The 57,671-nt window shown below is 50.9% G+C and carries 51 protein-coding genes (2 of these 51 running past the window's edge); 14 read left to right on the top strand and 37 right to left on the bottom strand.

Annotated elements, in window-relative coordinates:
* The 15 genes from AC50X8_RS09310 to AC50X8_RS09380 form a co-directional block, all read right to left on the bottom strand.
* Positions 1 to 1,423 carry the 5' portion of an O-antigen polymerase gene (locus AC50X8_RS09310; protein ID WP_056041299.1) on the bottom strand. Its footprint begins 71 nt before the window's first position, so the window shows 1,423 of its 1,494 coding nt (coding positions 1-1,423); the start codon lies at positions 1,421 to 1,423; the stop codon falls past the left edge of the window.
* A gap of 95 nt (positions 1,424 to 1,518) precedes the next feature.
* Positions 1,519 to 2,982, bottom strand: coding sequence for an oligosaccharide flippase family protein (locus tag AC50X8_RS09315; protein WP_494863129.1), 1,464 nt, complete (start codon positions 2,980 to 2,982; stop codon positions 1,519 to 1,521).
* A 4-nt stretch (positions 2,983 to 2,986) separates the two neighbouring features.
* The gene (locus AC50X8_RS09320) at positions 2,987 to 4,225 is read right to left on the bottom strand and encodes a hypothetical protein (RefSeq protein WP_494863130.1); all 1,239 of its coding nucleotides are present in this window, start codon (positions 4,223 to 4,225) and stop codon (positions 2,987 to 2,989) included.
* 68 nt (positions 4,226 to 4,293) lie between these two features.
* Positions 4,294 to 5,301 carry a GDP-mannose 4,6-dehydratase gene (gmd, locus tag AC50X8_RS09325; RefSeq protein WP_430161666.1) on the bottom strand — a complete coding sequence of 336 codons (1,008 nt, stop codon included), beginning with the start codon at positions 5,299 to 5,301 and terminating at the stop codon, positions 4,294 to 4,296.
* 214 nt (positions 5,302 to 5,515) lie between these two features.
* Complete coding sequence (locus AC50X8_RS09330; RefSeq protein WP_099519102.1) at positions 5,516 to 6,454, bottom strand: GDP-L-fucose synthase family protein; 939 nt, start codon at positions 6,452 to 6,454, stop codon at positions 5,516 to 5,518.
* Between the two features lie 298 nt (positions 6,455 to 6,752).
* Positions 6,753 to 7,442, bottom strand: a complete 690-nt coding sequence (locus AC50X8_RS09335) for a sugar transferase (RefSeq protein WP_099519101.1) — start codon at positions 7,440 to 7,442, stop codon at positions 6,753 to 6,755.
* A gap of 167 nt (positions 7,443 to 7,609) precedes the next feature.
* Entirely contained in the window at positions 7,610 to 8,497 is an 888-nt protein-coding gene (gene galU, locus AC50X8_RS09340; protein ID WP_056041290.1) for a UTP--glucose-1-phosphate uridylyltransferase GalU, read from the bottom strand.
* Between the two features lie 281 nt (positions 8,498 to 8,778).
* Positions 8,779 to 9,471, bottom strand: a complete 693-nt coding sequence (locus tag AC50X8_RS09345) for a CpsD/CapB family tyrosine-protein kinase (RefSeq protein WP_056041288.1) — start codon at positions 9,469 to 9,471, stop codon at positions 8,779 to 8,781.
* Positions 9,452 to 10,204: a YveK family protein gene (locus AC50X8_RS09350; protein ID WP_494879453.1), complete on the bottom strand. Its 753-nt coding sequence runs from the start codon at positions 10,202 to 10,204 to the stop codon at positions 9,452 to 9,454. Before AC50X8_RS09350 ends, AC50X8_RS09345 begins: the two co-directional genes overlap by 20 nt.
* A 727-nt stretch (positions 10,205 to 10,931) precedes the next feature.
* A complete protein-coding gene (locus tag AC50X8_RS09355) occupies positions 10,932 to 12,128 on the bottom strand; it encodes a GNAT family N-acetyltransferase (protein ID WP_494879455.1) in 1,197 nt (398 codons plus the stop codon).
* Positions 12,129 to 12,360: 232 nt separating this feature from the next.
* A complete protein-coding gene (gene ndk, locus AC50X8_RS09360) occupies positions 12,361 to 12,762 on the bottom strand; it encodes a nucleoside-diphosphate kinase (protein ID WP_056041281.1) in 402 nt (133 codons plus the stop codon).
* Positions 12,763 to 12,832: 70 nt separating this feature from the next.
* Positions 12,833 to 13,432 carry a suppressor of fused domain protein gene (locus AC50X8_RS09365; protein WP_155973482.1) on the bottom strand — a complete coding sequence of 200 codons (600 nt, stop codon included), beginning with the start codon at positions 13,430 to 13,432 and terminating at the stop codon, positions 12,833 to 12,835.
* 9 nt (positions 13,433 to 13,441) lie between these two features.
* Positions 13,442 to 14,404: a class II fructose-bisphosphatase gene (gene glpX / locus AC50X8_RS09370; RefSeq protein WP_494863518.1), complete on the bottom strand. Its 963-nt coding sequence runs from the start codon at positions 14,402 to 14,404 to the stop codon at positions 13,442 to 13,444.
* Positions 14,405 to 14,502: 98 nt separating this feature from the next.
* Positions 14,503 to 15,303 (bottom strand): pyruvate, water dikinase regulatory protein, encoded by an 801-nt coding sequence (locus AC50X8_RS09375; protein WP_056041279.1) that lies wholly within the window; start codon positions 15,301 to 15,303, stop codon positions 14,503 to 14,505.
* Positions 15,300 to 15,989, bottom strand: coding sequence for a helix-turn-helix transcriptional regulator (locus AC50X8_RS09380; RefSeq protein ID WP_056041278.1), 690 nt, complete (start codon positions 15,987 to 15,989; stop codon positions 15,300 to 15,302). The genes AC50X8_RS09375 and AC50X8_RS09380 overlap by 4 nt, the downstream gene beginning before the upstream one ends.
* Before the next feature lie 302 nt (positions 15,990 to 16,291).
* Between AC50X8_RS09380 and AC50X8_RS09385 the strand changes: the two genes are divergently transcribed.
* Genes AC50X8_RS09385 through AC50X8_RS09395 form a run of 3 tightly spaced genes read left to right on the top strand, consistent with a single transcriptional unit; the run spans position 16,292 to position 18,890 of the window.
* The gene (locus AC50X8_RS09385; protein WP_494879457.1) at positions 16,292 to 17,359 is read left to right on the top strand and encodes an ABC transporter substrate-binding protein; all 1,068 of its coding nucleotides are present in this window, start codon (positions 16,292 to 16,294) and stop codon (positions 17,357 to 17,359) included.
* The gene (locus tag AC50X8_RS09390; protein WP_494879458.1) at positions 17,334 to 18,092 is read left to right on the top strand and encodes an ABC transporter permease; all 759 of its coding nucleotides are present in this window, start codon (positions 17,334 to 17,336) and stop codon (positions 18,090 to 18,092) included. The genes AC50X8_RS09385 and AC50X8_RS09390 overlap by 26 nt, the downstream gene beginning before the upstream one ends.
* A 24-nt stretch (positions 18,093 to 18,116) precedes the next feature.
* On the top strand, positions 18,117 to 18,890 hold the full coding sequence (locus AC50X8_RS09395; RefSeq protein WP_494879460.1) for an ABC transporter ATP-binding protein: 774 nt from the start codon (positions 18,117 to 18,119) through the stop codon (positions 18,888 to 18,890).
* A gap of 90 nt (positions 18,891 to 18,980) precedes the next feature.
* On the opposite strand, the gene AC50X8_RS09400 is transcribed toward AC50X8_RS09395, so the two are convergent.
* Positions 18,981 to 20,765, bottom strand: coding sequence for a M3 family oligoendopeptidase (locus tag AC50X8_RS09400; protein ID WP_494879462.1), 1,785 nt, complete (start codon positions 20,763 to 20,765; stop codon positions 18,981 to 18,983).
* A gap of 341 nt (positions 20,766 to 21,106) precedes the next feature.
* Here AC50X8_RS09400 and AC50X8_RS09405 point away from each other — a divergent pair, with 341 nt between their 5' ends.
* Complete coding sequence (locus AC50X8_RS09405; RefSeq protein ID WP_494879464.1) at positions 21,107 to 21,307, top strand: YycC family protein; 201 nt, start codon at positions 21,107 to 21,109, stop codon at positions 21,305 to 21,307.
* On the top strand, positions 21,304 to 21,546 hold the full coding sequence (locus AC50X8_RS09410; RefSeq protein ID WP_099519088.1) for a hypothetical protein: 243 nt from the start codon (positions 21,304 to 21,306) through the stop codon (positions 21,544 to 21,546). Before AC50X8_RS09405 ends, AC50X8_RS09410 begins: the two co-directional genes overlap by 4 nt.
* Positions 21,547 to 21,733: 187 nt before the next feature.
* Here AC50X8_RS09410 and AC50X8_RS09415 read toward each other — a convergent pair whose 3' ends face one another.
* The 3 genes from AC50X8_RS09415 to AC50X8_RS09425 form a co-directional block, all read right to left on the bottom strand.
* A complete protein-coding gene (locus tag AC50X8_RS09415; RefSeq protein ID WP_056041266.1) occupies positions 21,734 to 22,441 on the bottom strand; it encodes a DUF2225 domain-containing protein in 708 nt (235 codons plus the stop codon).
* A 14-nt stretch (positions 22,442 to 22,455) separates the two neighbouring features.
* Positions 22,456 to 22,836 carry a globin domain-containing protein gene (locus AC50X8_RS09420; protein WP_172455524.1) on the bottom strand — a complete coding sequence of 127 codons (381 nt, stop codon included), beginning with the start codon at positions 22,834 to 22,836 and terminating at the stop codon, positions 22,456 to 22,458.
* Positions 22,837 to 23,041: 205 nt separating this feature from the next.
* On the bottom strand, positions 23,042 to 23,929 hold the full coding sequence (locus AC50X8_RS09425) for a LysR family transcriptional regulator (protein WP_056041264.1): 888 nt from the start codon (positions 23,927 to 23,929) through the stop codon (positions 23,042 to 23,044).
* Positions 23,930 to 24,048: 119 nt separating this feature from the next.
* Between AC50X8_RS09425 and AC50X8_RS09430 the strand changes: the two genes are divergently transcribed.
* Complete coding sequence (locus AC50X8_RS09430) at positions 24,049 to 25,434, top strand: MFS transporter (protein ID WP_056041262.1); 1,386 nt, start codon at positions 24,049 to 24,051, stop codon at positions 25,432 to 25,434.
* A gap of 112 nt (positions 25,435 to 25,546) precedes the next feature.
* Here AC50X8_RS09430 and AC50X8_RS09435 read toward each other — a convergent pair whose 3' ends face one another.
* The 4 genes from AC50X8_RS09435 to AC50X8_RS09450 all read right to left on the bottom strand — a co-directional run bounded on the left by AC50X8_RS09435 (position 25,547) and on the right by AC50X8_RS09450 (position 31,567).
* The gene (locus AC50X8_RS09435) at positions 25,547 to 27,061 is read right to left on the bottom strand and encodes a DUF3502 domain-containing protein (protein WP_056041260.1); all 1,515 of its coding nucleotides are present in this window, start codon (positions 27,059 to 27,061) and stop codon (positions 25,547 to 25,549) included.
* Between the two features lie 115 nt (positions 27,062 to 27,176).
* Positions 27,177 to 28,061, bottom strand: a complete 885-nt coding sequence (locus AC50X8_RS09440) for a carbohydrate ABC transporter permease (RefSeq protein WP_056041258.1) — start codon at positions 28,059 to 28,061, stop codon at positions 27,177 to 27,179.
* Positions 28,062 to 28,073: 12 nt separating this feature from the next.
* Complete coding sequence (locus AC50X8_RS09445; RefSeq protein WP_056041257.1) at positions 28,074 to 29,030, bottom strand: ABC transporter permease; 957 nt, start codon at positions 29,028 to 29,030, stop codon at positions 28,074 to 28,076.
* A 275-nt stretch (positions 29,031 to 29,305) separates the two neighbouring features.
* Complete coding sequence (locus AC50X8_RS09450) at positions 29,306 to 31,567, bottom strand: helix-turn-helix domain-containing protein (RefSeq protein ID WP_494879467.1); 2,262 nt, start codon at positions 31,565 to 31,567, stop codon at positions 29,306 to 29,308.
* 198 nt (positions 31,568 to 31,765) lie between these two features.
* Here AC50X8_RS09450 and AC50X8_RS09455 point away from each other — a divergent pair, with 198 nt between their 5' ends.
* The gene (locus tag AC50X8_RS09455) at positions 31,766 to 33,334 is read left to right on the top strand and encodes a glycoside hydrolase family 43 protein (protein WP_494879468.1); all 1,569 of its coding nucleotides are present in this window, start codon (positions 31,766 to 31,768) and stop codon (positions 33,332 to 33,334) included.
* Positions 33,335 to 33,350: 16 nt separating this feature from the next.
* Entirely contained in the window at positions 33,351 to 34,772 is a 1,422-nt protein-coding gene (locus AC50X8_RS09460; protein ID WP_494879470.1) for a glycoside hydrolase family 28 protein, read from the top strand.
* A gap of 51 nt (positions 34,773 to 34,823) precedes the next feature.
* Here the strand turns inward: AC50X8_RS09460 and AC50X8_RS09465 are convergent, their stop codons facing one another.
* Positions 34,824 to 35,705 (bottom strand): helix-turn-helix transcriptional regulator, encoded by an 882-nt coding sequence (locus AC50X8_RS09465; RefSeq protein ID WP_494879471.1) that lies wholly within the window; start codon positions 35,703 to 35,705, stop codon positions 34,824 to 34,826.
* 85 nt (positions 35,706 to 35,790) lie between these two features.
* Between AC50X8_RS09465 and AC50X8_RS09470 the strand changes: the two genes are divergently transcribed.
* The 5 genes from AC50X8_RS09470 to AC50X8_RS09490 all read left to right on the top strand — a co-directional run bounded on the left by AC50X8_RS09470 (position 35,791) and on the right by AC50X8_RS09490 (position 41,501).
* Positions 35,791 to 36,681, top strand: a complete 891-nt coding sequence (locus AC50X8_RS09470; protein ID WP_494879473.1) for a pectinesterase family protein — start codon at positions 35,791 to 35,793, stop codon at positions 36,679 to 36,681.
* Positions 36,682 to 36,714: 33 nt separating this feature from the next.
* The gene (locus AC50X8_RS09475; RefSeq protein WP_494879474.1) at positions 36,715 to 37,821 is read left to right on the top strand and encodes a dienelactone hydrolase family protein; all 1,107 of its coding nucleotides are present in this window, start codon (positions 36,715 to 36,717) and stop codon (positions 37,819 to 37,821) included.
* On the top strand, positions 37,778 to 38,902 hold the full coding sequence (locus tag AC50X8_RS09480) for a glycoside hydrolase family 88/105 protein (RefSeq protein ID WP_494879476.1): 1,125 nt from the start codon (positions 37,778 to 37,780) through the stop codon (positions 38,900 to 38,902). The genes AC50X8_RS09475 and AC50X8_RS09480 overlap by 44 nt, the downstream gene beginning before the upstream one ends.
* 488 nt (positions 38,903 to 39,390) lie before the next feature.
* Positions 39,391 to 40,596, top strand: coding sequence for a nucleoside recognition domain-containing protein (locus AC50X8_RS09485; protein WP_494879477.1), 1,206 nt, complete (start codon positions 39,391 to 39,393; stop codon positions 40,594 to 40,596).
* A 107-nt stretch (positions 40,597 to 40,703) separates the two neighbouring features.
* On the top strand, positions 40,704 to 41,501 hold the full coding sequence (locus AC50X8_RS09490) for an NAD kinase (protein ID WP_056041239.1): 798 nt from the start codon (positions 40,704 to 40,706) through the stop codon (positions 41,499 to 41,501).
* A 67-nt stretch (positions 41,502 to 41,568) separates the two neighbouring features.
* Here the strand turns inward: AC50X8_RS09490 and AC50X8_RS09495 are convergent, their stop codons facing one another.
* The 10 genes from AC50X8_RS09495 to AC50X8_RS09540 form a co-directional block, all read right to left on the bottom strand.
* Positions 41,569 to 41,958, bottom strand: a complete 390-nt coding sequence (locus AC50X8_RS09495) for a helix-turn-helix domain-containing protein (RefSeq protein WP_056041237.1) — start codon at positions 41,956 to 41,958, stop codon at positions 41,569 to 41,571.
* 27 nt (positions 41,959 to 41,985) lie between these two features.
* Positions 41,986 to 43,272, bottom strand: a complete 1,287-nt coding sequence (locus AC50X8_RS09500) for an LLM class flavin-dependent oxidoreductase (protein ID WP_494879697.1) — start codon at positions 43,270 to 43,272, stop codon at positions 41,986 to 41,988.
* Between the two features lie 15 nt (positions 43,273 to 43,287).
* Entirely contained in the window at positions 43,288 to 44,457 is a 1,170-nt protein-coding gene (locus AC50X8_RS09505) for an LLM class flavin-dependent oxidoreductase (RefSeq protein ID WP_494879479.1), read from the bottom strand.
* Positions 44,454 to 45,797, bottom strand: coding sequence for an LLM class flavin-dependent oxidoreductase (locus tag AC50X8_RS09510; RefSeq protein WP_494879480.1), 1,344 nt, complete (start codon positions 45,795 to 45,797; stop codon positions 44,454 to 44,456). The genes AC50X8_RS09505 and AC50X8_RS09510 overlap by 4 nt, the downstream gene beginning before the upstream one ends.
* Positions 45,798 to 45,840: 43 nt before the next feature.
* Positions 45,841 to 47,196: an LLM class flavin-dependent oxidoreductase gene (locus AC50X8_RS09515; RefSeq protein ID WP_056041233.1), complete on the bottom strand. Its 1,356-nt coding sequence runs from the start codon at positions 47,194 to 47,196 to the stop codon at positions 45,841 to 45,843.
* Between the two features lie 26 nt (positions 47,197 to 47,222).
* Positions 47,223 to 48,575, bottom strand: coding sequence for an LLM class flavin-dependent oxidoreductase (locus AC50X8_RS09520; RefSeq protein WP_056041232.1), 1,353 nt, complete (start codon positions 48,573 to 48,575; stop codon positions 47,223 to 47,225).
* Between the two features lie 228 nt (positions 48,576 to 48,803).
* Positions 48,804 to 49,385 carry a nitroreductase family protein gene (locus AC50X8_RS09525; protein WP_056041230.1) on the bottom strand — a complete coding sequence of 194 codons (582 nt, stop codon included), beginning with the start codon at positions 49,383 to 49,385 and terminating at the stop codon, positions 48,804 to 48,806.
* Between the two features lie 24 nt (positions 49,386 to 49,409).
* Positions 49,410 to 50,420: a FecCD family ABC transporter permease gene (locus AC50X8_RS09530; RefSeq protein WP_056041229.1), complete on the bottom strand. Its 1,011-nt coding sequence runs from the start codon at positions 50,418 to 50,420 to the stop codon at positions 49,410 to 49,412.
* Positions 50,420 to 51,406, bottom strand: a complete 987-nt coding sequence (locus tag AC50X8_RS09535) for a FecCD family ABC transporter permease (protein WP_056041227.1) — start codon at positions 51,404 to 51,406, stop codon at positions 50,420 to 50,422. Before AC50X8_RS09535 ends, AC50X8_RS09530 begins: the two co-directional genes overlap by 1 nt.
* A 104-nt stretch (positions 51,407 to 51,510) precedes the next feature.
* The gene (locus AC50X8_RS09540; protein WP_494879481.1) at positions 51,511 to 52,539 is read right to left on the bottom strand and encodes an ABC transporter substrate-binding protein; all 1,029 of its coding nucleotides are present in this window, start codon (positions 52,537 to 52,539) and stop codon (positions 51,511 to 51,513) included.
* A 261-nt stretch (positions 52,540 to 52,800) separates the two neighbouring features.
* Between AC50X8_RS09540 and AC50X8_RS09545 the strand changes: the two genes are divergently transcribed.
* Positions 52,801 to 54,393 carry a helix-turn-helix domain-containing protein gene (locus AC50X8_RS09545; RefSeq protein WP_494879483.1) on the top strand — a complete coding sequence of 531 codons (1,593 nt, stop codon included), beginning with the start codon at positions 52,801 to 52,803 and terminating at the stop codon, positions 54,391 to 54,393.
* A 67-nt stretch (positions 54,394 to 54,460) separates the two neighbouring features.
* On the opposite strand, the gene AC50X8_RS09550 is transcribed toward AC50X8_RS09545, so the two are convergent.
* The 3 genes in view from AC50X8_RS09550 to AC50X8_RS09560 are tightly spaced (at most 19 nt apart) and all read right to left on the bottom strand, a layout consistent with a single transcriptional unit that may run on beyond the window.
* Positions 54,461 to 55,804 (bottom strand): MFS transporter, encoded by a 1,344-nt coding sequence (locus tag AC50X8_RS09550; protein ID WP_063892663.1) that lies wholly within the window; start codon positions 55,802 to 55,804, stop codon positions 54,461 to 54,463.
* Positions 55,801 to 57,135 carry an LLM class flavin-dependent oxidoreductase gene (locus tag AC50X8_RS09555; RefSeq protein WP_494879485.1) on the bottom strand — a complete coding sequence of 445 codons (1,335 nt, stop codon included), beginning with the start codon at positions 57,133 to 57,135 and terminating at the stop codon, positions 55,801 to 55,803. Before AC50X8_RS09555 ends, AC50X8_RS09550 begins: the two co-directional genes overlap by 4 nt.
* Before the next feature lie 19 nt (positions 57,136 to 57,154).
* On the bottom strand, positions 57,155 to 57,671 hold the 3' end of the coding sequence (locus AC50X8_RS09560; RefSeq protein WP_494879487.1) for an IucA/IucC family protein. Its footprint extends 2,636 nt past the window's final position; the window shows 517 of its 3,153 coding nt (coding positions 2,637-3,153); its start codon lies beyond the right edge, outside the window; the stop codon is at positions 57,155 to 57,157.

Genomic DNA, 57,671 nt, shown 5'->3' on the forward strand with positions numbered 1-57,671 from the left:
ATCCGATTAAAACAAAGAAAAGATATGCCGTTAAATAGGAGGTTCCGCTCATCAGCTCTCCTCTTAGCAAAAAAATTTGAAACGGAGCATAATAAGGCACACATAATCTCGCCACTGAAATTTCATTCGTTGTTACCGCTCGTTCATAGGCCTTCTGTGCCTTCTGAGTAAAATATCCATACAATATAAACAGAAGCACAACTCCAGGCAAACCAAAGTCAATGTAAAACTCTGCCCATAGCGGACATGATAAATTAGTAAAATCGTATCCGAGGGCATCCGCTACTGTCGTTCCTGAGCCAAAAGGTTTATTTGCCCAAATAAATCTTGGAACCCAGAAAAGAAAAGCAACTAATAACTGTTCCCCATTCGTATGACCAAACAGATCAACATATTTAACTGTGTTTAGCGTCATTTGAAAGGCATCATAATCTCCATCTGTCGCCATATTACTTTGGGCAGTAAGACTTTGGACAATTTTCGTCGTATCTGTTGTATGCCTAAACATATCTGATTTAGGAAATACAAATAGCAATAAACATAAAAGCATAATGACCCATTTATAAAATGATCGCTTCCCCCATGGCAATAGTAAAAAGCATAGGGTTAATATCATCGAGCCTATCCAGTATCTAGCTCCCGAAATAGGATTATTGATCATAAAATTAACGATACCAATAAAGAAGATCCATAGCTGTGTTCCTAAGGAAAGCTTTATTTTTGAATGCTTATAATATATAACGCCAAGTACAAGACATACGAATATGGATACCTTTAAAAAACTGGATAACAAAAGAAACTCAATTTTCCCGCCAAACTGAGCATTAAAGATTTGTCTATTGAGAAATAATGCACTAACGCCTCCAATTTTCAAAATAATAATTGCACATATAAACAGCGCAATCAGCGTAAAAATAATAAACTTTTTCTCGTTTACTTGTATTTTGTCGATTTTAAACAAATTTAAATTCGATCGATCATCATAATCGGCTTTTCTCTCCCGTCTCTTGTTCAAGCTATTATGGAGAAAACCACCAAGGTCGAAGGAAAGAATGCCCGCTATAACAACAAACAGCGCAAAGCGAATATCATCACTGGAGTAAGTTCCCGACAAAGGAAAACTCTCCGTAAGGACTTGTTGGAAAGGAACATAACCCATCCAAATGTATACAAAAATCCAGAAAAACAGTTCAATTAATCTTCTTGTATCGCCCATCATAAGTAAAGAAAGCCGTCCCATTGCATAAAACATAATAAACCAGCTCAAGCCCAGGTTAAGATAATTAAATGACGTATCTAGCAATACCGTTTTATAAAGCTCCAGTAAAGGAATTAGAATAGCTGTGTAGCAAAAGATAATGAAATAAAACCCTACCATATAATCAATTGAATTGTTTTTATGCAAAGCTAATTTAGGTTCCATAAGCACGTTCCTTTTGCGCAATTAAATTTTTACAGGTACGCTTATTTCATCAATCGCCTGCACTTTTTTAAAATATAGGAAAGTATATGAATTTTTCATACTTTCTCTCTATTTCCCGGACTGAAACGCGCCGCGCCGTCAAAAGACGGCGACAGCCGTTTCACCTTGACTTTTAGCTTCGCTACTAACCTGTATGCAAATATTAGATATAAGATTGTTGATATAATAAAGGTCAGTTGATTTCCAGCTGTAATTGAAATAATAAACATAATAATGACAAATAAGAGGTTAGCAAAAACCCCTCTTAAATAAACGAGCTCACCCCATAGATTCATTCTTTTAAAACAGGAAATAAACAATAAAACCGTGGTGGTGGCTGCTCCTATAATACTGGCGTAAATCAGTCCATAAACTTGATAATAGAAAACGCCAGCTATAGCTAATGGCACATAAATACCCAACTGAATATAAGATGTAATGGTTACTACCCGTGGCTTACCTATGGCACGCAATGCAACAACAAAAACATTCATAATACCAGCAATACTTGCGTTAAGCAGCATTAGACCGAGCAACGGACTTAACTCAATCCACTCATTACCCAATAATAAAACAATAATTGTTTCTGCGTTGAATAACACATAACCTGAAGTAACAATTGAAAACGAGAAGATAATAAACAGCATTTGTATAAACTGCACCTTCAGCTGGCTGTGATCCTCCCGATTAAGCTTGGAAAGCACCGGGAAAAAATATTGCCCGAGCGCATAAGACGCATCGCTGATGCTCATTTGGCTGAGCTTCTGCGACGTCTGATATAGTCCGAGCATCGTCGTTCCCAGAAAGCGGGAGGCAATGACCTTATCCAATTGATAAAGCACAAGTGTCGAAATGCTGTTCGCCCAAATCCATTTGCCGTATTTGCGAATATCGGCGATGCTGCCCATATCGCGGCTCAGCTTCGGCTTATCCTTGAACCAGACGAAGGAAGCCGTGCAGCGGAACAACTGGGCGATAAGCTGGCCGGCAATGACGCCAATTGGCGAATTCAGCACAACGACGAGCATGACGGATAAGCTTAAATCGAGCATAATCGTAATCAGCTGCAAAATGCCCGTTGAGCGAAAATCCTTATGGCGCATTCGCTCATACCATTTAATGCTGACCGCATTGGTTGCGAGAGGAACGCCCGCTGCCAGCAGCAGCAAGGACGTCGCCCGGCCCTCGCCGAACAGCTGCGCAATATAAGGCGCGGTTATGAGCAGTACGAGGCTGATGCCTACGCCTCTCGCCAGCATCATCGTCCAAAGCGCATTTTTCTGCTGATGGTTCAAGTCTTCTTTCCTCTGAATGATCCCTTCCATGACGCCAAGCTGCGTGAGCAGCTCAATAATCGAAAGGCTCACGAGCGCAATGCTGACCAAACCCATCTCAGCCGGACCGAGCATGCGGGCGATAATGAGGAACTTGACGCCCGTCAGCACCTTCGTCACAAACTGCTGGATAATGACCCAGAACGGATGGTCCTTCGCTTGCAAGATTTGCTTTATTTTGCCCATAAGCCTACCCATTCCTACTCATCATAATGTCTTCCTTCATTTGATCGTGATAATGTGTGAAGCCGGAAATTTGGCTGGAAATGATTTTGCCCAGCACCTTAATTTTCGTCTCCAAGGGCAGAAAACGGTACATATACGCCGAAATGCGATTATTCTCTTCCGTGAACAAAATATCCTGGGCGAAATTGCCCCATTTGTCCGCCGGCATTAAATTAACAACCATGCCGCCAAGCGCGGAGGGCAGCAGCATATTGGAACCATGCACCCCGACAATGACCGCGCTGGATGCATAAATCTCGCAAGCCTTCAGCTCCGCTTCCAGATTGAATTTGCTTACACGGCAATCATCAATCCAATCCGGGAAAGCGAAGGAGCGGCCGAGGCCGACTACGCTGAACTTGACGTCCTTCTCCTGCTTTCTAATTTTGCTGAAAAGCTTGACGATCTTGTTGCGCTGCGACCAAATAATCGGCTTAAGCAGCATGCGCAGCAGCTTATAGCGCTTCGCCGCTTTAATGACATAAGGATTATCGAGCCATACCCGATCCTCACGCCAAATAAAAGTAATTCGTGTCGGCCCAGGCTGGGGCTCCTCCATCTGAAACGGACGCATTTTCGTAAAATGCTCTATATTGAACCGGCTCGGGTGCGAATACGCTCTGCTGACGAAAACCTGCTCAAAACGCTCGCATTGCGCTGAAATTTGCTCATCCAGCTGTGGATAGAACTGCTGCGCTTTGGAGAGCGGCACATTGACCGTCCATACCTCAGCTGCATAATCCGGTACCATCCATTTCATAAACGACTGCACGAGGACGATGATGCCAATATCCGGATTTTCGATACGTTCACGTTCAGCGTTCAACAGCTTGAGCAGGGAATGACCGTAGAGAAAGTCGATGCAGTTAATGATGACCACATCACGGCAAGCCTCTTTAATCTCTACCTCAAGCCTGACCTGTTCATCAGCAGTTGGATGCTGGATGCTGTGAAGCAGCGGATTGCCGAGCCAGCCTTTGGATTCCTCATGACCACTAAGCGTGTACGACGCCCGGTCAATTAAATAAGGATAGGTCGTCGCATGACCCACTTTCAAATCCTCCACATATTCGCCGCCGCAGGCAGGACAGCACGCTTCCACGCATACATGAATGCCCTGCCACAACACTCGTTCATTGGCAAGAACAACGCCGCAATGCCGGCAAATGCCTTCATGCTCGATTACCGGTTTAATTTTAATCATCACTCACTCCAGCTTTCTTCAAAAATAAAGAGCGGCAGATTTGCTCTGCCACCCTGTTCTGCTTTTTATTAAACGCCTGCTCCTGCTGCGCCAATCAAGCTGTTGTTATAGGCTGTTTCTGCACGAACCCGTTTCAAATCCTCATCTACCATCATATGAATCAACTGCTGAAAACCAACCTCCAGCTCCCAGCCAAGCTTCTCTTTCGCTTTTGTGCAATCACCCAGCAGCAGATCGACTTCTGCCGGACGTACAAATTCAGGATCAATGACGACATATTTGCTGTAATCAAGCCCTACATAGGAGAACGCAACCTCCAGCAGCTCGCGAACCGTGTGCATTTCCCCCGTCGAAATAACGAAATCATCCGCTTCATCCTGCTGGAGCATCAGCCACATCGCTTTAATATAATCGCCTGCGAAGCCCCAATCGCGCAGCGCATCCAAATTGCCCATGCGCAGCTCATTTTGCACACCGAGCTTAATGCGGGCTACGGCGTCCGTTACTTTGCGCGTTACGAATTCAAGACCGCGCCGAGGCGATTCGTGGTTGAACAATATGCCCGAGCAGGCGAACATATTAAAGCTTTCGCGGTAATTGACCGTAATCCAGTGGCCATATACTTTGGCAACGCCATAGGGACTGCGCGGGTAAAAAGGAGTCGTTTCCTTTTGCGGCGTCTCTTGCACTTTGCCATACATTTCGCTGCTGGATGCTTGATAGAAACGCGCTTCCGGCTTAACGATGCGCACGGCTTCCAGCATATTGGTTACCGCAAGCGCCGTCAGCTGCGCGGTAGCCAGCGGCTGTGGCCAGGAAGCGGCTACGAACGATTGCGCCGCCAAGTTATATACCTCATCCGGATCGGAAATACGTACCGCTTCGATTAAAGAAGCAAGATCTGTCAAATCGCCGGAAATCCACTCGATCTGATTTTTAATATGAGCGACATTTTCATAGTTTGGCGTGCTTGTTCTTCTTCTCATCCCATACACCTTGTAGCCTTTTTCCAGCAAAAATTCTGCCAAATACGATCCGTCCTGCCCGGTTACACCGGTTACTAGCGCTCTCTTCATTTTCATTCCTCCAAAGGGATTATTGTATACTGTGATGGAAATGTGTCTGCGCTGCGTGAAAAGGACCTGCTTCCGATCGCCATTGCCCTTGAATTTCTCTGAATCCACCCTTAAACGGTAGAAATTCAAGGACAAAAGCGAACACTACCGTTTCTCCAACAGGCCCTTTTCACTCCGCTACGACATTTCATCACATGTGTCTGGTTTTTAAATCTTAATGATTGACTAGAGCTTCCTTCTGATACGCGGCATATACCGAGCGAAGTCCTTCTTCAAGCGTAATACTGGATTTCCAGCCGAGCCTGTTCAGCTTCGATACATCGACCAGCTTACGCGGTGTTCCGTCAGCAACGGTTGTGTTGAATGTAATTTCCCCTTCATACCCCACGATAGAACCAATGAGCTCTGCGAGCTCTTTAATTGAGATATCTTCACCTACGCCAATATTGACGATGTCATTGCCTTCATAATGGCGCATTAAGTAGATGCAGGCATCCGCCAAATCATCGGAGTGAAGAAACTCGCGTTTCGGATTGCCGGAGCCCCATACTTCCACCGATGGCTGGCCGGATTGTTTAGCTTCATGAAATTTACGAATAAGGGCGGGCAGCACATGCGAAGTTTTTAGATCGAAGTTGTCGTTGGGCCCGTAGAGGTTCGTTGGCATAGCTGAAATGTAGGTTGTACCGTATTGCCGGTTATACGATTGGCACATTTGAATGCCGGCGATTTTAGCAATCGCATAAGGCGCATTCGTTGGCTCCAGCTCGCCTGTCAGCAAATATTCCTCTTTCAGCGGCTGCGGAGCAAATTTTGGATATATGCAGGTTGATCCAAGAAACAGCAGCTTGCCAACACGCGTTTGATAAGCAGCATCAATTACATTCGTTTGAATGAGCAAATTATCGCGAATAAAGTCGGCTGGGTAATCGTTGTTTGCCACGATGCCGCCCACTTTAGCCGCAGCGAGAAACACATAATCGAAGGCTTCCTGCTCAAAAAAAGCGAGCACCTCATCCTTTTTGCGCAAATCCAGCTCCGCGCTAGTGCGGCAGACAAGATTTTGGTAGCCTTGCTCGTGAAGGGCTCTGACGATTGCCGAGCCCACAAGCCCGCGGTGTCCCGCCACATAAATTTTAGCACCTAGTTCCATCCCTTTATTCCTCTCCCTTTTAGCGGGCTGTGCTTTTAAAATCTTTTCTTGTTTAAAGGTGAAGTGAAAAAGACGTAGCGGAATGAAAAGCTTGGACTGGGGAAGCGTTAGCGTTCGCTTAAAGCTTTCCGTAGGAAAGCCGCTTCGTAAGCATTCACAATTGACCCGAAATTTCCACCGCAGATGCGGTTTAGATGGAGAAATTGGGGGTCAATGGCGATCGGAAGCCAAGCTTTTCATGCAGCGAAGCTTCTTTTTCATGCTGCCTTTTCAAAGTAAAGGTTTTAAAGCCCCGCCCCTAATACGCATCCTTTGAGCCGAACATCACCTTAACAGTCAGCAAAATAATTTTAATATCAAAAATAATGCTTCTTTGCTTAATATATTGGAGGTCAAGCTCCACCATTTCATGAAAATTCAGTTCATTTCGGCCGCTCACCTGCCATAAACCGGTACAGCCAGGCGTAACGCGCAGTCGCAGCTTGTCATAGCTGCTGTAGCTTTCGACTTCCCGCGGCAGCGGTGGACGAGGACCGACGAGCGACATATCGCCGCGCAGCACGTTCCAAAACTGCGGCAGCTCATCAATGCTCGTTTTCCGTATAAAACGGCCGATCTTCGTAATGCGCGGGTCTTCCTTCATTTTGAACATTGCGCCTTCTACTTCATTTTGGCTAAGCAAATCCTCCAGCATCTCTTCGGCATTGGACACCATGGAGCGGAATTTATACATCTTAAACGTGCGTTCATTACGTCCAACCCTCGTCTGGTAAAAGAAGATTTTGCCGCGCGGGTCCTCCAGCTTGATGAGAACAGCCACGAGAATCAGAATCGGCGATAAAATCATAATGCCTGTAGCTGCCCCGATAATATCCACTGCCCGCTTTGCCATTAAATAGAGGCGTAGCGACTTTCTTTTTTCATAGCTTGCATTAAAACCGCCTTCCAATACGGCCCTGGCATCATTGCGCTGCGGGGATGGGGGCATTCGCAATCACCTCAATTAAATAGTAGAATAACGATTCCAATACTCCAAGGTGAAACGGCTGTCGCCGTCCTCTGGCGGCGTGCGGCGTTTCAGTCCGAGAAATATAGAGAAAGTATGACGAAATCTTATACTTTCCTATATTTTAAAAAAATAGAAAGCGTGCTGCGCTAGTTTGCTTTAATCAGCTGCTCTCTGACCAAAATGTCCTCCAGAACGGATAGCAACTGGCCGCGAAGCTCTTGATTTTGCAAGGCGAAATCAAGTGTCGTTTTAATAAAGCCGAGCTTTTCGCCGACATCGTACCGAATGCCTTCGAAATCATAAGCAAAAACGCCCTGATGCTCATTCAGCTTCTGAATCGCGTCTGTAAGCTGGATCTCGCCGCTGACGCCCTCTTCCTGCTTTTCCAGAAAGCCGAATATTTCAGGGGTTAATATGTATCGCCCCATAATCGCCAAGTTCGATGGCGCCTGGCCTCTCGCCGGCTTTTCCACGAAATGGTTCACCTCATAGAGGCGGTCAAATTTTTCTAAAATGTCTACGATGCCGTAACGATCCGTCTGATCATCGGCCACCGTCTGGACGCCAATCACTGATTTTTGCGTTTTTTCATATTGCTCGATGAGCTGCTTCACGCAAGGCACTTCCGCTTGGACGATGTCATCTCCGAGCAGCACCGCAAACGGCTCATTGCCGATAAAATTGCGTGCACACCATACGGCGTGGCCAAGCCCTTTTGCTTCCTTCTGCCGGATATAATGAATGTCAACATTGGAGGAGCGCCTGACTTCATCCAACAGGTCGAACTTGCCTTTGCTGAACAAGTTGTTCTCCAGCTCAAATGCATGGTCAAAATGGTCTTCAATTGCCCGTTTGCCCTTGCCCGTTACAATAATGATGTCTTCAATGCCTGACGCCACCGCCTCTTCGACGATGTACTGAATCGTTGGCTTATCCACGATTGGCAGCATTTCCTTCGGCATAGCTTTCGTTGCTGGCAGGAAACGTGTTCCGAGCCCTGCTGCAGGTATAATTGCTTTTTTGACCTTCTTCATCTTCCATCACCCTATCCCTATTTATTCTTTATCTATGAATGCCATTCTTAGAAGTTAAAAATGCTAGTTATTGCCTCTTGCCTATAACAAAAGGCAATAACTATTATTTTTAACAGGGCATTTAACCCTTCCTCACATCACACCCTCGACAATCATGTCTAAGGTCGCTTGACCCACAGCGTGACCGAGTGCCTACCCTGATAAAGGTGTTATAGGCATGACCTGAGCCGGGGGCTCCCTCATTCGTTTACCTTTTTGAAAATCAAGCTACGGCTTGCAGCTTAAGATTTTGCTGTTTCATAATATTGCAGCTGAATATCCTCGCTGTCCTTCGGATTGATTTTATTCATGACGACTCCGACAATTTGCGCCTGAACGCGATCAAGATTCGCCTTCATCTTTTTGACCATTTCCTTCTTCACCTTGCCTGCCAGCACAACCAGCACGACGCCATCGCAAAACGCGCTTACGATAAGGGCATCGGTTACAGCAAGCACCGGCGGAGTATCGAATAAAATCACGTCATAATGCTCTTTCCACTCCTGCACGAGTGCTTTCATCCTATTAGAGCCAAGCATCTCGGAAGGATTCGGAGGAATCGGGCCGGATGTAATGACCGATAAATGCTCGACCATCGTATCCATGACCGCCTCCTGCCACGAAAATTGATTGGAAATGGCACTGCTGAGGCCGATGCGATTCGGCTTGTCGAACACCTGATGCAGGGACGGCTTGCGCATATCGGCATCAACCAACAGCACCTTGCGTTCCTCTTGGGCAATCGTGACCGCCAGATTGGTAATCGTCGTCGTCTTTCCTTCATCCGGCTGAGAGGAGGCAATCATTAAAATTTGCTTGGGCGTGTCGATTTCGGCATATTGGATGTTGGTGCGAAGCGTTCGGTAAACTTCCGAAATGGGAGAATTGGGATTCGTTAACGCTACTAAATTCGTCTCACTGGTTAATCGTCGCATGCTGCCCTTCACCTACCCCTTGGTTATTCAATACACGTTTGCGGGAAGGACGGACATCTTCCTTCGTCATCTTCGGTACAGAGGCAATGACCGGAATACCCAGCACCGCTTCAACCTCGGACTCCATCTTAAACGTGTCATCCAAATACTCAATCAGAAACACAAGTCCAATCGCCAGCATAAGCGCTGCTACAAAGCTAACCAGAATGACGAAAATGGGATTGTTGTTAATGGGATACGCAGCGGCCGCTTCATTCGCCTTATCCAGAACTGTAACGTTGTCGACCTTCATAATGAGGGGAATTTGTTCCTTGAACACTGTGGATACCGCATTGACCATTTGCGCGGCCCGTACATACGATTGATCGCGAATCAGCAAATCCATGACCTGCGAATTTTCAGCCGAGGAGACGGATATTCGCCCAGCCAGCTGTGCAGGTGTAATGTTCAGCTCGGGATAGCGCTGTGTTACCTGACTAAGTATCGTCTCTGATTTTATAATGACCTTGTACGAGTTGATCATCATAATATTCGTTTGCAGCGTTCCTACACTTGGGGAGAATTGGCCGTCAGGCAGGGCGGTTTGATTGACGAGCAGCCTGGCATGGGCTTGATAGATAGGGGTCGTAAAAAAGAAGCTTTTTACCGCTGCTGCTACACAGGCGATAAGAACAATGACCGCAACCAGCCCTATTTTTTTTCGGATGATTTTCATATATTGTTTCAACTCCACTTTTATCCCTCCACAGGCTATCCGAATTTCTTTGTCTATTTCGAAAAAGCTGAAACTTGTCTCTTAGAGTCGAGCCATCTCAGTAGCTGACATAATGACGTCACTCATCCACCCTTTCACTCTGCTATTCTTTTTTGATTTGATTTGACAAATACGGATGCTTTTAGTGCCTTTTTTCAAAGCGTCTGCCGCCTGCTGCGTGATACATTATGTATTTTTACAACCCTAACTTTACGATACAATACGTATCATGTCAATAGCTTTTTCACATATTTTCATAAAATTGCGTCAGAACGTAACTGAAAGCGCAATCCGAACAAAGAGAGCGTTTTCACTAAAAAACTCCGTATTATCTAGGGAAAATGGGCCTTTTTCATAAATTAAACTAACTTATATGCGGAAATTATACATTTATTCCTGAAGGAAAGATGAGGAAAAGCCCAAAATATAACGAGGTAGATTTGCAGACAAAATTCGATACAATATGTATATATAAGTAGATAGAAGGTCCTGAGACTAATGGCTTCGGCCAAAAGAGGTAGATGGGAATAACCGTGTGGAAGAAGCGCTAACCATACCTATATATTGACCCCTGATCTGATCGCCACGTCTCCTATTTATTAATGAAGGCTTATAATTATCCATGTCAAAAAACAGGGCATGGGAACGAATATCGTCCCATACCCTGCTTGCTGTCCTAACTATGGCAAATGCTGCGGTACTCCTCTTAAAAAAAGTCCATCAAAAACGTCTTATGCTGCGGTATCCGGCGTTCGAGCAGCGCAGCAGCTTCCGTATCGCCCGTTATCCGTCCCGCTTCTGCAAGCCAGGAGGCTTTACGGCCACCAAGCAGCAGCGCTGACAAGGTCTGGATATCCAAGGCTAGCTGAGGAGCAGCCTGCGCTTGCTTGCTGCCCGAGTATTCTTCGCCAGTTCTCGTCAAACGTGCCGAACCAGCTGCATCGAATGCTAACCGGAATTGGCCGTTGTTCCATTCGGCGTGCGCATCTGTAATGACAAGCTCCAATGCCTCTTCCTGCTCGCACGAAGCGAAAGGATACTGGCTCACGAAAGCTTCCGCATCCACAATCCGCGTCATAAAATAAGACTGCAGCTCCTGCTTGATTCTCGGGTCCGGAAGCAGAAATGGCAGTGGATCATCATTTGCCACCGTCACAGTAACTTCATCCAGCATGGAGTCATGATTGCTAATGAATGTCCAAATCGCAGTGCGAGCTTCCTCTGTTGGTACAGCCAGCTCGTGAATCGTCATTTTACGGTTTTCGATTTGATAGCTCACATATCCTGCCATCTCATCGTCCGCATTATAATATACGGCTGTATGGCCGGGCTTGTTGAGTACCCGCTGGGCCCACCACTCGGATGTTCTAACAAGCGTTCCCGTATACCGTGATACAAACTTGGCGTACACCTGATCCAGCAGCGCACTATCCACCTCTGCCAGCCGCTGAATTCGTCCGCTTGTCGCTTTACGCAGAGGAAGCTGGCCCGCTGCGATCGTATACGCCTTGCGCTCCACCGTCATCTCCCAGCCGAATTTTCGATAGAAGGCAAACGCAAACGGATGCAGCATGCTTACCGTCTGCCCCGCACCCTTCATTAACTCAAGCGACCGTTTCAATAATTCGCTTACACAGCCAAGCCTTCTCGCCTCCGGCCATGTCGCAACTCCCGCAAGCCCGCCCATAGCGAACGGCTTGCCTTGCACCCATATTTCGAGCGGCAGCAAAGTAAGTGCCGAGAGAAGCTGCCCTTGCTCATCGAATGCGCCCAGCTCCTGCTCCGGGCGGAATTTTTGCTCGTCCTGCTCCCGCTGGCTAGGTGAAAGCTTAAATTGAAAGGCATACTCGGACAGCTTCAATCTTTCCTCAAAATGTTTGGCTTCCAGTGCTCTGATCTCCATCTCTAATAGCCTCCTTGTTTTCCCCTTTTTCTCTATTCGCGCTGCTTTCAAGCGCATCCTATTCCATCTGCTTCTATCATACATTAGGGAGCGGGTTAGCGGCAAAAGAAAAGCCGCCAGGCCATGAACCATGACCGGCGGCTTGCACTAATACAAAGACAGCGAGCAGCTTATTTCGCTTGCGAGCTTCGATAGTCGGCGAGAAACTTCTCAATGCCGATATCCGTCATCTCTATTGTTGAAAAAATAATTTGATTTCGCGAGCAGCGCTTTCATCTGAGTCAGAGCCATGTATGATGTTGCTTTCTACGGTTAACGCATAATCGCCGCGAATCGTTCCGGGCTGGGCTTCCTTCGGATTGGTTTTGCCAATGATGTTTCTTGCATTTTGCACCGCATCCGGTCCTTCCAAAATCATCGCAAACACTTTGCCGGAAGTAATGAAATCTACCAATTCGCCGAAAAATGGCTTTTCCACATGCTCCACATAATGCTGCTTGGCAAGGGCAACATCTACATTCATCAGCTTGGCCTGCACAATCTCAAACCCTTTTCCCTCAAACTTTGCTACGATATGGCCAATTAGGCCGCGTTTAACCCCATCTGGTTTCACCATTACAAAAGTACGACTCATACGCTAACTTCCTCTCTTCTATTCTAAACTGTTATTATCCATTTCATTTCCTGTCTGATCTAATGCTAGATTACGGACGGCAAGGATCAATTATAGAATAATCTGACTTTTCAAAGATTTCGTCGAAATCCTCAATTCCTTTTTCCAAAATGATCGCTGCTTCTTTTTCGGTAATCGGAACTGCCCATAAGAGTGGAAAAACTTCGCTGCCGACCTGCAGCTCCTCCAAGCTATCGCTTTCACCGCGCAGCTCATCAAGCAACAAAGCTTTCGCATGCCAGTTCTCCGGCGCTAAAGCACTTGAGCCCATGACGAGAGGTACGGACAAGTCGGTGGCGCTTTCAATATGATGAGCGATTAAATCGGCAAAATAATTAAAAATCCGATCTGCCTTCTCTCCGCCCAAATCCGATGGAAGAGCCATCATCCATTCACAGGCTGCGGGCTGCCCGGACTTGTAAACCGTATTGGACAAGCCAATTGTCACAAATCTTGAAACCCCTCCCCTATCAGGAAAAAGGTACATTTCAATATAGACGCCGCTCTCCATCTTGGACATGATTACCCGATATTCGGGCATGCCCCACTGCTCCATATAAGCACTAAGCAAAATGCTTCTGCGAACATCAAAGGCAAACCTATCATTTTCAGCAAAAAATTCCATTTTCATCAAAGCACCCTATCGCAAAAGCGGTTTGTTCGGTAAGTAATGAAGCGACTTCACGTAACGGATTGTACGTGTTTTGGCCCGCATGACGATGGAATGTGTTTCCGCCCGCTGATCGGGCAAATAACGAACACCGCCCATAAATTCGCCTGGTGTTACGCCAGTAGCAGCGAAAATCACATCATCCGTGCCGACCATATCGTTGATATACAAAATTTTGCGAGGATCAGACAGCCCCATAGAAATGCAGCGCTCATACTGCTCTTCATTTTCCGGCATGAGACGGCCTTGAATTTCTCCGCCCAGACATTTAAGTGCGGCAGCTGCCAGCACACCCTCAGGCGCGCCGCCAGAGCCTACATACAAATCAATACCTGCTTCAGGAAAGGACGGTGCCATCGCGCCCGCTACGTCTCCATCTGACAGAAACTTGATTCGCACGCCTGCTTTGCGCAGCTCTACAATGGTATCTGCATGACGCTCTCTGTCGAGAATCATGACGGTGAGGTCAGATACTGGCTTATCTAGGGCGAGGGCCGCTTTTTCAAGCGTTGTCACGATCGGATCGCGCAGCGACAGCTTCCCGGCAAGTGCAGGGCCCACTGCGAGCTTCTCCATATACATGTCAGGCGCATGCAGCAATTGGCCCTTCGGCGCTACAGCAAGGACAGCCATCGCATTATTCAATCCTTTGGCAACGATTTCAGTTCCCTCCAGCGGGTCTACTGCTACGTCAACCTCAGGACCGTTCATGCTGCCGACCTGCTCTCCGATATACAGCATCGGCGCCTCATCCATTTCGCCTTCGCCAATTACAACAGTTCCACGGATCGATACGGTGTCGAACATGCTGCGCATCGCTTCCGTTGCCGCGCCGTCTGCGCTATGCTTGTCCCCGCGTCCCATCCAAGGAGAAGCCGCAAGTGCGGCAAGCTCCGTTACTCGTATAAGCTCCAAAGATAATTCGCGTTCCAGCATCTGTAATCTCCCTCTCCTTCGTATTGCCAACTTTTCGTCATCTATACCTCTTCGCACAGCAACCCTGGAAGTGTGGTGGAAAAAAGGCTGCGCTGCTAGCTGTTCATCATTTCTATAATAATGCCAGCTGTTTCCTCAATAGCCCGGCTCGTTACATCGATGACAGGACAGCCAAGCTCCTCCATGACGCGTGACGCATGATTAAGCTCCTCCATGATGCGTTCCATGGAAGCGTATTGGGCCGAACCCGGCAAGCCCAGCGTCTTCAGACGCTCGGAGCGAATGTGCAGCAGCTGCTCTGGCTGCATCGTCAAGCCGACAATAAGGCGGCCTGGCAGCGGATACAACTCAGCAGGCGGCTTCACCTCGGGCATCAGCGGCAAATTCGCAGCCTTAATGCCTTTGTGGGACAAGAATACGCTAAGCGGCGTCTTCGACGTCCGCGATGCCCCAATCAGCACCACTTGGGCCTGTATAAATCCTCTTGCATCTTTGCCATCATCGTATTTAACCGCAAACTCAATCGCTTCCATACGGCGATAATATTCATCATCCATTGAATGGAGCAGGCCTGGCTTGCGCTTCGGAAAGCTGCCAAAGGTATCCACGTAGGCTTGCATCATCGGTCCCATCACATCGACTGCGCGTACACCCCAGCGTAAAGCTTCTTCCTTCATCAGCTCGCGCAGCTCCGGCTGTACGAGGGTATAGCTGATAAAGCCGCCGGTGCGGGCTGCTTCAGCAACAACCTGAATAACCTCATCCTCCGTCTTCATATGGCCATAACGTTTAATTTTGACATGCTCCGAAGAAAACTGCCGCAGCGTTGCTTTCGCCACTGCCTCTGCTGTCTCGCCCACCGCATCGGAGCACACGTATATGATTTCTTCTGTCATAAACCTTGTTCCCCCAGTTCCTCTGCTGCTGCGATGTCCGACATCAGACGAATAATATTGGATTTGGACACCCAACCGGTAACCTCGGGACCTTGACCGGACTCGTCCACCGACGTAATAACCGGCAAACAGTCCACTTGATGTAAAATCATTTTGCGAATCGCATCCGCCACCGAATCATCACTGGAAAGCGTCACGATATTCGGAAAACGCGTCATAACCATGCTTACAGGAATGGATGCAGCTCCCGCATTGCCTAGCGTAATTTTCAGCAAATCCTTGGGCGTTACGATGCCGACAAATTTTTTCTCTTCATTAACAATCAGCAGCGTATCCGCATTTTCGGTAAACAGAGTGATTACAGCATCATGAACGGAAAGCGTATCCGGTATGTTCACTGGTACTCCTTGTATTTCGGCAACCTTCATATGATCAAAGCGCTGCCTCGTTTCCGAATTGTCCACGCCGCGGTAGGCATTGCCTAGGAAATAACCGACTTTCGGCTTGGCATCAAGAAGCCCCAGCATCACGAGCAGCGAAAAATCCGAGCGCAGAGTAGGACGGCTCACGCCTATATAATCTGCAAGTTGCTCTCCGGTAACAGGCGCATGCTTCTTTACCAGCTCAATAAGCTCTAACTGCCTGGATGATAGCTGTATAACGTTCTCTCCCCCTCTCGACCATATCTATCTATAAGATAGTCATCATATTGAATGGTCATTATCCGCAATTAATATAACACATATAAATATGATGCACAATATATAAGACGTCATAAACCTATTAGTGTTTCTGATAGCGGATGAAAGAGAACGATATAATGCTCATAAATCCCCTTTTAGAGAAAAATGACCCCTATATGACGCCCCTTGGCCCTCAGGCGCAAGTGAATCCCACATTTATGGGATGGTGTATTCTCCTCCACCCTCTATAATTGAGAATGATTCTTAACAAAACCACACAAACACTTAAGGAGTTGGACAAACGAATGGGTACATTTCGTCACCAGATCAGCAGGCTGCTAATGGCAGGCACACTTGCTGTATCCATGATTATTGCCGGCTGTTCCAGCAGCGAGAAGGAGCCCCAGGCTTCAAGCCCTGCTTCGAATGCAACGGCGTCAGCGGAAACATCGGCAGAAACCGCTGCACAGCAGCAGGCAACAGCAACAGCAGCACCAGCACAGGAAGCACAGGCTGTCACTTTTCTAACGCCAAAGGCGCCTTCGCTCATTCCAGCACTTCTTGCAGCAGACAAGCCTGCGGATACGATTGCGCTTAAAATAGAAACTTGGGATACGATTGAGCAGTTGCTCGCCCGCGTCCAAAACGGCGATGCCGCCTTTATTGCAGCTCCGCTTAATGTGGGCAGCAATCTTTATGCCAAAGGCTTGCCGGTTCAGCTCATTCAAGTCAATACATGGGGCTCCATGTACCTCATATCGACGGATACGGAAAAACAAACGCTCGCCGATCTCGCAGGCGAAACCGTCTATATTCCCGGCCAAGGCGGCCCTCCCGACACCTTGACGAAATATTTGATTAGCGAAGCAGCACTTGCTTCGGATATTGAGCTTGCCTATTCGACGATTCCGGATATGATGCAGCAGCTTGCTGCGGGTACGATCAAGCATGCCGTGCTGCCGGAGCCAGTCCTTAGCGGACTGCGCATGAAGCTGGAAGGCAAGCTGTCCGAGGTGGTCGATTATGATGCGGAATGGCAAAAAGCATTTGGCGAAAGCTTGCCGCAAACCGGCGTATTCGTGAATAGCGAATGGGCCAAAACCAATAAAGAAGCAATTGCCGCCTTCCAAAGCCAGTATAAAGCAGCGCTCGAGGAAGCCATTCTGCCAGGCGCTAATTTAACTGCGGCTGCCGAAGCCTTCGGCATGCCGGAAGCTGTTTTGACGCAGGCCATGGGCAAAATTACACTTTCCTTCAAGACAGCTGCGGAATCACGTCAAGAAACGGATCGCTACTTCGATATATTGCTGAAAATGGCGCCAGAGTCGGTCGGGGGCAAGCTGCCGGATGATGGCTTCTACTACGCGCCGTAATGGCTTGCGGCCAATAAGCGCCGCATTGCTCCTGCTGCTCGTTTGGGCGGGGGCGGCGCGTTTGTATCCGCCGGTCGTTTTGCCCGGTCCCATCGAAACGCTGCAAGCATTGGCAGCACTCGTTGCCGAAGGAGCGCTGTGGGAGCCGCTGAAGCGGACCATCGCCCGTTTTGCCGCAGGCTTCGCGCTCGCCTTCCTGCTTGGAGCCGGACTAGGCGTGGCTGCCGGATGGCGGGAAAGCGTACAGGCATATATTCGCCCCGCCATTTCACTGCTTCAGGCGGTACCGCCTGTGTCTTGGATGCTGTTAGCCATCATGTGGCTGGGCACGAATGGCGGGGCACAGGTGCTAATCGTCACGATTGCGCTTGTTCCTGTTTTCTTTTTCAATACGGTCGAAGGGGTCAGGCAGGCTCCGCGCGAGCTGCTGGAAATGGCCGCTGTGTACCAAGTAGGCGCAGGCAAACGAATTGCCGGCATTTATATGCCCGCATTGAAGCCCTTCTGGTCGGCCGCTGTTATGGTCAATCTCGGTATGGGCTGGAAAACGGTTGTCATGGCGGAGCTTATTAGCGGTCATACGGGGATCGGCGCGTCGATGAATACGGCGCGAATTTATTTGGAAATACCGGACGTTATGGCATGGACGCTCGTCATTGCCCTGCTCGGCCTTTCAATGGAGCAGATCGCACGAAAGCTGCTCCATCGCAAAGAACCGGCAGCTGCCGATTAACATGATCTAGAAGGAGAAACGCTGATGCAATTCGTCAACATCAAGCTGACCTTTGGCGGCAAAACCGTTTTCCAAGATTTTTCCCTGCAATTGGGCGAAGGAAACATCACCTGCCTGATGGGCGCCTCCGGCATTGGCAAAACCTCGCTTCTTCGCTGTGCAGCAGGCTTGGAGAAGCCCGAGCAAGGCCGGGTGATTCGCAACAGCAGCATCAACAAGCATCGCATTAGCTGCGTGTTCCAAGAGCCACGTTTGCTGCCCGGCAAAACGGTGCTCGAAAATGTACTTTGGGTGCTAGGTCCAAACAGCGCCAAGCCTGCTAAAAACAGCTGCACACCCGATAAGGTCATGGAGCTGCTTCGCGAAGCAGGACTTGCGGCTGCCATCCATCACTACCCCCACCAGCTCAGTGGCGGCATGCGGCAGCGTGTTTCGCTCGTGCGGGCATTCGCCGCCAGCCCTGATTTGCTGCTGATGGATGAGCCGTTTCAAAGTCTTGATCCGGCCGCAAGGCTCAACATGCAGCAGCTTCTGCTCAAGCTGTGGGAGATGGACAAGCCCACCGTGCTCCTCGTCACCCATGACTGCGATGAAGCTTTACGGCTTGGTTCGAGAATCGTTCTGCTAGCAGGCTCCCCCGCCTCAATAGCCTTGGACATTCATGAAGCCCATCATCTGATCCAAGTCAGCGAAGAATACCAAACGAGCAACATGCGCCCTGCGGAGACAAGCCTCGGATCAGCTTTCAACGAAGCAGATCAACAGCTCCTGAAGCAGCTCATTGGCGCGGAAACCTAAATTTAAACCTAAACCTAAGAAGCCAGCAGGCCTCGGGAAGCTTTTCCCGGCTCTGCTGGCTTCTTTTTCTTCAATAATAAGCGATCTATGTTATTCCTCTGTCATCTCCAGGAACAGCTTTACATCGGCCGTCGTCAACGCGACCGCCTCCCGCCAGAAATCGGGCTCCTCCAAATTGACGCCCAAATGCTTTTGCGCCAAATCCTCAACCGTCATGCGGCCGGTATCTTGCAGCAGCGCCACATAGCGGTCGGCAAAAGCTGCCCCTTCCTTCACGGCCCGTGCGTAAATGCCCGCGCTGAACAAGTAGCCGAACGTATACGGGAAGTTGTAGAAAGGCACATCTGTGAAGTAGAAATGCAGCTTCGAGGCCCAGAACAGCGGATGCACCTGTCCGAATGCGCCGCAGAACGCTTCACGCTGCGCCTCCTCCATCAGCTTGTTGAGCTCATCTACGGTCAGCATGCCTTCGGCACGACGCTCATAGAAACGAGTCTCGAACAAAAACCGCGCATGGATATCCATGAAAAAGGATACCGCGCTGCTCAATTTTTCTTCCAGCAGAGCGATTTTCTCATCTTTGTCCGTAGCTGCCTTAAGCGCGGAATCCGATACGATCAGCTCTGCGAACGTCGAGGCTGTTTCGGCCACATTCATCGCATATTCCTGCGAATAGGCTGGCAAATCATTCATCACATGCTGATGGTAAGCATGCCCAAGCTCATGCGCAAGTGTCGACACATTCGATGCGGTACCCGAATACGTCATAAAAATTCTTGTCTCTTTGCTTTTCGGCAATGAAGTACAGAAGCCGCCTGGACGCTTGCCCGGACGATCCTCGACCTCGATCCATTGGTCTACAAATGCTTTTTCTGAAAAAGCGGCCAGCTCCGGGCTGAACTTCGCAAACTGCTCTAAAATTTGCGCCGCGCCCTCGTCATAGCTGACGACCTTCTCTGCCGTACCGATGGACGCGTACATATCGTGCCAATCCATTTGCTCGACACCAAGCAGCTTCGCTTTGCGCTGCATATATTTAACCAGCTCCGGCTTGCCCTCGTTGATCGCCGACCACATGGCCCCAATCGTCTTCTCGCTCATCCGGTTCATTTGCAGCGGCTCCTTGAGCGCTGAGTCCCAGCCCCGCTTGCCATACAATTTCAGGCGGAAGCCGGAAATCCGGTTCAAGGCGTCTGCGCACAGATCAGCCTGCTCGCCCCATTCCCGTTCCCACTCGGCAAAAGCCGCCTGACGCACCGAACGGTCACTCGCTGACAGCTTATTGAACATCTGCCCTGCCGACAGCTCGCGCTTCTCGCCATCCGCGCCGATATCATTAAATTTCGCCCGCGATACGACGAGATTGTACAAATCTCCCCAGCCATGATAGCCGTCTACCGCCATATCTTCGATTAAAGACTCCAACTCTGGAGACAGCTTCTCCTTCGCTTGCTCGCGGCGCTCCGTCAAGCTGAATGCAATCTCAGCCGCTGGCCCCTCGCTGATCCATGCTGTCCAGCTTGCATCATCAACGCTGCGCAGCACATTATCATAGCGCGTCAATGCGCCTTGGAAGGCCGCATTCAGCGTCTTGATGCGATCATTCAAGGCGGTTGCAGCTTTGTCCTTCATATTTTGCGCGGTCAAACAAGCCACGAATGAATCCGACTGGCGCATCCGCAGCAAAACCGACTGCACAAGCTCCGTTATCCGGTTTAAATAAATGGCTCCCTCCTGTGGTGCTGCAAGCAGCCCTTCAAGCTCCGACAGTTCCTGCTGCACCGCAGCCATCTCCGCTGCAAAAGCCTCCGAGCCCGCTCCTCCTGCATAAATCGATTCCAAATTCCATGTTAATGAATAATGACCAACTGACATTCGTCTATCTCCTCTCCTTGCCCAATCTTCCTTAACGACTAAATCAACCAAGGTGAAACGGCTATCGCCGTCCTTTGGTGGCGCAGCGCGTTTCAGTCCGAGAAATATAGAGAAAGGATGAGAAAATCATATACTTTCCTATATTTCAAGCGTAAACGGCTGAAGCCGTCCTTCGGCGGCAAAGCTGTCGTTTCAAGGGTGAAATATAAGCCTATTTATAGGTGTGAAACTTATAAATGCTTATAGTTCATTAAAAACCGCCCGTAAGATTCGCTTTTCATTTGCGCATTCTTCGGAGGCGGTGTATAACTTAATTATATACAGAATGGAGGATTTCTACCATGTCCCAGCCTTTACAAATTTCAGCGGATACCGCAATCAAGCTGTCCAAGCAGCTCGGCATCCCGATTGAGCACTTAATGCATATGCCAAAACATATTTTGCTGCAAAAGCTCGGTGAGCTCGCCAAAGCCGAAGCTGAGGCTAACACAGCCGCTGCGAACCCGTCAGAAGATGAAGCTTCAGGAGACAAGCCTGTATGATTCCGTTTGAGAACACCTGGCCCTACGACATCATGATGAATGACATCTATGTACATGATTGCCCGTTTTGCCAGGCCAGCAATGTGCTAATCCCGATTCGTCCCAAGGAAATCCCGCTCATCCAGCAAGGCAAAAAAAAGCTGCTGGTCTTTCCCTGCTGCCACAACCGAGTAACGATCATCGATGTCGATGGCGACTATTTGCTGGCAACCGAGCGCTTGCGCAAGCTGGGCGGCTAACTCGTTAGCGCGGACAGGCCCTATCACATGTCCGAAGCATCCTGCTCCCGTTCAACTAATGGAAGCCTCGGACTATTAGCCGCTTGCCGCATAGCAAAAACAAGAAGCTTCCACACCCGCTGCTTACAGCGGAAATGCGGAAGCTTCTTCATTCGTTCCAGGCTGCTTCAAGCTTGCTTGAAGCGTATTATGCAGATGTCAGCTCGCCATGCGGCTCTTGCTCCAGCATTCTGCTCGTTTCCTGTTCCTCGCGAATGAGCTGCCACTGCTCGCGGCTCGCCCGTATCATCGCGGCATCCATAATGCGCTTGTCATTGACGATGCGCGAGAACCAGCGTACAGCCTCTGCGCGTTCGCCGATGCGTCTGTTCAGCTCGCCAATCAAATACATCAGCTTGGCCCCATTGAGCTCCGCGCCTTCCCCTTCAAAAACTTTCACATACGCTTGCAGCGCAAATCTCAGAAAACGCTGCTCCTGGGCGTGGTTGCCCTCATAGCGGTACAACCATGCAATGTGATGCAAAATGCCAGCGATCACACGCGGGGATTCGCCCACCGATTGAGCCGACAACAGCGCCAGCTTGTACGTCGCCATAGCCTGCTGCAGCGAGCGCTCACCGCTGAACTCACGAGCAACCCAGCGCGAGCCGACATTTTCATAATAGCTCAGCTTCTGTTTATCGCTCAGCCGTTCTGTGCCATTCTCTGTCGATGCATAACCGCAAGTTGGGCATACGCGAACGACATAATAATCGGGATTTATATCCGCTTTATAATAACCGCAGAAGTCTGTGTCTGACTTCACCGCTTTCTTAAAACTAGGACGCACGCGCGAGGTCATAAAACTTGTCTCACAGCAAATGCATTGTACTTTCGTTTCATATAGCGGTTCCATACAGACCACATCTCCTATTCTGGTGTGTTTACAAAATGATGGGCAGGTCCTGATAGTCTTTCGATAACAAATTGTCTCAGCTCGTCTTCAATGCCTACTTCCTGAAGCGCTCTGTTCATGCAATCCAGCCAAGCTTCGGCACGCGCAGGCGTAATCTCGAATGGCATATGCCGTGCACGCATCATCGGATGCCCGAAAGCATCGGAGAATAACGTCGGCCCTCCAAAAAACTGGGTGAGAAACATATGCTGCTTCTCCATCACCGGATTAATATCTTCCGGAAACAATGGACCGAGTAATGGATGTGCCTGTACCTTTGGGTAGAACGACTCTACAATAAGCCTTAAAGACCTATCTCCACCAAGTGCTTCATAGAGGCTTATATTCCTATTCATCGACATTTTCAGCTCCAATTTGTAGGTATTTAGTATTATATCATAGAAAAATTTGACTGTCTCAACCTTTTTTCTCCGTATCACCTTGCTTCCAACCTAATAGTCCCGGTTCGTACTGGGCCATAAGACTATTATAATATAAATAGGCCTGCTTTTATTTTGTTATCCCCCTCTAAAAACGGCGAATTCGTGATCAATCATCTGATTAAATGCTCTGTTCGGACAGCCCCCGAAAGTACTCGATAACAACCTCGCGGAATTCCAGTGCAGCCCGGGAAAGGTACCGAGTCCTGTGCCGCAATAAAGCGATCTCCCGAACCAATTCGTATTTTTCTACTTGGACATAGTTGATAGCTTCCCGTGAATTCCTTGCCGTGCTTGGTATGAAGGCGATGCCAATCTCGGCTTCCACCAGTGCGCTTAGCCTTGCAGGTTCATTGCCCTCATACACATAGTGAGGGGCAAATCCAACCGATTGGCAAACAGAGTCCACCAAATCGCGGGTCCCATAGCCTTTTTTCACACCGACGAACGATTCATTTCTTAGCTCTGTTAAGGATATGCTGCTTCGGTCTGCCAGCCGATGCCCCACTGGAACCGCTACGAGGATGGGATCCATGAACACGATTTCACATTCAATGTCATCTCCATTTATAGGAGGGGACGACAAGCAAAAATCGACCTCTCCTCTATGCAGAAGCGTTACCATTTCCTGCGTAGTCAGCATTTGCACATGGAATTGGAGATTGGGCCGCTTTTTTCGGAACTCGCGAAGGATATGGGGCAGCGTACTTGCGGCGGTCACCGCCAATTTCAAGGCGCCATGCTCCGGGCTGGATAAATCGCTAAGCTCCTGCCTCCCTTGTTCCAATTCAAATAAAGCCCTTTCTGCACGCTGAAGGAAGCGGTTTCCGTACTCATTGAGCCGCAGCTTCCTTCCAACTCGATCGAATAAAGGGACCCCTAGATTTTCCTCTAAGCGTTGAATCGTTTTGCTTAATGACGATTGCGTAACGTGCAAGCTTTGGGCTGCTTCGGTCATATGTTCCAATCGAGCCACTGTGATAAAATATTGCAATTGAAGAAGTTCCATTTCCGCCCTCCATTCATTCACTCATTCCTTCAAGTGAATGAAATCATAACATAAAATGCGTTGGAATGAATAAGCGATTTCAAGTACGATGAGAATATACACGTTGGGGGTGACCAAAAATGAATGTTCGCAACAGATGGTTATTGATTTCCGTTGGACTGGGTGTGCTTTTGAACCCATTAAATTCCTCAATGATTGCTGTTGCTATTGCAAGGCTGCAGGATGTGTACCGCCTTGCATTTACAGATGTTTCATGGATTATTTTTGTATTCTACATTGCGAGTGCTGTCGCTCAGCCTGTGATGGGAAAAGCCAGCGATTTATTCGGTCGCAAGAAAATATTTCTTACGGGGCTTGTTGTAGCCTTCGTTGCTTCTTTATTAGCTCCACTATCGCAAAGCTTTGGGCTGCTCATCGTGTTTCGCATTGTACAAGCAATCGGAACAAGCATGATGGTTGCGGTTGGCATGGCCATTGTACGGATTCATATTACGGAGAAACAAGCGACTGCGCTGTCCGTTATGTCCATATTCCTTTCAGGAGCGGCGGCAATCGGCCCCTTTATTGGCGGAGTTTTGATTCACTGGTGGGATTGGCATGCGATTTTCTTCGTCAATATTCCGTTCGTAGTAGCAAGCTTTCTATTAGCTTGGAGGACGATTCCAAATGACCAGCCGCCAACAACCGTTACTCGGGACATGTCCTTCCGTAAATGGTTTGCTTTGATGGATGCGCCAGGGATAGTGCTCTTCACAGCAGGTCTGGTTGCGCTGCTCGTTGGCTTGCTGTCAGCAAAATCAGTAGGGCACGTCTCCGCTTGGAATGTCATTGCCTTGCTTGCAGGACTTGCGCTGCTGGTCGCTTTCGTACGACACGAGCTAAAGGCAGCATCCCCTTTTATTCCTTTGCGCGCATTCGCCAAATATCCTGCGATGACTTGGGTCAACGTCCAATTTATGCTCGTTAACCTGCTTTTTTACTCGATCTTTTTCGGGCTTCCATCCTACTTGCAAATGGTACGTCATATCAATGAATTCCATACAGGCATCCTCATGCTAAGCTTGGGTTTATGCTCGCTCGTTGTTTCTCCAATAGCAGGACGATGGATCGATAAATCAGGTCCTCGCCCCGCCTTGCTAGTATCTGCAATACTGATGGCACTGGGGTCCATTTGGATCATGACCTTGGATGCTTCTTCACCAGTTATTAGTGTGTGTTTCGCTTTAGCCGCATTCGGTGTTAGCAACGGGTTGAATAATGTCGGCATGCAAGCCGCTTTGTTCCAAAGCTCTCCTAGAGAAATCATTGGTGTAGCTTCCGGGTTGTTTAATACATCAAGATATTTGGGGACCATTCTCTCATCCTTACTGATAAGCATCGTAATGGGAGGTGCGTTCAACGCTGGGGGATTTCGAGTGCTTGGCATTATCCTTACGGTAATTGCAATTTCCTTGGTATTCATGAATCGGCGGCGCTTGGAGTCAGGGCAGCTGGCAAGTCCGTAAAGCAGGCTGCACATAAAAAGGGCGGTACAGCGCTCGTGTAAGCAGCTGTACCGCCTTTCTCTTTCCTAACTCGCCTTGCACTATTCGACTGCTTCCCATAAGACAGACTGCCTTACGGCTTGGCAGCGTACCATGCGGAAAATTGCTTCTGGTATTCCGCCTTGTATTTGTCAAAGCCTGCGGCCTTTAGCTTATCCAATGCTTTCGGGAAATACGTATCGTAGTCCAGGAAGCCGCTGGCTATTGGCGACAACAGCTCCGAGAATACGCCATTGATTTTGGTTTCCTCGTTTTTGACTGGCGTATTATCGAAGTTGAAGCCTGCACCCTTCGAAATAATCGCATCATCGTCCCATGCTTTATACTGGGCAATAAAGTCTTCTGGAACCGTATTGTCGAAACGCATAAAGTTTTTATTCATCAGCAGCCAATCCGGTATAAGCGAATCGGTAGTGGTACGTGTCAGTCTGCCGCTCTCATCAAGCGTGTAGTCCTTATCCTTGATGCCATACGCGAACAAATCGTACAGCTCCTGATTTTTCTGAAGCAAATTGAAGAACATCACATAACGCTCGGGATCAGCAGCATTAGCCGATACAAACCATGCGGTGCTATACGTGCCACGGCTAATCTTTGGCTGATCCTTGTTCAAAAAATAGTTGGCAAGCTTCGCTGTCGGAACAGCCTGCGTTATCGAAGCCGCGCCTTCAAACGGACGCGCTGCCGTTCCAGCCCAGAACATCGCCTTGCCGGAGTTCCAATCGGATTGCAATTGAGGCAGGTTAGTCGCAGCATATTTAGGAATAATGCCCTTCTGGTACCAGCCCTTCATTATCGCGGCATACGCTTTGAACTCCTCGCTTTCAAACCAGCTGATCACTTTGTCATCCTTGGCTGATTCATCAATAGCGAGCATATCATTTTGCCAGAACAAATTTTTGTCCGTATATTCGTACATCAGCAATCTGCGGGCGTCCGTGCTTGCAAAGCCAATCAGCTCAGGATGCTTCGCATGGACTTTGTCATAAAATTGCTCCAGCTCCGCCAACGATGAAAGGCTGGTCATTCCAACCTCCTCCAGCAAATCCTGGCGCGCCAGCACGCTGTAGAACTCCCCCGAGTTTGGCTTATTGCCTACCGGAACCGCATACTGCTTGCCGTCAAGCTGGAAGGCCGTAAAGGAATTGTCATCAATCGATTTCTTCAGATCGCCAGCCGCTTTTTCCATAAATGGCGTCAGATCGGTATAAAGTCCTTTTGCTACGGACTTGACCATATAATTCGTATCCGTATAAGTTGCAAAATCCTCGCCGGTTGACAGCATCAAATCAGTTTTCCCGCCGCCGTATTCTGTCCAGGGCAGAAACTGAAATTCAATGTCGGCGTTGATTTCTTTTTTGATCAGATCCTTAAATTCTGCTTTGGAAAGCTCCTTCATGCGGTTCGACTCGTCGCCGTAAAGGACGATTTTGAGCTTGGCCGGCTTAAGCCCGCTGCCAGCGCTTTCATTATTTGTGCCATTAGCAGGCGATGCAGATTCATTCCCGTTATTGCTTCCCGTGCCGCAGGCAGTGACAAGCAGCAGCGCTGCCAAGAGCAGAGCTGACCATACGCGTTTCTTTACCATGTGTGAACCCTCCTGTATTGTTTTTATGTTTGTATATTGTTCAATGGCAACATGGACGCTGATCTAATATAAAGGAATTCGTCCATCATACCATGTACAACCGCAAAAAGCCGTATCAGCCCTTGACGGAACCGACGATGATTCCCCTTACGAAATAACGCTGGAGGAACGGATACAAAATCGCGATCGGCAGCACGGTCAGACAGGTCATCGCCATCTTGGCCGTCTCCAGAGGAGGGGCAACGATAGCGCCGCCAATTTGCGCGCTGTTTCCAGAAGCCAAATATTGAATGTTAGCCATCATGTTGTACATCATGTATTGGATCGTATACAGCCTCTCCTCCGAAACAAGCAGCAGCGGCAAGTAGAAATCATTCCAGAACTGCAGCGCATAAAATAGGGAGATCGTCACAAGACCAACCTGTCCAAGCGGCAGCATAATACGGAAAAAGATATGAATATGGCCCGCACCGTCGATTTGAGCGGATTCGATAATTTCATGCGGAATGCTTTTGAAATAATTGGCCTGCAAATACATAAGAAACACGTTGAGCAAGTAAGGAACGAACAAACCAGCAAGCGTATTGTCCAGATGATAATATTTCGTAGCTAAAATATACCAAGGCAGCGTGCCGCCACTGAACAGCATCGTAAAATAAGCCATAAAGGCGAAAAAGTTGCGGTAGCGGAAGCCCTTCACCGATATAACGTAGGCGTAGGCTGTCGTAACGAGTACGGCGGACGCTGTGCCGAGCACCGTAACGACTGCGGACGTCAAATACGCTTGCAAAATTTGCTCCGCCTTCGAGCCAAACATAAAGGCATACGTGTCTAGGCTGAAGCCCCGAGGCAGGAAGGAATAACCTTCCGCTGCGAGCCTCGACTCTGTCGAGAATGAGCCGGAGACGGCCATTACGAACGGAATGAGGCAAATAAGGGCGAATAGGCTGATGCAGGCATAAAAAAAGATAATGAGCGTTTTGTTTTCTTGATTAGCCATATCACATGTCTCCTAAAATAGTTTGCTTTCCTTGTCGTACCATCCAGCCAGCTTGTTTGCGATCAGCACGAGCAGAAACCCGAAGACGGACTGATACAGCGTAATAGCTGAAGCGAAGCCGAATTCGCCGGAGCGGATGGCTGTACGGTATACATACACGTCGATAATGTCGGTAGTCGGAAGCAGCAGCGGATTCAGGAAGGTGACGCCCATAATCATGCTGAGATCGCCCTTGAGCATCCCCCCGATTCCAAGCAAAGTAAGCAGGATGATCGACGGAATCAGCAGAGGCAGCGTAATGCGCGTAATCAGCTGTATGCGCGAGGCGCCATCTATTCGCGCGGCCTCATAATAAGAAGGATCGATGCCTTGCAGCACCGCATAATAAATGATGGCGCCATAGCCCGCGCTTTTCCAAATATTCGCAAGCACGAGCACAACTACGAACAGCCACGGATTGGAGTACCAGTCAACAGGCTGCATACCTACTGCCTCGAGCAGGCGGTTCATGACCCCCTTGTCAAAGTCGAGGAAGGAAAACAATATCGCCCCAATGACGATCCAGGAAATAAAATAAGGAAAAAACATGACGCTTTGCGTAATTTTGATAAAAAGCTTGCCTCTCAGCTCATTCAGCACGATCGCGATGGCTACTGAGAAAAACGTACCCGTAAGCATGTACAATACGTTCAGCATGACGGTATTGCGCGTGGCGCGGATCGCATTGTCCATGCTTGAGAAGAAAAATTCAAAGTTTGCGAAGCCTGCCCAAGGACTGCCGAATATGCCGCCGTTGAAATTGTAGTTTTTGAATACGAGTATGAGCCCGCTCATGGGCAGATAGGCGAATAGTACAAGTACAATAACGCCAGGCAGCGCAAGCAGAAACAGCGAGCTGTCATTGCGCAGCGACTTGAACCGTCGCCTTCCGCCTGCTGCTTTGCTAAGCTGAATAGCTTCGTCTGACATGATGTTTCACTCCCTCTGGTTTTAGTTTCGGTCTGTGGGTCCACTATAGCCCCGCTCAAAATGAAAGCGCAATCACAAATAAATGAAAACGCTTAAACAGTGCGAAATGGGCAGGCTTAAAAAAAGTGAAATCCCTTAAAAAATAAAAAAAAGCCCTAGAAATGCGGCTTTTCAGGGTAGATAGCGAAGCTGAAATAGAAAATACGGTCCTTCCTCGATTGAGGAAGGACCGTATTTTCTGCCCCCTTTTTCCGTTTGCTCGCCCCGCCATATCTTCAATTTCCCTTCTGCAAAATATAATTCAGGCGCCATTTGGATGGCGTTACGCCATAGCGTTTTTTGAACAGCGTTGTAAAATAGGTGCTGCTGTTATAGCCTGATTTTTCAGCAATTTCACGGATGTCGAGTTCAAGCTCGGCAATGAGGAGGCTGCGAGCATGCTCCAATCTAACCAGATTGACAAAATCGGGAAAGCTGCTGCCCGTCGCTTCTGTAATCAGGCGGCTCAAGTAAGGCGGACTAATCGTCAGCTTCTCTGCAAGACCGTTCAAGGAAAGCGTCTGGTCACCGAAATGGCTGCGGATATACGCGATGGCTTCACTAGCCAAATTGCGGGTTTGTACTGTATTTACTTCATTCAGCTTCCCATATGCCTCAACACACAGCTGCTCCAGCCATGCTCGCAGCTCCGTGTAGCTTCGCATACGCCAGATGCGCTGATAATGATCCAGGAAATCCGTATGCCTCGGCATGCTTTCGGCAAGGCCGGTTTCCGCTATTTTCTGAAGATCTGAAGCTAGTCTGGACAACGCAACCGTCGCCTGCTCTACTTTGTAGCTGCATGCGACTGCAAGCAAACGCTCGACCGCTTTTGGCAGCAGCTCGCGCTCCTGGCTTCTGACCGCTTGAAGCACAAATTCAAGCGTGCTGTCAGGAACGGAGCTGCTGTTCAAATGAATGATGTCATCTGCAAAACTGAGAGATAAATGCTCATGCAGCTTTATATATTGAAGGCTGTTGCTGGCTTCGTCGTACATTTGCTTCAGCTGCAAGGAATCGGCAGATAGACGGCTTATGCCAATGGAGCATGCAGCCCCATCCCACTGCCTTATGGAGCCACATAGCTGTTCCCATCGTTCGCGGAACGTTACATAATCTCCAAAGCTGCCGTTCTCCGTCTCGCTGACAATGAGAACGGCGGCTTCATGATGCGGGAAGAAGCCGCGGCAGGTGCCCGTCCCAGCAAACAGCTGCTCAGTCAGCTCTGGCAAACCGCGGATATGTTCTCTCCACCTTGTCGCAGGCAGGCTGCCATCTCCGCTGGACAAACCGATATGCAGAACGGCCACGCAAAATGTCCCATTGTCACGTGTCTGATTTATCGGCGGCAGTGCAGAAGGCACATGCTCGTCAGCCCGGTAAGGCGACGTAAGCCAGCGCAGCAGCGCGCTGTCTTCGTTTTCCTGCTTGAGCGCCTTGACTCGATGCCCAATTTTCTCAAGCTCCCGGTTCGCTTCATCAAAACCACCACCATGCGGGAAAGCAAGCCGATCGTCGGACAAATTGCGTATCGTCCCAAACAATGTACCGATTGGCTTATACATGCGATAGGACACAAAGGCAGCGATAGCTGAAGCAGCAGCGATCAGCACCAGGCAAAGCCCGACCATTAGATTGCGGGCGCTTGCAATGTCGCGGACGCTGTTTTTATAGGAGGTTTCCGAAATAAACCACAGCCCTCCATTTTGCGACTGATGATACGTAATCAGTTTTTTGTCCCCGCCGTCTGTTTTCCATACAAGCGTGCCCTCCTTGCTTTGTACAGACACAATTTGCTGCAGCAGCCTGCTATCGAACGCTTCCTCCGAAGAGTTGCTCTGCATGAGCACAATTCGGTCTGCATTTAGAACCGCATAGCGCGTATCTCCTTCATTGCTCGTATTAAATAAGTTTTCCTGCAGCTTCCTCAGGTTGATCGTCATCGCGATGGCACCATTGTATTCGCTGCTGCTGAAAGCTCGATCATTATAAAAAATGGTCATCATCGTTTCGCTTTGCCCATTATTCAGCGTCGCATTCCAGACAAACGGGGATTGCCTAATTTCGCTGTCCCGAACCCGTTCGAACAGCTCCTGCTTTGCCGCCTTGCCAAGCGGATTGTTCTCGAACATCATGACGGGAGCGCCCGGCCCCAAAATATAAGCGTTTTCAATAAAATTGTTGATCGTCAGCGTGCCGCGAATTTGGCTAAGCGCACTATAGAGCTGTTCGCTCCAACTGTTGTCTCCGCTCTGCATAACGGTATAAATGTTCGGATTATGGTAAAAGTCCATCGTGTAATTTTGCACCATGTCCATATATTTCATAAATACCGTCTCTGTATTGAGGAGGACGGTCTCGTTCGTTTTATTGACATTGTCTATCGTTTTTTCCCGGAACCAGAAAAACAGTACCGTGGACAGAACGAGCACCGAGCAAATCGAAATCAGCGCTAAGCTCATAAAAAAACGGACTTGCAGTTGCTTCTCTCCTGCCATCTCTATCGCCCCTTTATAGTTTCCACTATACACATTTCTTCAAGGAAAGTTAACTGCCTTATCAGCTGAAACTAGCACAACCATGACAAGAATATATAAAAAATATAAAATTGAGCATGAATGTTTCAAGATTATGATGTTTTTTTGATCTATACTTGTATGGGCTTACATTTTATTTACTGCTAGGAGGCAAATAGCATGCGCACATTCCAAAATCCTGTTCTACCCGGCTTTTATCCCGATCCGTCAGCGATACGCGTCGGAGAAGACTATTATTTGGTTACATCAAGCTTTGAGTTTTTCCCCGGAGTTCCGATTTTTCACAGCAAGGATCTCGTCAATTGGCGGCAAATTGGACATGTGCTTGATCGTCCTTCCCAGCTCAATTTGGATGCAATTGCTCCATCAAGGGGCATTTGGGCGCCAACGCTGCGCTATCATAACGGGACCTATTATATGATTACGACCTTTGTAGACAACAACAAGGAATGCCATAACTTCTATGTCACCGCAACCGATCCCGCCGGAAGCTGGTCGGACCCCGTATGGCTGGAGGATGCGCCGGGCATAGACCCTTCCTTGTTTTTTGATGAAGACGGCAAGGTGTATTATACCGGGAACCGCTTCCCCCCAGAAGGGCAGCTTTATCCGAAGCATATGGACATTTGGCTGCAAGAGCTGGATTTGGAGAGCGGTAAGCTGGTCGGACCGAAGACGAGCATCTGGCAAGGCGCACTGAAGGTGGCCCACGCCCAAGAAGGCCCTCACTTGTACAAAATCGGCAGCTGGTACTATTTGCTGATCGCTGAGGGAGGAACTGGCCATACCCATGCGATTACGATTGCGCGCAGCGAATCGGTAGCCGGCCCCTATGAAGGTTATAAGGGCAATCCGATTCTCACTCATCGCCATCTGGGCCGCAGCTATCCGATTGTCAATGTCGGCCATGGCGAGTTAATTGAAACCCAGCATGGAGACTGGTGGATGCTTTGTCTCGCTTCCAGGCCGTATGGCGGCTATTATCGCAATTTGGGGCGTGAAACGTTCCTTGTGCCCGTTGTTTGGGAGCGGGAATGGCCGGTCGTCAATCCAGGCAAAGGAATTTTGGAGCTGGAAGCTTTGGCTCCAAGCTTGCCGGAGACGCTATGGCCGCAGCTGCCGGCGCGTGATGACTTCGACCAGCCGGAGCTCTCGCCGATCTGGAACTTTATTCGCACCCCGCGCGGCGATTTCTGGAGTCTCACAGAAAATCCGGGCTCATTGCGCCTTAAGCTGAAGCCGGACTCCATCGCTGCTGACAGCAACCCTTCCTTCGTCGGACGCAGACAGCAGCATATGAATTTCCGTGCTCAGACCACCATGAACTTTGCACCAGAGCAAGCTGGCGATGTCGCCGGCATCGTCCTGCTGCAAAATGCCGACTTCCAGTTCCGCGCAGAATATGGCAGCTATGATGGAAGCTCGGAAATCCGCCTTACCGAGCGGAGGCAAGGGGAAGAAACCGTGCTCGCCTCCATTCCTTACAGCGGAAGCCATCTAGAATTGAAGGCCGAGGCGCATGGCCAAAGCTATAGCTTTTTCTGGCGTGAAGCCGGGTCGCCAAATTGGCTGCTGCTTGGCGAAGCAGCAGATGGTACCCTACTCAGCACCGATAAGGCCGGAGGTTTTACGGGCGCCTATATGGGGATGTATGCTGCCTGCACCCATGCAGATCGCACACATTTTGCGGATTTTGACTGGTTCAGCTACGAACCGATTGCAGATTAGGCAGGAGGCTTGACGAATGGATACTACGGAAAAGATGCGATATCCGCTTCCGGCATTGCCGACTATTCCAGACAAAAGCTTCCTCGTAACGGAATTTGGAGCTGCGCCGGGCAGCCTGACGCTGTGTACCGCATCGTTCCAGCAGGCGATCGACGCCTGCTCCGCAGCGGGAGGCGGCCGAGTGATCATTCCACCGGGCCTATGGCGGACCGGGCCGCTGCGTCTGCATAGCCGAATCGATCTTCATGCGCAGCAAGGCGCACTGGTTATGTTTGAGCCAGAGGCTGACCTGTATCCGCTGGTGGCCTCGCATTTTGAAGGAGAATCGGCTGTTCGCTGCCAAGCGCCGCTCGATGGCGAGAATCTGGAAGACATCGCGATTACGGGTGAGGGCATTTTCGATGGGGGCGGACAGGGCTGGCGTCCGGTCAAACGCTTTAAGCTGACGAATGACCAATGGAATGGGCTGCTTCAATCCGGCGGGGCCGTTAATGAGGAAGGCGATATGTGGTGGCCGTCGCTTGAGGCGATGGAAGGAGAAGCACTTGCTCATGGGCTGCACCAGCGTGGCGTGACGACTTGCGAGGCGTATTTGCCTGCAAGAGCCTATCTCCGTCCCACCTTGCTTAGTCTGCGCGGCTGCTCTAGGGTAAGGCTTGATGGGCCAACATTTCAAAATTCCCCCGCTTGGTGCTTGCACCTGTATAACTGTGAGCAGGTAACAATCCGGCGGCTGAACGTTCGCAATCCTTGGCATTCCCAAAATGGAGATGGCCTTGATCTGGAATCCTGCCGCCACTCGCTCATCGAGCATTGCACCTTCGACGTTGGCGATGACGCTATATGCTTGAAGTCAGGCAAGGGCGAGGAGGCCAGAAAACGGGCACTGCCCTGCGAATTCGTAACGATCCGGCATTGCACCGTCTACCATGGCCATGGCGGCATCGTAATCGGAAGCGAAATGTCCGGCGGCGTCAAAGCCGTATATGCCTCTGACTGCCAGTTCATCAGCACGGATATTGGCTTGCGCTTCAAAAGCGTTCGCGGCCGCGGCGGCGTAGTTGAAGATATTGTCATGGAAAGAATTCAAATGGCGGATATTGTGCGCGAGGCCATTTCGTTTCATTTCTTTTATGCCGGGGTGGAAGGCTCGGAGGGCTGCGATGAGCAGCTTTTTGAGGTGACAGAGGAAACGCCCGTCTTCCGCAATATTACACTGCGCGAGCTGACCTGCCACGGAGCTGCGACAGCTTTGCTCATAAACGGGCTTCCCGAGCTGCCGCTAAGCGGCTTAACGGTTGATGGGCTCGAGGCAACAGCGGTTAACGGGGTAATCGCCCGCTATGCCGATCATTTAAAGCTGGAGAAATTGAAGCTTCATACGTCAACGCTCTCCGAGGTTCAGCTGTATCAATGTAACCATTCGATCGTTGAGTAGCATTGGCGTAAAAAAGGACGGCAATAGAGGCTCGCAGGCGAAGCACCTCCCTTAAAAAGGCTGAGGCGGCGAAGCTTGTCCGTTTTTTGCCTGCTTGCGGTACTCCATCGGCGTGAGGCCGGTCGCTTTTTTAAACGTCTTATTGAAATGGGATAAATGCTCGAAGCCTACAGCTAACGCGATTTCCTGAATTTTCTGGCGGGAACCGCCAAGCAGCTGCTGCGCTTCACGAACCCGGATGTGAATGATGTATTCCCGAAAGCGGAAGCCGGTAAGCTTATGAAAGATTCGACTGAGATAGGAGCTGCTCAAATAAAAATGCTTCGCCGTATCCTCCAGCGTCACGGCTTCACGATAATGCTCACGCACGTAAGTCGCGATTTCAGACACTTTATTATGCAGCGAGTAACGAGAAGGATTTGACCGACTTGCCGTATTCTCGAAGCGGCCTAGCAAAATGATCAGCTCCGCCAGCAAGGATAGGCAATAGGATTCGTAAAATGGCTTTTCCTGCCGGCTTTCATCCAGCATTTTGTTAAGGAGACGTTCCGTCTCCCCCTGCTCGCGCAGCGAAAGCGGGAAGACGCGAAACCCTCGCCCATGAAGCAGCAGCTCCAGCTTTTGCAATGCTTGCGGCAAAATGACAGGGTCATAATTAATGAGGATTCGCTCAAATTCCGCTACCTCGGAGCTGGCCGTCGCATGAATTTCATGCCCGGCAATCATAATAAGCTCGCCTTTATGCACGGTAACCACCTGCCCGTCCACAAAATAGACACGCTCGCCATCCAGCAGGTAGTACAGCTCGACCGAGGCATGGCTGTGTGGACGAGGCATCGCGGTGGCGCCTTTGCGCTTCATATGCTGAATGCTCAGCTTGCCGTCTTCCATATGATATTTCGGATTGAGGCTATCGGACGCAGACGCGGTCATGGGCATTCCTCCGTATGGAAACAAGGTTCACAATAATACCTCCCATTATAGATAAAACTTCGCTTATTTGAAAGGAGCGCTCGCTATGCTGATTACCGTATCCAAAGAAGACCAGGCTGATTACAGCCGCTTGCAGGCGGCCATTGACTCTATTCCGGCAGAATGTGCCGAAGCGGTCACGATTCGCATCAGGCCGGGAATTTATGAGGAAAAGATCACGATTCCAGCCACTGCCCCGCCTATTCTGCTGCTCGGCGAAGACAGCGAGAAAACGATTATTACTTGGTCAGACAATGCCCATACGCTGGGACCGGACGGGGAGCCGCTCGGAACGTTTCGTTCAGGCACTTTAAATGTATGGGCAGAAGCATTCACAGCGGAAAATGTGACGATTCGCAACGCCTCGGGGCCCGGCACAGGCCAGGCTGTAGCCGCGTTCGTCGATGCCGATCAAGCTGTATTCCGCCGCGTCAGGCTGCTGGGCGATCAGGATACGCTGTATACGGGCAAAGGCAAGCAATATTACAGCGAGTGCTACATTGAGGGCGATGTCGATTATATTTTCGGGGCAGCGACGGCTGTATTTGAAAGCTGCCACTTGCATAACAAACGCTCCCGAGGCTATATTACGGCCGCCTCGACGCCCGAGGATGCCGCGTTCGGCTACGTATTCCTCGATTGCAAAATTACCGGAGCCGAAGGAGTTGTGGATGTTTATTTAGGCAGGCCATGGCGGCCCTATGCCCATGTTGCATTCATCCGCACATCGATAGACGGCTCGATCACACCTGAAGGCTGGCATAACTGGGGGCAGCCGGATCGTGAAGCTACAAGCCGCTATGAAGAGTTTGGCAGCTTTGGCGAAGGAGCAGCTGCGGGAGCGCGCGTTTCTTGGTCCAGGCAGCTTGAAGCAGACGAAGCGGCCAACTATCGCATCATTGCCATCCTTGATGGCTGGCATCCCGAAGGCTACTGATCAATAGGACGATTAAAGAGGGAGGGCAACAGCATGTCCTTAAAGCTTGAGCAATATTTGCAATCGCTTGTCCAGCAGGCAGCTGCTAATAGACAGTCCGCCCGTGCTGCTGCGAATCCCGAGCAGCGCCGGGAAACGGTTAAGGCTTCGTTTGGACAGCTGCTTGGCCTTTACGCTCTGAACGAACATCAGCCTCTGGAGCCTCGCTTGTTGGAACGAACACAATGCGATGGCTATATACGGGAACGTGTGGAAATCGCCACAACGGACGGACTGCGGATGGCCATGTATGTGCTGCTGCCGGATAATCCCGCGGCGCAGCCCGCTCCGGCTGTCATTGCCTGCCACGGCCACGGATACGGCAGCCGGGAAATCGTCGGACTTGCCCCGGATGGCTCGGAACGCTCTGGCGCCCCGGGCTTGCATAAAGATTTTGCCATAGCGCTTGTAAAAGAAGGGTATGTGGTCGCAGCTCCTGAGCTGCTCGGCTTCGGCGACCGCAGGCTGGATGAGGATAAAGCCGCAGACTCGCCTGCAAAAAACTCCTGCTTCATGCTAGCTGTGCATTTGCTGCTTACGGGGCGCACACTTGCAGGCTTGCGCGTCTACGAGACTTCGAGAGTCATTGATTATTTGCAGGAACGCGGCGATGTGGATTCCAATAACATCGCCATTATGGGCATTTCCGGCGGCGGTCTTGTTGCGGGCTTTACGGCCGCTTTGGACGACAGAATCCGCTGCGCCGTAGTCAGCGGTTATGCAAGCCTGTTTGCGGACAGTATTTTGGCACGCAATCACTGCCTGGACAATTATATTCCTGGCGTGCTGCTGGAAGCGGAAATGCCTGAGCTGCTCGGACTCATTGCGCCGCGCGGTCTTTTTCTGGAAGCAGGGGCTGTTGACCACTTATTCCCGCAGCAGTCTGCACGGCAGGCATACGCCGAGTTGCTCAGCATATATAGCGCCGCCGGGGCGCCAGATGCTGTGCAAGCTGTCTTTTTTGATGGAGGACATGAAATTCACGGAGCAGCTGCTTACGCCTGGCTGCGAACTCAGCTGCTGGAGCAAACGACAATTGCAGGAGGGGATCGTAACGATGACGGAGCAACAACAGGTTCATTTGACAGGATGGGCGGGTAAAATAGCTGATACCATCATGAGCCAATGCGGCTCGGACGGCTTTCACCATTATCCAATGGAGCGTTGGGCCTATGTTCCCGGCATGCTGCTGATGGCGATGGCCCGTGCGGGCATTCAACTGAACGATAAACGATATTATCATTTCATGCAGCTCCATATGGATCACTATATTGCAGCAGACGGAGCGATACGCTCCTATACGCTGGAGGAATACAACCTGGATCAGATTAATCAGGGCAAAAATTTATTTTTTCAATATGAGAATACGGGTGAAAAACGCTACTCGATAGCCGCCGATACACTGGCTGCCCAATTGATTAGCCAGCCCCGCACCTCCGAGGGCGGCTTCTGGCATAAAAAAGTGTACCCATTCCAAATGTGGCTTGATGGGCTGTATATGGCCTCCCCTTTTCTGGCGGAATATGCGAAAGTGTTTGACCGCCCGGAGCTGCTGGATGAGGTTGCGCATCAACTGCTGCTTGTCGAGCGCAAAACCCGCGACAAGCGCACGGGGCTGCTGTATCACGGCTGGGATGAATCCGGGGAGCAGGAATGGGCAGACTCGCATACCGGCCTGTCTTCGCATTTTTGGAGCCGGGCGATGGGCTGGTATGCGATGGCTTTGGTCGATTGTCTGGAGCATTTCCCGATTGATCACCCGAAACGCGGTACGCTTATCGGCATTTTTCAGCGGATGTGCCTTGCGCTTGTTGACGTGCAGGATAAAGACAACGGCTTATGGTATCAGGTGCTTGATCAAGGAAAACGGAAAGGCAATTATTTGGAGGCGACAGGCTCAATCATGTTCGTCTACGCGATGGCTAAAGGCTTGCGTCTACGTTATTTGGAGCCCGGCTTGCGTGGTGCCATGCTGAAAGGGTACGAAGGGATTATCCGCCATTTGGTCACCGAGGATAGCCAAGGCGTCCACCTTCATCAAATTTGCCATGGCGCGGGGCTCAGCAAAGATCGCAATGGCTCCTTCGAGTATTACATTTCTGAGGCGGTCGTATCTGACCATTATATGGGTATAGGCCCCTTGCTGCTTGCGTCGCTTGAAGTTGAACGTTATTTGGAATAAGCCCGCTTGGATCGGATTTGCACCCACACCCACACAGCCTTCATAGTTGAGCTCCAGCACATAGATGTACAATCCCGTTATATGAAAAAAGGCCCGCATATACCTATGCGGGCTTTGTAAAAGGATTAGGTTTAATTTATTGGTAGCCTTCGTAGTCCTCTTCTCCTGGTGCTGTAAGCGATTCCCTAATTACATAGACGAAAGCACAGACGAGGATGCCAGCGATTATACTCATTCTCATCACTCCAAGCATTCAAAGGTAATTCCATTGTACCATAAAATAATCCCGCGTCTACCCTTTTTGCAAGCGTTTTCTTTCCGGGACCAAAAATATTTTTATAGGCTTTTCCTCCTTTGCAAGTGATGGATGTCCTAGTTTCTGCATAAAGATGATAAAAGGACTTCTGCCAGATCTACGGGCTGCTTGCCTATTTTCCGGGACAAGTCCCTTTGACTGTGAAGCGTCATTTTGAGGGGAGGTCTTGACCATGCTGCGCACGCTCTCGCATCCCGCTGCCCTAACAGGATTAGCTGCTGTGTTCCTCACCCTGTTAATGGCCGTATTTCCGAATGAAGCGCTGGAATCTGCCCTAAGAGGCTTATCGATATGGTGGCAGGTGCTGTTTCCTGCCCTGTTCCCCTTCTTCGTCATTTCCGAGCTGCTGCTTGGCTTTGGCATCGTCCATTTTTTTGGCAAGCTGCTGGACCCGCTCATGCGCCCGCTGTTCAAGCTTCCCGGTATTGGCAGCTTCGTTGTGGCGATGGGCTATATATCCGGCTATCCGGTTGGGGCCAGGCTGACAGCCAAGCTCTATGAGCAGCAGCTCATCAACCGCACAGAGGGAGAACGGCTTGTCGCTTTTACGACGACTTCCGACCCCATCTTCCTGATCGGCGCCGTATCGGTCGGCTTCTTCCACAATGTCGCTCTGGCGCCCGTGCTTGCGGCCGCCCATTATGGCGGCGCGCTCATCATCGGCCTGCTCATGCGCTTCCACGATCCGCATGCCCCGATTACCGAGGCTCGGCGCAGCAGCACCCTGTCCGAGCTCGGCGCAAGGCCCGGCCCGGTACAGCATCCGCTGCATACGACAGCGTTTGCGCAGCATTCGCAGCACTCACAGCACTCGCAGCACTCACAACACTCGCAGCACTCACAGCACTCACAACACTCGCAGCACTCGCGCTCGCTGCGCCGTTCGCGCCTTGCGGACGCGCTGAAGGCGATGCACGAGGCTCGCCTGCTCGATGGACGGGGCCTCGGCCAGCTGCTGCAAGAGGCGATTCAGTCTGCTCTGCGATTAATGATCGTCGTCGGCGGCCTCGTTGTTTTTTTCTCCGTCATTATGGAAATGCTGACGTCAGCAGGCATGATCACCATGCTCGCTGCCATGCTGCGGCAGCTGTTTGAGCTGTTCGGGCTTCCGGCAGCACTCGCCGATGCCGCCATTTTCGGCCTGTTCGAAGTAACCCTTGGCGCCCGCGCCGCCGGTGAAGCTGGCACAGGTCTGCTGCATCAAACGGCAATCGCAGCATGGGTGCTGTCATGGGGAGGTTTGTCCGTCCACGCCCAGGTGGCCAGCCTCGTCAGCAAAACCGATATGCGCTACAAGCCGCTTATGCTCGCAAGGCTGCTGCACGGTTTTATCGCATTTGGGCTCGTTTATGCGTTATGGGGCTGGCTCGGGCCCTAATACCCAGATTTATCGGATGAAATGTGCTTCTCGCATTGAATTTACGGCTGTATTCCGATATCATTTAAGGGAACGTAACCAGAAGATTTGAAAAGGGGCTGCATTCCTTGAAATATGCCGTTATCGACAGAGGCGATTCCATATCCCAGTCACTGGCGGAACAGTTCCATACACTGGCGGCGGAGCGCGGCTTCACTCGAAATGACGACGCACCTGAAATTGTCGTATCCATCGGTGGAGACGGTACGCTGCTGCAAGCTTTTCACAAATATGTTGATCGCATTATGGATGTTGCCTTTGTAGGGGTGCATACCGGACATTTGGGCTTTTATGCCGACTGGCAAAAAAATGAGCTGCCTGAGCTCGTCGCTCTAATGGCCGAGAAGGAGCTCAGCATCGTCCGCTATCCGCTCGCGGAAATCGAAGTCGAGACGGCCGAGGGAAAATTTCATTATATGGCGCTGAACGAGTTCACGCTTAAAGGGGTAGACGGCACGCTCGTCGCCCAAATCAATGTCAATGATGAGCCTTTCGAAATGTTCCGTGGCGATGGTATCGTCATTTCGACGCCTTCCGGCAGTACCGCCTATAATAAAAGCGTCGGGGGCGCAATCGTCCATCCGTCCATTGCATCGATACAAATTGCCGAAATTGCTTCCATTAACAATCGCGTTTTCCGGACGCTGGGCTCTTCGCTGCTGCTGCCGCAGCATCACCACTGCGACATCATCTCGAAGAAAAACCAGCGGATGCTGCTGACCATCGACCAGCTCAGCATTTTGCGCAGCGACATTTTATCGATACGCTGCAATGTGTCGAGCCGCAAGGTCAGCTTTGCGCGCTATCGCCCATTCCCGTTCTGGAACCGGGTCCGCGACGCTTTCGTGGATATGCACGAAGTGTAAATCAGAGCAAGTGCCGAGCAAAGAAGCTGCCCCTCAGGCGATTAGCCTGCGGGGCAGCTTCTTGCTTTTATTTAAACAGCTCGTCGTTTATCACGCCGCCTTCTTCCTTGCCCATATCCTTCTGCTTGCCATAACGTGAAGGCGGTATGCCCACCATACGGTGGAAGATGCGGCTAAAATAAAATTCATCGCCATAGCCAACTGCGGCAGATACTTCCTTAACCGGACCTGCATTATGGTAAAGCAGGCGCTTGGCCCGCTCGATGCGCAATCTCGTTAAATATTTAATTGGCGGCTCCTTCATCGTTTGTTTAAACAGCCGGGAGTATGAGCTTGTTGTCAGTCCCGCCATTGAGGATAACGTAACCATATCGATTTTGTCATGAAAATGAGTTTGCATGTAGTGTATCGTCTTCTCAATCAGTCTCTTCGATCCATTCAACGATGTTTCTCCCATAGCGCTCACTCCTCTGGCTAATTAACCTTAGACCTTGCAGTGCTGAGCTGGCGCCTTAAGCCCCAAACGCTCACGCAATGATGCTCCTTCATAGGCTGTTCGAAACAGCCCTCTATTTTGCAGCTCAGGAATGACTTTTTCCACAAAAGCTTCCAGCCCGCTCGGAAAAATTTGCGGCATCACATTAAAGCCATCCGCCGCTCCGCCGTGAAACCATTTTTCCATTTCATCGGCAAGCTGTACCGCCGTTCCCGTAAAAGCATAGTGGCCGCGCCCGTTCGCAAAGCGGTGAACAAACTGGCGAATCGTCATCTGCTCCTCTTCGATAAGCTCAAGCAGCAGCGATTGACGGCTTTTCAGCGAATTAATTTCGCCAAGCGATTTTGCCAAATGCAGCGGTACCGGGCCATCGAGCGGATACGAGGACAAATCTGCGGCAAAGCGCCGCGATAATCGCCTCAGCGCATCCTCCATATGAACGAGCTGATTCAGCTCTTCTTCGAGCTCCCGGGCTTCCCCAACCGTATCCGCTACGATCGGACATAGCCCAGGCATGATCAACAGCTCGCCAGCCTTTCTTCCGTAAGCCGGAAGACGGCCTTTGACGTCTGTATAAAAAATACGAGCTGCTTCAAAGGTTTGCTGGGCTGTAAAAATAACGTCGGCTATTTCCGCGCCCATCGCTTTGCCGCTTTCCGAGGAGCCCGCTTGGACGAGCACCGGATAGCCCTGCGGCAGACGAGGAGCATGGAGCGGCCCTTTCACCGCATAATGTCGAGCAGCCCCAACACCGTTAGTGCTGCCAGCAGCATGAACAGCGGCTCCTTCCTCCTCCATGCTATCCCACAGCTGCTTTGCAACCTCAACAAATTCCTTCGCTAATTGGTAGCGCTGTGCATGCTCGGGATGGGCTGCTCGGCCAAAATTAAAGGCCGTCTCATCGGCGCTTCCCGTCACAATATTCCAGCCTGCTCTGCCGCCGCTAATATGATCAAGCGTTGCCGCTTGCCGGGCAAGATGATATGGCTCATAGTAGGTCGTCCCAACGGTAGCAATGAGGCCGATATGTCTTGTAGCAGCAGCTAGCGCTCCTAGCAGTGTAGTCGCTTCCAGCTTATTGATCTTTCCGAAATAGGCATCGCTGACAAAAATAGAATCCATCAGCCCGCGCTCGGCCACCTCTGCCAAATGGCGGTAATAGCCGATATCCAGCGTCTGGCGGGGCTGCATCCCGGGATGCCGCCAAGCTGCTTCATGATGACCCGTTCCATGTATAAATACATTTAAGCGTATTTTGCGATTGTCCTCATTCAGTTGCAACTTCCCCCTTTACCGCACGGCGTGAAATGAATTGATCGGCCTTGGAAGCGCCAGTTGGTCCCGCAGCGTCCCGCCATCAATCGCTGCCTGGCGAAACACCCCTCTTCTCTGCAGCTCTGGAATGATCCGCTCTTCAACATACCTGAAGCTGTCAAGCGCAGCATGCGGCGGCAGCTCCATATGAAAACCGTCAACTGCGCCTGAAAGCTGCCACTTCCGCATCCAATCTGCTAATTGCTGTGCGTTTCCCTCACGGGAAAACTCAGCTTCTGTTGCCCGGCCTTCGCAGCCGCCGCCCATTTGCAGCGAACATTCCGCACGGTTGGCGCTGCTATGTACAACCGGCATTACACTGGCCAAAATCCGGCATTGCTCCGGCTGCCTTCCCTGCTGACGCAGCAGCTCTCGCAGCTCGCATGCCAGCTTGGCCGCCTCCTCCAGCGACTGCGGCTCAATAATGATGACGTCTGCCCCACTGGCTGCTGCCAGCATATCTGGCTGCTTGTCTGCCTGCTCCCTGATCCGAGCTACTAGCGGCGGATAGCCTTGCGGGGGACGAGCAATATTCAGCGGGCCACGCGTACTGTAATAGCGTCCTGTATAATGAACCTCGCGCACCTTCGCTTCATCAAATTGCAGCCCTGCCTGCTTATCATACATAAGCGCGTCATCATCCCAGCTGTCCCACAATTGTCGCAAAGCTTCACCAAACTCCGCAGCGGCGGCAGCCTCGTAGCAGGGCAGCCGCATTTGCTGCTTATCGGTTCGAGCGAAATTTGCAGCCGCATTTTCCTGCCCCGGCAGCACAAGACAGCCTGCTCTGCCGCTGCTCATATAATCCAGGGCAGCCAGCTTGCGCGCCGCGTGAAAGGGCTCATGGAAGGCGGTATGAATTTCCGCAATGAGGCCAATTGTACTCGTGGAAGCCGACAAGGCGGCCAGCAAAGTAAACGGCTCCAGCACGGCAGAAGACGCGGCATACCCATTAGCCGAGGCCCGTTGACCGACAAGCCCAGCTGCTTCCTGAAGCGTCGGGCTCATGCTGCTGTCAGGCACAAGGATTGCGTGCAGACAAGCACGCTCTGCCGCCTCCGCCAGTTGTACGCAATCCAAGTAATCCAGGCCATCTATTGCAACGGTCATGTACAGCTGTCGCTTCTCGCTCCCGCCGCCCATCATATGTGAGCCTCCACCTTATGCCGGCCAGCTGGACGGCTGAACCCGTAATGCTCTCTTAACGTATTTCCCGTATATTCGGTACGGAACAAGCCTCTATTTTGCAGCTCGGGTATAACCTTGTCGACGAAATCGCTCAGCCCATCCGGCATATGCGAAGGCATCAAATTAAATCCGTCCGCCGCCCTGCCGACAAACCAACGCTCAAGCTCATCTGCGATTTGCAGCGGCGTACCCGTAAGCGATGCATGTCCACGCGATCCTGCTGTGCGCATAATCAACTGCCTGAGCGTCAGCTTTTCCTTGCGGGCCATGCCTTCAACAAGCTCAAAGCGCCCTCGGTTGCCGTTGATTTCCTCATGACGCGGCAGCAGATGGAGCGGTACTGGCTCATCGAGCGGACAATCTGTCAAATCGATCTTGAACAGTGTCGACAATCTTTTCAACCCGTACGCAACAATCGTCAATTCATCCAGCTCACGCTGCTTGTCCTGCGCCTCAGCTAGCGTATCTCCGATAACCGGGAAGAAACCCGGTAAAATGCACAGCTCGTCCGGGCTCCTCCCAAACGGCTGCATACGCGATTTGATGTCTGCGTAGAAAGCCTGTCCGCTCTCGAAGGTAGGCTGCGCAGTGAATACCGCTTCCGCCACCCTCGCAGCGAACGATTTGCCATCCTCGGATGACCCCGCCTGTACGAGCAGCGGATGCCCTTGAGGGGAGCGCGGCATGTTAAGCGGGCCGCGCACCGCGAAATGTTCGCCTTTATGATTAAGCGGATGTATTTTCGCCATATCGGCGTATAAGCCGCTTGCCTTATCGGCAACGAGCGCATCATCCTCCCAGCTGTCCCAAAGCGCCTTCACCACCTCAACGAACTCGCTTGCCTTGCGGTAGCGCTCGTCATGTGGCGGCAAAGCCTCATCCGTAAAGTTATAAGCTGCGCTTTCGCTTGCCGTCGTCACAATGTTCCAGCCAGCGCGTCCAGCGCTTAACCAGTCCAGCGAGGCGAATTTGCGCGCAATATGAAAGGGCTCGTTAAAGGTGGTTGAGGCTGTGCCAATCAGCCCAATCTTATCGGTAACGGCGGCGATGGCTGACAGCAGAGTGAACGGCTCCAGTCCATGCAGCACTTTATGCTCAACAGTCGGAGGCAGCACTAACGTGTCCGCGAGAAACAGCGAATCCAGCTTGCCGCGTTCTGCAATTCGTCCAAGCTCGCGATAATAATTCAAATCGGTAATGCGGTGCGGATCCGTTGCTGGATGGCGCCAAGATGCCTCGTGATGTCCCGTGTTCATCAGAAATAAATTGATATGCATGCTCCGCTTAGCTGAAATCATTACTTCATTCCTTTCGACATAGCATGATAAGGCATCATTGCCGTTATTTCTTGGCTGCCAATGGCCTCGTCTGCCCATAGATGCTGGCAGGGCGCTGCAGGCCATAATGCTCCCTTAAAGTGGTTCCTGTATATTCACTGCGAAAAATACCGCGGTTTTGCAGCTCCGGCACCACCTTGTCCACGAACAGCTCAAGGCCCTCCGGCAAATACGGAGGCATGACATTAAAGCCATCTGCCGCGCCGCCGCGCCACCATTTTTCCATTTCGTCGGCAATTTGCACCGGCGTGCCCACCATCGAATAATGCCCCCGCGAGGCGGCTGTTTTAACAATCAACTGGCGCATCGTCAGCTTTTCCCGGCGGGCAAGCTCCACATAAAGCTGGTAGCGCCCGCGGTGGCCATTCACTTCGCTTTGCTGCGCCAGAAAATCGACGGGTACCGGTTCATCCAGCTCGAACCCGGTCATATCGGTGCTGAACAAATTGGACAGGCGCAGCAGGCCATAATCAAATTGAATGTGGTCATGGAGCGCTGCCTCCCGGTCTCTAGCCTCAGCTTCCGTATCGCCGATAATTGGGCAAAAGCCCGGCAATATTTTCAGCTCATCTTGCTGCCTTCCATATTTCTTCATCCGCGATTTCAGATCCGAATAAAAGAGGCAGCCGTCCGCAAAGCTGTTTTGCGCCGTAAACACAACTTCCGCAGCATGCGCGGCAAATTCCTTGCCCGTCTCCGAAGCGCCGGCCTGTACCCGCACGGGCTGCCCTTGGGGGGGCCTCGGCAAATTCAGTGCGCCCCGCACCGAAAAATAGCTGCCTTCATGGCGTATCTCATGTATGCTTCCGGGATCGGCATAAATGCCGCTCGCCTTATCCTGCACAAGCGCATCATCCTCCCAGCTGTCCCACAGCCGCTGCACCACTTCCAAAAACTCGGCAGCGCGCTTATAGCGCTCCCCATGCTCCGGAAGCTTCTCATCAGCAAAGTTGTGGGCAGTTGCATCATTGGTTGACGTCACAATGTTCCAAGCGGCACGGCCACCGCTAATAAAATCAAGCGAAGCAAACTGCCGCGCTACATGATATGGATGGCTATAAGTCGTAGAGGCCGTACCGATTAATCCAATCCGACTAGTCAGCATAGCAAGCGCAGAAAGCAGCGTAAACGGCTCCAAGCTTTGCAGTACCTTGTAGCGAATAGTCGGGGGCAGCGCATACGAATCAGCCAAAAATAAGGAATCCAGCTTGCCGCGCTCCGCCGTTTGCAGCAGCTTGACGTAATAGCTTGCATTCGTTACATCCTGCGGGCGGCTGCCCGGCAGCCGCCAAGCGGCCTCATGATGGCCGTTGCCCATAAGAAACACATTCAGGTGAAGCTGCCTGTCGGTCGCCTTCATTCTTTCCTCCCCTTCCACTTGCCCATCTATTGGGCGGAAATGACCGACTGCCTGGACGAGGAACGCTCTGGCCGCTCCAGCCCGTAATGCTCCCTCAGCGTCGTGCCTTCATAATCGGTACGGAACAAGCCGCGATTTTGCAGCTCGGGAATTACCTTCAAGGCAAATTCCTCAAGCCCGCTTGGGAAATAGGGAGGCATCAAATTAAAGCCATCGGCTGCCCCCTGCTCAATCCAGCGCTCCATCTCGTCGGCAATTTCAATCGGCGTGCCAGACATTGAATAATGCCCGCGCGACGTTGCTGTCCGCAAAATAAGCTGACGGATCGTCAGGTTTTCCCGCTGCGCCAGCTCCAGATACAGCTGATGCCGCGCTTTTTGCGAATTGATTTCATGATTTTTCGCCAGCTCTGCGAATGGCAGCGGACCATCCAGCGGATAACCCCGCAAATCCATCTTGAGCAAATTAGATAAACGGTACACCCCGTATTCCGGCTGGGTCAGCTCGTTCAGCTCGCGCTCCTTCTCCTTCGCCTCCGCCGATGTATCGCCAATGACAGGACAAAAGCCTGGCAAAATTTTAATCTGCTCTGGCGAGCGGCCATATTTCGCCATCCGCCCTTTCACATCCGCATAGAAGCTCCGTCCATCCTCAAGCGTATTTTGTGCGGTAAAAACAGCCTCCGCCATACGAGAGGCAAACTCTCTGCCGGTATCCGATGCTCCCGCTTGCACCAGCACGGGATGTCCTTGAGGCGACCTTGGCAAATTCAGCGGGCCCTTCACATGGAAATAGCGGCCGACATGGTTGATTTCATGCAGCTTGTCTGGGTCCACATAAAGTCCCTGCTCCTTATCGGCAACGACCGCGTCCTCCTCCCAGCTGTCCCACAGCCCTTTCGCCACCTCCATAAACTCGCCAGCCCGCTCATAACGGTCGGTATGCTCCGGCAGCGGAGCAGCGCCAAAGTTGAAGGCCGTCGCATTGCCCGTCGAGGTGACAATGTTAAAGCCCGCCCGCCCCCGGCTAATATGATCCAGCGAATTAAATTTGCGGGCTACATGAAAGGGCTCGTTATAAGTTGTAGAAGCCGTTCCGATCAACCCGATGCGGCTTGTCGCGATCGCCAGCGCCGACAGCAGCGTGAACGGCTCCAGCGCCTGCTGCACCAAAAACTGCATCGTCGGCGGCAGACCGTAGGAATCGGCGAGAAATAGCGAATCCAGCTTGCCGTCTTCGGCAATTTTCGCCAATTTTATATAATAGTCGATATCCGTCACCCCATTCGGGTCGCTGCCCGGATGGCGCCATGACGCTTCGTGATGACCTGTATTGCGCAGAAACAAGTTCAAATGCATTTTCTTTTTGCCATAACTCATCTTCTACCACTCCTCAAAAGGATATAGGGTCACCCTGGAACAGGATGGCGACTCTGCGTTCTGAAATTGATAACGATTTTCATTTACGATTTTATCGAAATACTTAAAGTTAATCCATGTACATTTTTGCCCTATTTTTCTAAATTAAAATTATTAAAAAACTCTTAGAATCATTAGATTCCAAGAGTCATTGAATTTAATACAAATTTAAACAACAATTAGCATTAATTATTTGTTAACAATTGTAAGAAGCTCTCGTGCTGATGTGCGTGGAGCGGCATTGGGAATAACCCGCGGATAGCCAATGTGGAGCACGGCGACAATTTTCTCACCCGGCCGCACGCCCACCCCAGACTCATCGCGAAATTTAGGATTATACATATAAGGATTCGACTTCCACACCATGCCAATTCCCTGCTCCCATGCAGCAAGCTGAAGATTTTGAATGAGACAGCATACGGCCGAAAAATCCTCATCCCACTGCTTTTGACGGGGATCCTCCTTCAGCACGACCATTAAATGCAGCGGGGTATGCATGTATTCCTTCATCCGGTGCTCGCCATATTTCGCCAGCTCCTCCGGCGAGAAGGTAGAAAGCACCGCATCGGCGAAAATTTTGCGCCCCTCCCCTTCATATACGATAAAACGCCAAGGCTCGCGCAAATTGTGATTAGGGGCCCAGACGGCGACATCGAGCAGCTCCGTCAGCGTCTCCACGGATACAGCATCATCCTTGAAAACCCTCACCGTACGCCTTTCCTTTATGATTTGCGATACCGTATTCGGCAAAGCGGACCTGTCCGTATGCATCGTTATCTCCTCCTTTATGTCCTGTTAGGGACGATTGCGATTGCGGTACAGCAAATAAATTAAATAAGGCGCTCCGATAGCTGTCGTTATAATGCCTGTAGGAATTTCAATAGGCGGCAGCAGCGCACGTCCCAGCAGGTCGGCAGACATCACGATTAAGCCGCCAACTAAAGCCGATACGCTCAGCAATCTGCGGCTCGTCTGGCCAACCAATTGCCTCGCAATATGCGGTCCCATTAAACCAATAAATCCAATCGTTCCGGCCATCGCGACAGAAGCGCCTGCCAAGCTTACGCTAATGAGCAATAAAAGGCCGCGTGAACGCTCGACCGCGCTGCCAAGCCCGATCGATAGCTCATCGCCAAGCTTCAAAATGTCCAAAGTCCGCGACATAAGAAGCGCTGCCGGAAACAACACGAGCAGCCATGGAAGCAGCGGCCAAAAATGATCCCACGTTCTGCCATATGTGCTTCCCATCAGCCAGATCATCGCCTGCTTGATGTTTTGAACGTGACGCGTCGTCATCCAAAAGGTAATATACGCGTGTGAGGCCGCGCCCACCCCCACACCGACAAGCAGCAGCCGCATCGGAGCTGCGCCACGGCGCCAAGCGAGAAAATAGGTAAGCGCAGCAGCACCCAGCGCCCCGCTAAACGCAATAAAGGGCAGCAGCGCAATCGGCACTGACGGCAGTGCGATAATGGCGGTAACGGCCATAAGAGCAGCACCACCGTTAATGCCAATGACGCCTGGAGCGGCTAGCGGATTGCGGGTAATCCCTTGCAAAATCGCGCCCGAAAGCGCCAGACCGCAGCCGACCAAAAAAGCTACCAGCGACCTTGGAAACCGCAGCTGATTGACAACAAACTCATATTCAGGCTCGCCGATGCCAATGACTGTTTTCCATGCCTGAGATAGCGGAACAGGGTATTCGCCGATCATAATGCTCATGGAGAGCACGATAAAATTAGCAGCAATAAGGACAACAATAACGGGCCACAAACGGGCAGATGCGGATAAAGTGAAACGGGACATTATCGTTTCTCCCTCCTTTGGGCCAAATAAATGAGGAAGGGAGCGCCTGCCATCGCCGTCACTACACCTGCCGGAAGCTCCTGATAGGGAAAAATAAAGCGGGCGGCGATATCCGCCAGCAGCAGCAAGCCTGCTCCAAACAGCGCAGAATAAGGGATGATCCAGCGATAGTCCAGTCCGACCATAAACCTGACGATATGCGGTACCGCAAGGCCAATGAAGCCGATTGGCCCAGCAATAGCCACAGAGCCTCCCATAAGGCACATGACAATGAACAGGGACGCCGTTTTCATTAGCCCGACTTTCAGCCCCAGCCCATGGGCAACCTCATCACCTAGACTCAGCAAATTAATTTGCCGGCTGAGCGCCAGAGCCCCTGCTATCCCGACCATCATGTACGGCAGCACGCGTACGAACATTTCCATACTGCCGCCGGTTAATGAACCCGCCATCCAGAAGCGCATTTCATCCAGCGACTCCTCGCTGAAAATTAGAATGCCTTGCACCATGGAAGCAAGCAGCATATTGATAGTGGCACCAGCCAAAATCAGCTTAATGGACGTCAGGCCTCCCCTACCCAGCGAGCCAAGCATAAATACGACGAGACAGGCAAGCCCAGCCCCGAGCAGTGCCGCCCACATATGGATGAGCGAAGACGTAAAGCCAAATACAAACATAGAAATGACGAGCAGCAGCGCCGCTCCATAGTTGCTTCCGAGCATCTCAGGGCCCGCCAGCGGATTGCGGCTAATCGCCTGCATAATGCTTCCCGCCATGCCGAGCGATGCCCCGACCATCATCGCCATTAGGGCGCGCGGAACCCGGACCGAACGAATGATCAGATGCTCCCTTGAGCCGTCAAAAGAAGTAAAAGCTTCGATGACCGTATGAAGTGGAACCATTGATTTTCCTACAGCAATGCTGGCAGCAAGGCCTAAGATGACAAATACAAAACCGAGCACAATGCCCGTAAGCCGAATGTTCAAATCTGTTCCTCCCTAAAAGCGTGGCAGCAGAGCGCCCAGCTCTGCCTGAACAGGGACACTCTGCCTACTCACCACGCTTCTACTCCACTAAACGCTAGCGCTAGTTACGCTTTGACTAAGAACTTAGCCAAATCATCAATCATGATATTGACGGCCTGTATGCCATGTCCGCTCAGCCAAACCTCCCAGCTAGCTAAGTAGACGCGATCATTTTTCACACCTTCAAGCGTATTCCACAGCGGATTGCTTTTAATTTTTTGTTCAAAATAGTCCTGCTCGCTTTCGCGTCCGAACAAAATGATGGCATCGCCATCCAGATCGGCAATTTGCTCCTCTGTCGCATTAAAGTTAAAATCGTCATCCCCGCTTTGTACAGCTGGACGCTTAATGCCAGCACGCTCTACTACACCTCCAGTAAACGAAGGCTTCAAATAAACGGAAACGCGGTCTTTCCTTGGACGAAGCAGCGAAACCTCCGTCGTATTCAAGCTGTCGCCAAGCTTCGCATGAAGATCTGCGATATGCGCATCCAACTGCTCAATCAGCTTCTTGCCCTCTGCTTCTTTGCCAACTATAGCTGCATGCAAAGCCAGGTTCGCCTCCCATTGTGCGCCGCCTACCTCAGTAAATACGGTTGGCGCAATTTGCGATAGCTGCTCATAGATGGCCTCCTGCGTATCTTTAATGCCTATTATGACATCGGGCTTCAACGAGGCAATCGTCTCCAAGCTTGGCTGCTCTACCGTTCCGATATTCGCAATGCCTTCTGTTCCCGTCAAATAGGTCGCAAAACCGTCATCTACAGAAATAATCGATGGCGCGCCAACCGGCTTCACGCCAAGTGCGAGCATATTATCGAGTGCGCCATTATCCAATACGACAACCTTCTGCGGATTAGGCGCAACGACTGTTTCTCCCATCGCATGCTTGAAAGTACGGTTTTCTGTCGATTCTGCTGCATTTGCTTCAGCGGCTGGCTGCTCACTTTCTACCGCAGCTGGGCTAGAGCTGTTCTGCCCTGACGATGCACCGCCAGATCCATTTGCCGCAGCTCCGCAGCCTGATACGACGAGCATCAGCAGCAGCACCAGTACCGCGCGCGCCTGCCAATTGATTTGTAACTTGAATAACATTGAAAAACCCTCCCTGTATGTATCTTTGGTCCATAACGACCTTTTTTATGAGAACTATTCTCAACGAGAATCATAAAACGTTTCGCTCTTTTTGTACATCGAACTTTTTGTCCGATTCCATATAAAATTTTATCATTTATCGAATGGCAGCCGATAGCCTATTTTCATAATTGACTATGATAATGATTTTCATTTACAATAAACAAGACCGCTTGCAGCGATGGATGCCTCTTACCAGACTAATAGACTGGAGACGCCAAAATGAAACGTACAATGGTTTTTTTATCTTCCATTTATAAATACAGCAAGCCCGCTCACGCTGCTATTCAGCGGACAGCACCCGCTCCGATGCTCGTCTTTCTTACCCGAGGCTCCGGCCTCCTCGCTATTAACGGGCATGAGCGAAAGCTTGAAGCGCTTGAGCCGCTTCTGCTGCTTCCCGGCATGTCCATACGCTTCCAATCAGATCGGGGAGATTTTGAATATTATGTGCTGATTCTGGATGCGGTTGGTGTTGCCAAACAGCGTGACAACCGAAAGGTGCAGCTTCCCGAGCTGCCGGCCGAGCTGTTTAACAGCGGCATCAAGCTGCGCAGCCAGCAGCAAACCTCCGAGAGGATCATACGTCTATTTGAGACAGCCTCGCAAGTTGACAAGTTTGAAAGCAAGCCTGAACGCGAGCTGATGATGCAGCTGCAATTTCAGGAGCTTTACAGCACGGTTCTGCTTGAGCTGCTGGAGCTTAATCGCATTCCAACGTCTGAGAAGGGCATGCAGGAGAGCATCAGCTACCTCCATAAACATCTTCATGAAAAAATCAATCTGGAGCAGCTTGCCAGCATCGCCATGCTGACACCAACCTCCTACTCCCGCAAGTTTAAGCAGATAATGGGCGTCACTCCCTTTGAATATTTAGCGGATCTTCGCGTCAAGGAAGCAAAGGCCCAGCTCTCGCTGAATGGGGCATCTGTCAGAAGCGTCTCCGAGCGCGTCGGCTTTGGCAGCGAGTTTTATTTCAGCCGGGTATTTAAAGCATCGGTTGGCATTTCTCCCAATCTTTATATGAAGCGCCATCAATTAAAAATCGCGGTCGTCGCCTGCTCCAGCTTTGACGACAGCTTGCGCTCGCTCGGCATTTTTCCGATTGCCAACATGAACTGCTTCCGTTATCCCGGAATGGGAGAAGCCGAGCATCTGGGCAAAGTGACCCGTCATTTGCAGACGCTGATGCAGCTCAAGCCCGACTTAATTCTTATCGATCGCTATCATCATGAATATGAGGAGCCGCTTAAACAAATTGCGTCCACTGCATGTTTGGAGCATCATGCCGACTGGCGTATCGCCTTGCATAAAATTGCAGAAATGATCGGCTGCGAGCGAACCGAGCAGGCGATGCTCAGCGAGCTGGCGCAGCAAACCGACGATGCCCGCAAGCTGCTCGGCCGCTCCGTCGGCAGCGGAAGTCTGACATTAATGCGGGTTACGCATAACGCCGTCCGCATTCAAGGAGCGCCAGACCATCCGCTCAATGAGCTGCTGTTCACCGAGCTTGGACTGACGGCGGGCAGCTCTTCTCCCGCCATTGACCACAAAGTCGAAATGCAGCCGGAGCAGCTCAGCGGCCTGTCCATTCAATCCGATTATTTGTTCGTTCAGAAGCTGCATCATGGACCGAGCAGCGACCAAATATTGCAGCGGATGCAGAGCAGCCCCTTCTGGAAAAAGCATGAGGCTGTCCAGAGCGGCCGCGTGCGCTTCATCCCGAATTGGTATGCCATGTGCTGGACGCCGATCGGCCGCAAAACGATTATGGATTCGCTGCTCCTTTATACGAACGGCCAGCAGCATGGTTAATTTTTCACCACGGATGAAAAAATCCCGCTTTCAACAAAAAGAAGCCTATGCGGCCGCGGTATCGCGGCTACATAGGCTTTTTGAATGTTTCGCCCGCAGATCGGGGCGTAGTAGCGTTATTTTCAGCAATGGCAATCGTGTCAGAAAGAGTTTCGGGATTTGCTCTAGAGTCGCTTTTGGACTTGCTCCCGCCTCCAAGCATTTTGTAGCTCCAGCCAGCATTAAGCAGCATGAGAAAAGCAGACATGAGAAATACGCCCCTTATGCCCACGTAGCCATAAGCTGCCCCAGAAACGATAGGCCCAAGAACAGCCCCCAGGCTGACTGCGCTCGTATCAAAGCTGTATGCCCGCGTCTCCATCCCCTTCGGCACATACTGCTTAATGAGCGTCCGCACCGTCGGAATGAGCCCGCCAATGAACATGCCCAGCAGAAACCGCAGCAGCAGCAGCTGCCAATAATAAGCGACAAAATAATGCAGCAGTACGATTAGGCAAGCGCCGAGCATCGAGTAGCTTAATATGAGGTGCGGGCCTGTGCGGTCGGAGCGCCTGCCCAGCAGCGGTGCAAAAATCATATTGGACACACCCGTTATCGAGCTGACCAGCCCAACATATAAAGCCAGCATGCCAGCCTCGCCATGCAGCTCCTTGACGAACAGCGGAATAAACGGCAGTGATCCGGTCAGCGCAAACTGAATCATGACGCTGACCGCCAGCAGCGCGGGAATTTGCCGGACCCTACATAGCACGAGAAAGCCGCCGATCGTGGAAACATTTTGCTCGGAGCGCTGATCGGCTTTCACAAAATGATCCTTCACGATGATAGCAGTTAACAATGCCGCCATAAACATCACCGTACCCGTTATGAAAAAAACGCTCCGCAGCCCAAGCCATTCCGCCAGCAAGCCGCCAATAAGCGGCCCCATGACCGTGCCGGAAATATTGCCGGAATGGAGCGTGCCCATCGCAAAGCCCATTCGGCTGCTTGGCGTATTCGTCGATACGATAGCCGTTGCCGAAGGTGAAAATCCAGCAAAAGCGCCATTGAGCAGACGAAGCAGCAGAAGCTGCCATGGCGCCTCAGCGAAGCCCATCATAGCAATGACAACAGCCATGCCGAAGCCTGCGCGCAGCAGCATCATTTTTCTCCCATAGCGGTCGGCTATTCTTCCCCAGATCGGCTGGCAAATGAATAAGGTCACATAATGGGCAGCGAATATCGCCCCCGCCCAAAACCCTGCTTCACTGACCGAGCTCACGCCCAAATCCTCAAGAAACAGCGGGAGAAATGGGATGACCATCGTCGCGCTGCCCGTAACGAGAAAATTGCCCAGCCATAAAATGGTGAGATTCAGCCGCCAGTTAACCGCTGCTTTGTCCGCTCCTGCCGGCGCCCCTTTCCCCTTCACGCGTGAACGCCAGACCGAGCCGCGGCGCTGCGGCCGTAATGCTCCCGCAGCGTGCTGCCAGTATAATCGGAACGGAACAAGCCGCGATTTTGCAGCTCAGGAATGACCTTGTCTACAAAGTCATCCAGCCCCGACGGCAGCGAAGGCGGCATTAAATTAAAGCCATCGGCTGCTCCTGCGACTGCCCAGCGCTCCATCGCATCAGCTATTTGTATCGGCGTGCCCGCCATAGAGAAATGGCCTCGTGAAGAAGCGGTGCGCATCATCAGCTGGCGAATGCTGAGCTTTTCCTGCTGCGCCATTTCAATAAACATTTGATGCCGGCCCTTCTGCGAATTGATTTGCTCGGTTTGCGGCAAGTCGGCATAAGGCAGCGGTCCATCCAAAGGATAAGCAGACAGATCTATCCCAAATAAATTAGACAGCCTGTATAATCCGTAATCGATTTGTACCAGCTCATGCAGCTCCTGCTCCTTTTCCTTCGCCTCTGCTTCCGTATCGCCAATGATGGCGCAGAAGCCCGGCAAAATGCAAAGGCTATCCGTGCTGCGGCCGTATTTCGCCATTCTCGATTTCAAATCGCTGTAAAAGTCGCGCCCGCCCTGCAGCGTGTTTTGTGCCGTAAATACAGCCTCCGCCGCCATCGCGGCAAATTCCTTGCCCGTATCCGAAGCGCCTGCCTGCACAAGCAGCGGGTACCCCTGCGGCATGCGTGGAAGGTTCAGCGGACCGCGAACCGCATAATGCTCTCCCTTATGATCGATCCGCTTGATCCGTTCAGGATTCGCATATACGCCGGACTGCTTGTCGATGATGAGCGCACCATCCTCCCAGCTGTCCCACAGCGATTTGACAACCTGCAAAAATTCCTCGGCCCGACGATAGCGCATCGAATGCTCAGGAAGCTGCTCGTCGCGGAAGTTGAAAGCCGTCGTATTGCCGGTGGAGGTCACAATATTCCAGCCTGCCCGGCCTCCGCTGATGAGATCCAGGGAGGCAAATTTGCGGGCAATGTGAAACGGCTCATTATAAGTGGTCGAGGCGGTGCCAATGAGCCCGATATGCTTCGTTGCCATCGCAAGCGCGGACAGCAGCGTAAACGGCTCCAGCCCTTGAAGCACCTTGTATTGAATCGTAGGCGGCAGGCCATAAGAGTCGGCGAGAAAAATCGAATCCAGCTTGCCCCGCTCCGCAGTCTGCGCCAGCTTTACATAATAATGCACATCGACTGCTCTCTCCGGCGTACTGTCGGGATGCCGCCATGAAGCCTCATGATGGCCGGTGCTCATCAGAAATAAATTCAGATGCAGCTGCTTTTTCGTCTGGGTCATCGTTCTCAGCTCCGTTTCTTTAATCAAGGTAAATGTGCTGCGGCTGCGCGTGGCTTAAAAACTGATGATGGGATATCGCCCAGCCGTAAGCGCCTGCATAAGGAAATAACACAATGTCCCCGACACGCACCCGCTCGATATAGCTGTCACGCGCCAGCACATCTTTAGGCGTACACAACTCGCCGGCTATCGTTACCCGGCTGTCGGACAGCTGCGGACGTTCAAAGGAATAGGGCCAGCTATCCACCGCTATAATGCGGAACGGATGGCTGTGCTGCCAGGATGCCGGCAGGCGAAAATGGTGCGTACCGCCGCGCAGCAGGGCGAAGCGGCTGCCATGATTATTTTTCACCTCGGCTACCTCAGCCGCGTAATAGCCGCAAGAAGCGACAATGTAGCGGCCGCATTCAAATACGAGCTTGACGCCAGAGGCACATAGCGGAGCAATCTGCTCCCGCAGCCCGTCCGTGAACCGTTCCCACTCGAATTGGCGCAGCAAATCCGCATAATTGACGCCAATTCCACCGCCTACATTA

This window comes from Paenibacillus sp. JT22N15 (genome assembly GCF_059383755.1).

Excerpts from the sequence above, each read along its gene's own strand:
- ndk (WP_056041281.1), bottom strand. The coding sequence starts at position 12,762 with ATGAGTCGTACTTTTGTAATGGTGAAACCAGATGGGGTTAAACGCGGC.
- AC50X8_RS09530 (WP_056041229.1), bottom strand. The coding sequence starts at position 50,420 with ATGTCCCGTTTCACTTTATCCGCATCTGCCCGTTTGTGGCCCGTTATT.
- AC50X8_RS09420 (WP_172455524.1), bottom strand. The coding sequence starts at position 22,836 with ATGAATAGGAATATAAGCCTCTATGAAGCACTTGGTGGAGATAGGTCT.
- AC50X8_RS09450 (WP_494879467.1), bottom strand. The coding sequence starts at position 31,567 with ATGGCAGGAGAGAAGCAACTGCAAGTCCGTTTTTTTATGAGCTTAGCG.
- AC50X8_RS09555 (WP_494879485.1), bottom strand. The coding sequence starts at position 57,135 with ATGACCCAGACGAAAAAGCAGCTGCATCTGAATTTATTTCTGATGAGC.
- AC50X8_RS09455 (WP_494879468.1), top strand. The coding sequence starts at position 31,766 with ATGCGCACATTCCAAAATCCTGTTCTACCCGGCTTTTATCCCGATCCG.
- AC50X8_RS09475 (WP_494879474.1), top strand. The coding sequence starts at position 36,715 with ATGTCCTTAAAGCTTGAGCAATATTTGCAATCGCTTGTCCAGCAGGCA.
- AC50X8_RS09445 (WP_056041257.1), bottom strand. The coding sequence starts at position 29,030 with ATGTCAGACGAAGCTATTCAGCTTAGCAAAGCAGCAGGCGGAAGGCGA.
- AC50X8_RS09335 (WP_099519101.1), bottom strand. The coding sequence starts at position 7,442 with ATGCCCCCATCCCCGCAGCGCAATGATGCCAGGGCCGTATTGGAAGGC.
- AC50X8_RS09405 (WP_494879464.1), top strand. The coding sequence starts at position 21,107 with ATGTCCCAGCCTTTACAAATTTCAGCGGATACCGCAATCAAGCTGTCC.
- AC50X8_RS09470 (WP_494879473.1), top strand. The coding sequence starts at position 35,791 with ATGCTGATTACCGTATCCAAAGAAGACCAGGCTGATTACAGCCGCTTG.
- AC50X8_RS09395 (WP_494879460.1), top strand. The coding sequence starts at position 18,117 with ATGCAATTCGTCAACATCAAGCTGACCTTTGGCGGCAAAACCGTTTTC.
- AC50X8_RS09315 (WP_494863129.1), bottom strand. The coding sequence starts at position 2,982 with ATGGGCAAAATAAAGCAAATCTTGCAAGCGAAGGACCATCCGTTCTGG.
- AC50X8_RS09480 (WP_494879476.1), top strand. The coding sequence starts at position 37,778 with ATGACGGAGCAACAACAGGTTCATTTGACAGGATGGGCGGGTAAAATA.
- AC50X8_RS09545 (WP_494879483.1), top strand. The coding sequence starts at position 52,801 with ATGAAACGTACAATGGTTTTTTTATCTTCCATTTATAAATACAGCAAG.
- AC50X8_RS09400 (WP_494879462.1), bottom strand. The coding sequence starts at position 20,765 with ATGTCAGTTGGTCATTATTCATTAACATGGAATTTGGAATCGATTTAT.
- AC50X8_RS09520 (WP_056041232.1), bottom strand. The coding sequence starts at position 48,575 with ATGAGTTATGGCAAAAAGAAAATGCATTTGAACTTGTTTCTGCGCAAT.
- AC50X8_RS09390 (WP_494879458.1), top strand. The coding sequence starts at position 17,334 with ATGATGGCTTCTACTACGCGCCGTAATGGCTTGCGGCCAATAAGCGCC.
- AC50X8_RS09355 (WP_494879455.1), bottom strand. The coding sequence starts at position 12,128 with ATGGAGATCAGAGCACTGGAAGCCAAACATTTTGAGGAAAGATTGAAG.
- galU (WP_056041290.1), bottom strand. The coding sequence starts at position 8,497 with ATGAAGAAGGTCAAAAAAGCAATTATACCTGCAGCAGGGCTCGGAACA.
- AC50X8_RS09425 (WP_056041264.1), bottom strand. The coding sequence starts at position 23,929 with ATGGAACTTCTTCAATTGCAATATTTTATCACAGTGGCTCGATTGGAA.
- AC50X8_RS09525 (WP_056041230.1), bottom strand. The coding sequence starts at position 49,385 with ATGCATACGGACAGGTCCGCTTTGCCGAATACGGTATCGCAAATCATA.
- AC50X8_RS09465 (WP_494879471.1), bottom strand. The coding sequence starts at position 35,705 with ATGACCGCGTCTGCGTCCGATAGCCTCAATCCGAAATATCATATGGAA.
- AC50X8_RS09485 (WP_494879477.1), top strand. The coding sequence starts at position 39,391 with ATGCTGCGCACGCTCTCGCATCCCGCTGCCCTAACAGGATTAGCTGCT.
- AC50X8_RS09495 (WP_056041237.1), bottom strand. The coding sequence starts at position 41,958 with ATGGGAGAAACATCGTTGAATGGATCGAAGAGACTGATTGAGAAGACG.
- AC50X8_RS09345 (WP_056041288.1), bottom strand. The coding sequence starts at position 9,471 with ATGCGACGATTAACCAGTGAGACGAATTTAGTAGCGTTAACGAATCCC.
- AC50X8_RS09365 (WP_155973482.1), bottom strand. The coding sequence starts at position 13,432 with ATGAAAATGGAATTTTTTGCTGAAAATGATAGGTTTGCCTTTGATGTT.
- AC50X8_RS09515 (WP_056041233.1), bottom strand. The coding sequence starts at position 47,196 with ATGAAGGCGACCGACAGGCAGCTTCACCTGAATGTGTTTCTTATGGGC.
- AC50X8_RS09460 (WP_494879470.1), top strand. The coding sequence starts at position 33,351 with ATGGATACTACGGAAAAGATGCGATATCCGCTTCCGGCATTGCCGACT.
- AC50X8_RS09505 (WP_494879479.1), bottom strand. The coding sequence starts at position 44,457 with ATGATGGGCGGCGGGAGCGAGAAGCGACAGCTGTACATGACCGTTGCA.
- AC50X8_RS09435 (WP_056041260.1), bottom strand. The coding sequence starts at position 27,061 with ATGGTAAAGAAACGCGTATGGTCAGCTCTGCTCTTGGCAGCGCTGCTG.
- AC50X8_RS09510 (WP_494879480.1), bottom strand. The coding sequence starts at position 45,797 with ATGATTTCAGCTAAGCGGAGCATGCATATCAATTTATTTCTGATGAAC.
- AC50X8_RS09320 (WP_494863130.1), bottom strand. The coding sequence starts at position 4,225 with ATGATTAAAATTAAACCGGTAATCGAGCATGAAGGCATTTGCCGGCAT.
- AC50X8_RS09440 (WP_056041258.1), bottom strand. The coding sequence starts at position 28,061 with ATGGCTAATCAAGAAAACAAAACGCTCATTATCTTTTTTTATGCCTGC.
- AC50X8_RS09385 (WP_494879457.1), top strand. The coding sequence starts at position 16,292 with ATGGGTACATTTCGTCACCAGATCAGCAGGCTGCTAATGGCAGGCACA.
- AC50X8_RS09410 (WP_099519088.1), top strand. The coding sequence starts at position 21,304 with ATGATTCCGTTTGAGAACACCTGGCCCTACGACATCATGATGAATGAC.
- AC50X8_RS09330 (WP_099519102.1), bottom strand. The coding sequence starts at position 6,454 with ATGGAACTAGGTGCTAAAATTTATGTGGCGGGACACCGCGGGCTTGTG.
- AC50X8_RS09415 (WP_056041266.1), bottom strand. The coding sequence starts at position 22,441 with ATGGAACCGCTATATGAAACGAAAGTACAATGCATTTGCTGTGAGACA.
- AC50X8_RS09430 (WP_056041262.1), top strand. The coding sequence starts at position 24,049 with ATGAATGTTCGCAACAGATGGTTATTGATTTCCGTTGGACTGGGTGTG.
- AC50X8_RS09375 (WP_056041279.1), bottom strand. The coding sequence starts at position 15,303 with ATGACAGAAGAAATCATATACGTGTGCTCCGATGCGGTGGGCGAGACA.
- gmd (WP_430161666.1), bottom strand. The coding sequence starts at position 5,301 with ATGAAGAGAGCGCTAGTAACCGGTGTAACCGGGCAGGACGGATCGTAT.
- AC50X8_RS09540 (WP_494879481.1), bottom strand. The coding sequence starts at position 52,539 with ATGTTATTCAAGTTACAAATCAATTGGCAGGCGCGCGCGGTACTGGTG.